The following is a 54,723-nucleotide window of genomic DNA, read 5'->3' on the forward strand; positions in this document are numbered from 1 at the left end:
GAAGCGCTCGCCCTTCAAGGCCACGAACAGCGTGTCCGCCGCCACCCGACGGGTGTCGGTGACGATGGCGGCTATCGGCGAGTTGGAAAGCCCCTGAAGGCCGCGGCCCTCTTCATCGACACCCAGCGCCCGGCACACCGACCCCAGCGACGCGAGCCCTGGCGCGCTCATTGGTCCCGCCCCTGTCGACGCTGGTCCAGGGCGGCTTCGGCCTCGGCCAGGTCGGAGAAGTCGTGGCGCACGCCCTGAATCTCCTGGTAGGCCTCGTGCCCCTTGCCGGCGATCAGAATCACGTCATCGGCGCTCGCCTCGGCGATGGTACGGGCGATGGCGTCACCGCGCCCGGCGATGTTCCATGCCTGCTGGCGGGCCTGGCCCTCCAGCCCCGCGAGCATCGCCTGGCGAATGGCGTCCGGGTCCTCGCTTCTGGGGTTGTCGTCGGTGATCACCAAGCGATCGGCCTGGCCTGCTGCCGCCTGGGCCATCAGCGGGCGCTTGCCGCTATCGCGATCACCGCCGCAGCCGACCAGGCACCACAGCGCCCCGCGTCCGGGCAGGTGGGCGCGAAGCGCCGCCAGGGCGTTGTCCAGCGCATCCGGCGTGTGGGCGTAGTCGATCACCACGGTGGGAGCCCCGGGCCGCGTCAACGCCTGCATCCGTCCCGGCACCGGCGTCAGGGTCGCGGCGGCAGTCACCAGCTCGTCGATGCCGACACCCAGACCGTAGAGGGTGGCCATGGCCAGCAGGACGTTGTCGAGATTGAAGCGACCAAGCAGCGGCAACACCACCACCTTCTCGCCTTCCGGCGTGGCGATCAGCGCACGCTGCCCACCGACGTCGGGCTCGACATCCAGCACCCTGAGCGAGACGGCATCGTCTTCACCACAGGCCAGCACCCGGGTGCCCTCGCCGATGCCCGCCAGCATCAGGCGGGCCAGGGGATCGTCGCCATTGACCACGGCCAGACTGATCTCCGGGCGCTTGAACAGCTTCGCCTTGGAGGCGGCGTAGGCGATCATGCTGCCGTGATAGTCGAGGTGGTCGCGGCTCAGGTTGGTAAATACCGCGGCAGTGAAGCGACAGCCCGCCACCCGCTCCTGCTCCAGGGCGTGACTGGAAACTTCCATGGCTACCCGAGTGATGCCCTGGTCGGCGAGCTCACCCAGCTGGCGCTGCAGCGCCAGTGGCTCGGGGGTGGTCAGCATGCCCTGGGTCAAGGCACCCGGGCGACCGTGACCCAGGGTACCGATCAGGCCACAGTCGCTGCCCGTCGCGCGGGACAGCTCGGCAATATAGTGGGTCACCGAACTCTTGCCGTTGGTGCCGGTGACACCGATCAGCTCGAGCCCATCGGGCACCTGATACAGGTTGCGCGCGAGCTCGCCGAGTCGGGCGCGCAGCCCGGGCAGCCACAGCACGCGACCATCGACCCGCGGCGGGGCATCTTGCGGACCTTCCGCCAGCACCAGGCAGGCGCCGGCATCCAGTGCCTTGTCGATGTAGTCGCGGCCATCGGCGGCGACGCCGGGGATCGCGACAAAGGTCGCGCCGGGCGACACCTCGCGGCTGTCGGTAGTGAGCCAGGTCGCCACCTCGCCGGCGACCGCGGCGTTCGGCGCAAGCTCACTCCAGAACTGGGTCAGCACGTCGTCAAGACGCGCCAGGGATAAGGTCATGGCGGATTCCGTCGCCTTCTGCGTCATGGGCTGTCGCCCTCCTGTTCGGGGCGATCCGGCGGTACGTCGAGGATGCGCAGGGCACTGCCCGCCACCCGCGAGAACACCGGGGCAGCGATGGCGCCGCCGTAGTAGGCGTCGCCCCGGGGATGGTCGATCATTACTACGGTGATGATGCGCGGGTCGGAGACCGGGGTAATCCCGACAAACAACGACCGGTAGGCGTTCTGCTCGTAGCCCCCGCTGCCGCTCTTGCGCACGGTGCCGGTCTTGCCGGCCACACTGTAGCCGGGCACCAGCGCGCGTCGGGCGCCGGTGCCTGGAGCCACCACCTCATCCATCATGGCCAGGACGCGGTCGGCGACCTCGGGCTCGATGACCGGCTCGCCCTGGGCGGCGCGGTTGAGGCGCAGCAGCGACGGCGGCAGGCGTTCGCCATGATTGGCGATGGAGGTATAGGCACTGGCCAGCTGCAAGGCGGTGACCGACAGACCGTAACCGTAGGACAGCGCGGCCCACTGACTGCTCGACCACACCGCCGGCGCCGGCATGTTGCCGGTGGCCTCTCCGGGGAAGCCGGTGCCCGGGGCCTGGCCGAAGCCCAGCGCGCGGTAGCGATCTGGCACCACCGGGTCGTCGAGCTGCAGGGTCAGCTTGGCCATGCCGATATTCGAGGACTTGCGCAGGATCCCGGCCAGGGTCAACTCGCCATTGTTGGAGACGTCGCGGATGGTGTAGCGGTCGATTCGCATCCAGCCAGGCGACGTATCCACCACGGTGTCACGTGGAAAGCGACCGGTCTCGAGCAGCGCCGACATGGCCAGCGGCTTCATCACCGAGCCCGGTTCGAACACGTCGACCATGGCCCGGTTGCGCAGCCCCTGGGGGTCCAGGCCGGCGCGATTATTGGGGTTGTAAGAGGGCTGGTTGGCCATCGCCAGGACCTCGCCGCTGCGCGCGTCCATCATCACCAGTACGCCGCCGTCGGCGTCGTTTTCATCCACGGCAGCCTTGAGCTCACGGTAGGCCATGTACTGCAGGCGCTGGTCGATGGAAAGCGTCAGGTTGCCGCCTGGCTCTGCCTCCTGCAGCACCTCCAGGTCGCGCACCAGACGTCCACGGCGATCCTTGAGCACGCGGCGCTTGCCGGGCTCACCGGACAGGTAGGATTGATAGGCCAGCTCGAGTCCTTCCTGGCCCTGGTCATCGACGTTGGTGACCCCCAGCAACTGGGCGGTCACCTCGCCGGCAGGATAGTAGCGCTTGTACTCTTCCCGGGCGTGGACGCCAGGCACCCGCAACTTGAGCACTTCCTCGGCCTGGGCCGGGGTCATGCGCCGACGCAGGTACATGAATTCACGTTCGCTGTAACGCGCGATGCGCTCGTTGAGGGCATCGAGGTCCTGGCCCAACGCCTGGGCCAGACGCAACCGCTGGATGTCGTCAGCGGGCAGGTCCTGGGGGTTGGCCCACAGCGTCACCACCGGGGTCGAGATCGCCAGAGGTTCGCCGTGACGATCGGTGATCATGCCCCGGTGGGCGGGGATCGGATCGGTTCTGAGGGTACGGGCGTCCCCCTGCACCTGAAGAAAGTTTCGATCGATGACGTGAAGATCGACGATCCGTCCGGCCAGCAGACCCAGGCCCAGCAGGATCAGCGTCATCATCACCACGTAGCGCGCCCGCCCCATCGGTTCCATCGGTGGCGGGCGGCGAGGTGTCACGCCCCGGGGAAGTTCCGCGGTCATGGCGTGATCACCTCGATGTCATGGATATCGGGCAACCGCATCTCCAGACGCTCCACCGCCAGGCGTTCGACACGCGACGGCGTCGACCAGGCGCTCTCCTCCAGCAGCAACTGCCCCCACTCCGTCTGCAACTGCTGCTGTTCACGCTCCAGCTCCTGGAGCCGAGCATACTGCTGGCGAGTCTGGTGACTGACGCTGATCACCGCCAGCGCCGACACCAGGCATGCCAGCAGCAGGGCCACCACCAGCAAAAGGCGTGGCGACATGGTGCGCGGCAGCGGCCAGCCAAAGGCGTTGATATCCAGTCGTCCTTGAGCCATGGAAGGTCCTCAGTAGCGCTTGCGCGCCATGCGCATGACGGCGCTGCGGGAGCGTGGATTGGCCTCGACCTCTTCGGCGCTGGCCTTCATCGCCTTGCCCAGTGACTCCAGCCGTCGCGCGATCTGATCGTCGCGTAGCGGTATACCCCGGGGCACCTGGGTATCGCCCTTGACGTGATCGCGGATAAATCGCTTCACCCGTCGATCCTCCAGCGAGTGGAAGCTGATCACCACCAGATGCCCGCCGGGCGCCAGTGCCTCCAGCGCGGCCTCCAGCGCCTGATCGAGCTGATCGAGCTCACCGTTGACCTCGATACGCATGGCCTGAAACACACGAGTGGCGGGATGCTTGCCCTTCTCCCAGGCGGGATGGGCGGCCTTGACCACCTCGGCAAGATCGGCCGTGCGGGTGAAAGGCCGTTCCTGGCGCCGAGCGATGATGGCCCGCGCCAGCCGACGAGCGTAGCGCTCTTCGCCGTAACGCTTGAACACCGAAGCCATCTCGGCCTCGCCCACACGCGCAATCCACTGGGCCGCGCTCTCGCCCTGGGTCGGGTCCATGCGCATGTCCAGCGGGCCATCGCGTAGAAAGCTGAAACCGCGATCGGGATCGTCAAGCTGAGGGGAGGACACGCCAATGTCGAGCAGGATACCGGACAGCTTGCCATCCAGGCCGTGATCGCGGGCAACCTCTCTCAGCCGCGCAAACTCGGCACGTTCGATGGTAAAGCGCGGGTCGTCGATGCTGGCCGCCTCGGCGATCGCCTGGGGGTCGCGATCAAGGGCCAGCAGGCCACCGTCTTGTGCAAGGCGGGAAAGGATGGCGCGGGAATGACCGCCTCGTCCGAAGGTGCCATCCAGATATACGCCGGCGGGATCATGCACCAGGGCGTCGACGGCACCGTCGAGCAGGACGCTTTCATGAGCGAAGCCGCGCACGGAGGATTCAGGGGAAGGTGACGGCATGCGGGTCTCGTTCGACGGCGGTGTTCCTACGCGCGGCCAGCCGTCAGCGCCGTCAGCGGTGGAAAACCCTCACGCCACTGGACTCCTGGCCGCACAAACTCGTGATCGCGCCGCTCGAGCCAGGCCCGAGCGCGCAAGAAAAATGGGGAGTCGGCCGATAAGCCGGGTTCTGTCGAGGACAGTCATTCCTCTAGGAGCAGTGTCACCACTGCCCTCAAGCAACCTACCCGAACCCAGCGCGGGCCACGCCAACGGGTTCCTATTTGGTCTTGCTCCGAGTGGGGTTTACCGTGCCACGCACTGTTGCCAGGCGCGCGGTGCGCTCTTACCGCACCCTTTCACCCTTGCCGGCCTCCCGAGGGAGACGTAGGCGGTCTACTCTCTGCTGCACTTTCCGTCGGCTCACGCCGCCCAGGGGTTACCTGGCACTCCGCCCTATGGAGCCCGGACTTTCCTCCCCCGCATCAAGCGGCGGCGACTGTCTGGCCAACTCCCGCGGCAAGCATACCAGTGCCCTGCCACCCCCTCAATCCCCGCCTCGCCGTGACGGGCCCGGGACAACCCCCAGCCTCTTCAGGCGATCGCTCCTGATGCCCTCTCGATGCCCTCTCGACGCCCCCAATCCCCGCCTTGCAGCGACGATCACAGGGCGTCCTCCAGTGCACCAGCGGCTGGATTCAATCGGCGTCCTTCAACGCCTGCGCCTGGGCGTACCACTGCTTCTTCGGCCCGCCGAGCACGCGCGCGGCCACGGCCGCGGCCTGCTTGACCCCCACCCCTTCGGCCAGCAGCGCGCGCAGCAGCGCTTCATCATCCACCGCTCGCTGGTCCGGTGCCGGCCCCGAGGCCCCGGCCACCATCACCACGAATTCGCCACGCGCCTGATCAGGATCAGACTCCATCAGTGTCAGCAGCTCGGCGGCGCTGCCGTCGAGGAAGGTCTCGAAGGTCTTGGTCAACTCTCGCCCGAGCACCACTCTGCGCTCGCCCAGTACGGCGGCCAGATCGGCCAGGGTGTCGCGGATACGATGGGGAGACTCGTAACAGACCTGGGTGACGGGTGAATTCCTCCAGGCCTCGATGCGCGCTCGCCGCCCCGCACCCTTGGCCGGCAGGAAGCCATGAAAACTGAAATGATCGGTAGGCAGCCCGGCGGCACACAGCGCAGTGACCAGGGCGCAGGGACCGGGGATCGGCACCACCCGAAAACCCGCCGCCCTGAGCTCACGCACCACGACGTAGCCGGGATCGCTGATCAAGGGAGTCCCGGCATCACTGATAAGCGCCACATCGTCGCCCTGGACGAGCCGCTGCCTGAGCGTCTCGACCCGGGACGCCTCGTTATGGTCGTGCACGGAAATCATCGCCGGCGACAGACCGAGATGACGCATCAGGCGGCCACTGTGGCGGGTATCCTCCGCCGCGACCAACGCCACCTGGCCCAGCACCTGGGCGGCGCGGGGACTGAGATCTTCCAGATTCCCAATTGGCGTGGCGACCACGTACAATGAACCAGCTTTCGCTTCTGACATCTTGGCTCCCTGGGCTGCCATCCGGAACACGGACAAGGAAGGATTCATGAGGACTTTGACTCGCGGCCCCGTGGCCGCCGCTGTACTGGCCATCACGCTGGCCGGCTGCAGCTTCACGCCGAGCATCGTACAGCGGGCCATGGACGACGACCCGGACCAACTACTGGCGCAAGCCGCCCAGCAACAAGGCGCCGAAGCCGCGCAGACCCGGCTGAGGGCGGCCGACATCCTAGCACGCTCCGGACGCCGCCCCCAGGCACTGGAAGTCCTCAACAGCCTGGACGACAGCCAGCTCTCCGGCGACAGCCGGCGTCAGTGGGCACTGCTGCTGTCCGAACTGGGGGACAGTGAGGGCGATCCCCAGGCGGTCGTCAGAGCCGCCAGCGTGCTCGACGAGATGCAGCTGCCCAACGACGAAGCCAATCTGCTGCGCCTGCGCCAGGGGCTGGCGCTGGGCCAGCTGGGCGAACCACTCGAGTCGGCTCGCCTGCTGATGCAGGTGCAGAGCGCCACCGGCCGCGAGGACATCAACGACGCCATCTGGGACCAGTTGAGCGCACTCAACGGCCGCCAGCTCGAGGCACTTGAAGAGCCCGGCAATGCCATCGTCACCGGCTGGCTCGAGCTGACCCGCCTGGTCAACCAGAGCGGCGGTGACATCCAGAGACTATTCGCTCGTCTCGATGACTGGCGCGTGGCTAATCCGGACCACCCCGCCAACCGTCGCCTGCCTACCCAGATCACCCAGTTGCGTGAACTGCGTGGCAAGAGCGTGCAGAGCATCGCGGTGCTGCTGCCCGAGTCGGGCCCGCTTTCCGGCGTCGCCGACGCCATCGAAAAGGGAATTCGCAGCCACCAGGCCAATGTGGTCAACGGCGGCGGAAACGGGGCCCAGCTCAGCTTCTTCGACGCCTCCAACGGCAATCTCGACGAACTCTATCAGCAGGCCCAGAGCAGCGGCGCCCAGGTGGTCATCGGCCCGCTGGACAAGAGCGACGTGACCCGACTCGAAAGCCGCGCCGAGGTGCCCCTGCCGACCCTGGCGCTGAACTACGGCCAGTCCGCCTCCAACCAGACCAAGAACCTCTACGAGTACGGCCTGTCGGCAGAAGACGAAGCCCGCCAGGCGGCCCGCCGCGGCTGGCAGGACGGCCACCGCAGCGCCTCCATGCTGGTACCCGACAACGACTGGGGTCAGCGGGTCGGCGAGGCCTTCTGGAACACCTGGAGCGAACTGGGCGGCGATATCGCCACGGCGGTGCGCTACAACCCCGGCGCCTCGGCCACCGACAGCACCCGCCGCGCCATCAGCAACCCGCGTCCGGACATGCTGTTCCTGCTGGCCCTGCCGGACTTCGCCCGCCAGGTGCCACCGACACTGGAATACTATTCGGCCTCCGATCTGCCGGTGTACGCCACCTCACACCTCTACGAAGGCACCCCTCAGTCGCGCCTGGACCGTGACCTCGACGGCGTGCAGTTCCCCGATATCCCCTGGAACATTCCGGACGCCGCCGTGGGCGGTGCCGAGGCTCTCCCGTTCTACGACACCTATCGAGAGCTCAAGGCCGAGGACAAGCCAGCCATCTTCCGGCTGATGGCGATGGGCGTCGACGCCTACGAACTGGCACGCCGCATGCCACAGATCCAGGCACTGCCGGGTTCACGCATGCAGGGCGCTACCGGCACCCTGAGCGCCGCCGGCGATGGCCGCATCTACCGCGAACTGCCATGGGCGCAGTTCAGCAGCGGCGTGCCGGCTCCCGTGTTCAGTGACGGCCTCGGTGATGCGGCGCCCTGACGCCATAGACGCCGTCGCCCGCGGCCAGGCCATCGAGCGTCACGCCGAGGCCTGGCTGTGCCAGCGTGGACTGATAGCGATCTCGCGCAACCAGCGCGCCAAGGGAGGCGAGATCGATCTGGTGATGCGCGACGGCGAGACCCTGGTGTTCGTCGAGGTGCGCCACCGCCGCAGCATCCGCCACGGCCATCCTGCAGAAACAATCACCATCACCAAACAACGCCGCCTGATCCGGGCGGCGCGTTTTTATCTCCACCGCAACGGGCTATCATGTCCTTGCCGCTTCGATGTCCTGGCCGTTACCGGCTCGTCACCGAGCCTCGACATCCAGTGGATCGCCGGTGCATTCGAAGCAAACTGACACAGCGGGCTCCCGGCGAGCCCCCATGGACCAGGAAGGCAGCATGGATTTCCAGAGCCGAATTCTCGGACAGTTCAACGACAGTATCGACACCAAGACCTACGCCAGCGAAGTGCTTCCACCGTTCATCGAGGTCGCGAGCCAGATGATGGTCCAGAGCCTGGTCACCGACGGCAAGATTCTCGCCTGTGGCAACGGCGGCAGCGCCGGCGACAGCCAGCACTTCTCCTCCGAACTGCTCAATCGCTTCGAGCGCGAGCGCCCCAGTCTGCCGGCCCTGGCCCTGACCACCGACACCTCGACGTTGACCTCCATCGCCAACGATTACAGCTACAACGAGGTGTTCTCCAAGCAGGTGCGTGCTCTGGGCCAGCCTGGCGACGTGCTGCTGGCGATTTCCACCAGCGGCAACTCGGCCAATGTCATCCAGGCCATCCAGGCCGCTCATGACCGTGACATGACGGTGGTGGCCCTGACTGGGCGGGACGGCGGCAACATGGCCTCCCTGCTGGGACAGGACGATTGCGAGATCCGGGTGCCGGCTACCTCCACGGCCCGTATTCAGGAGGTTCACCTGCTGGTGATCCACTGCCTTTGTGACCTTATCGACGAACAACTCTTTGGTGCGAGTGAATAACATGACGCAACGCGATTCCCGTTCGACACGCCCCCTGATGACCGCCCTGCTGCTGTCCGCCCTGCTGGCCGGCTGCACCACCGTAACCTCGGTGACCAACCCCGGCACCATCGACGAGGATTACGGCGAGCGCACCCTGGGCGCGACCGTCGAGGACGAGAGCATCGAGACCAAGGCCGCCCACAACCTGGGACGCGTCGATGCACGCCTGAAGGACGCAAGGATCAACGTCGACAGCTACAACGGCGTGGTACTGCTGACCGGCCAGGTCCCCAGCGAAGAGCTCAAGCAGCGCGCCGAAGAGATCGTCAGCCAGGTGCGCAACGTTCGCCGGGTCCACAATGAACTCAGCGTGGCGGCCAACCTGCCCACCAGTCAGCGCCTCAACGACGCCTGGCTGGACACCAAGGCACGTACCGCCCTCGCCACCAGCGATCAGGTCGACTCTGGCCGCATCACCGTGGTCACCGAGAACGCTACCGTCTACCTGATGGGCCTGGTGACCCACGCCGAGGCCGACCGTGCGGTCAATGTGGTATCCAACGCCGGCGGCATGGAGCGTATCGTCAAGGTATTCGACTACATCGACTGATGGCGACAGGCGTGCCCTCGCAAGAAGGCACGCCCCTCAAGCGCAAAAGATGCACAAAAAAGCGGCGAGCCTGAGGGCTCGCCGCTTTTTTGAGATACTGCTTGTGAAGAGATCACGCTTGTGAAGAGGTCACGCTTTTCCAGCAGATCAAGCCGACGACAGCTCGCCGCCGGCCACCTTTCGAGCGCGATGCGCCCGATGGCCTTACTTGATCACCCTGAGTGACGGACGCCCCTTGCGAGGCGGCTTGGACCTCTCGACACCTTCATCCACGCCATCGCCGCCATCGGACTCACCGCCTGCATCCTCATCGGAAGCGGCAGGAGACTCCTCCTCTGACGAATCCTTGACGCTCTCCAGGGCCGGCGCATCGACGTCGTTGGCCTCTTCGACGGGAAGCTCAGGCTCGTGACCAAAGACCATGCCGACGCCGTTCTCGCGGGCGTACAGGGCAATCAGTGCAGGCAGCGGTACAAACAGCAACTCCGACTTGCCACTGAAGCGCGCCGAGAAACGAATCACGTCGTTGCCCATGTCCAGATCACGCACGGCGGTAGGGCCAAGGTTCAGCACGATCTGGCCGTTCTGCACGAACTGCCTGGGAACCTCGACGTTCTCGTACTCCGCATCGACGACGATATACGGCGTCAATTCATTATCCAGCAGCCACTCGTACAGCGCCCTGGCCAGGTAGGGACGGCTCGACTTCATGATATGGCCCTCTTGGTTGGCGAATGGGAACTCGGGCGACTCCGGTGGCGACCGGACACACACGGCTCAGGCATTCCGTTCAAGCAAAACATCAGGGACGAATTTCGCGCTCGGCCTCGGACAGCGCAGCACGGAAGCCATCACGGGCGAACACGCGCTCCATGTAGCCCATCAGCGGCCGCACCTGCTTCTCGGGCAGCTCGATATTGAGCGCAGGAAGACGCCACAGGATCGGCGCAAGGCAGCAGTCCACCAGGGTGAACTCCTCGCTCATGAAGAAGGGCATGTCCTCGAAGATCGGCGAGATACCGATCAGGCTTTCACGCAGCTCCTTGCGCGCCTTGTCGGCTTCCTTCTTGCTGCCGGACAGAATGCGATCGACCATCGGGCACCACTCGCGCTCGATACGATGCATCCACAGTCGGCTCTGGGCACGCGCGACAGGATAGACCGGCAGCAACGGCGGGTGCGGGAAACGCTCGTCCAGATACTCCATCATGACCTTGGACTCGTAGAGCACCAGGTCACGATCCAACAGCGTGGGGACGCTGTTGTAAGGGTTCAGGTCCGCCAACTCCTCGGGATGCTTGTCGTCGGTCACCTCGACAATATCCACGGCCACGCCCTTCTCAGCCAGCACGATCCGCACACGATGGCTGAAATGGTCCTCGCCACCGGAGTAGAAGATCATCGACGACCGCTTGGCCACTACACCCATGAAACAATCCTCGCATCAGTTCAAGCCGGGATGATAACACGACAACCCCCTTCTCGGGGGGGCATCAGGGGCACATCTTTGCTCCCGCAGCGGGTCCGCCCGGGCGCAACGATGATACCAGAAAAGGCAACGGGCGCGTGGTCATCGACCCCGCGCCCGCCATGGTGGACCAATCGGTCAGTGAATGTCTCGCCAGTACTCGCGCTTGAGGAAGTAGGCGATGATGCCAAACAGCAGGATGAAGATCAGCACCTTCGGTCCCAGCGCCTGGGCATGCAGCTTGGACGGCTCGCCCACGTAGGCCAGGAAGTTGGTCAGATCATACACCGCCTGCTCGAACTCCTTGGGCTCCATGCTGCCCGGCGACGTCACCTGCAGGGTCTCGCAGGACTGGTACTTGCCGGTCAGCGGATCGAGTTCGGCGTCACCGACCGCATGGTCGGAGGCTGCACAGACCTTCTCCTGCACCCCCTGCAGCGGCTCGAGCACGTTGGGCATGCCCACCGCCGGGAACACCACATTGTTGACCCCGGTGGCACGCTCGCTGTCACGATAGAAGCTCAGCAGATAGCTGTAGATCCAGTCGGTGCCGCGCAGTCTGGCCTCCAGGGTCAGATCCGGCGGCGCCTTGCCGAACCATACCTCGGCATCCTCGGCACTCATCGCCTTGTGCATCTGGTCGTTGTACCCCAGTTCCGGCGAGAAGATCAGATTGTCCTCGACCAGATCCTGGGGCATCCCCAGATCCTCGGCCGCGCGGGAGAAACGCTGGTACTCCAGGGAATGACAGCCCATGCAGTAGTTGACGTAGAGCTTCATCCCGTTCTGCAACGAGGCCTGATTCTCCAGATCCGGCGACATGCTGCGCAGGTGCACCCCCTCGCCGCCCGCGGCGAAGGAGCAAAGCGGGACCAGCGCGAAGAGCAGTGCGAACAGTTGCTTTTTCATTAGCCAGTCACCCTTTCAGGAACGGGTTTGGTCTTCTCCAGCCGCGTATAGATGGGCATCAACACGAAGAAGGCGAAGTAGATCACGGTGCAGATCTGGGCCAGCAGTGTCCTGGCGCCGGTCGGCGGCAGCACCCCGAGCACCCCAAGGATGACAAAGCTGATCGCGAACAGCACCAGCATCACCTTGGAGATCCAGCCCTTGTAGCGCATGGAGCGCACCGGAGAGCGGTCGAGCCAGGGCAGCACGAACAGCACCGCAATGGCTGCCCCCATGAAGATAACCCCGAGGAACTTGGCGTCCAGCCCAAACAGCGAGAAGGTGATGGCGCGCAGGATCGCGTAGAAGGGCGTGAAGTACCACACCGGGGCGATATGATCCGGCGTCTTCAGCGGGTTGGCCGGTTCGAAGTTGGGCTTCTCGAGGAAGTAGCCGCCGCCTTCCGGGAAGTAGAAGATCACCGCACAGAACACGAACAGGAACACCGCCACTCCGACGATATCCTTCACCGTGTAGTAGGGATGGAAGGGAATGCCGTCCAGCGGCTTGCCGGTCTCGTCCTTCTTGGCCTTGATATCGATGCCATCGGGATTGTTGGACCCCACCTCGTGCAAGGCAATGATGTGCAACACCACCAGCGCCAGGATCACGATAGGCAGCGCCACCACGTGCAGGGCAAAGAAGCGGTTCAGCGTGATCCCGGAGATCAGATAGTCACCGCGCACCCACTGGGCCAGGTCGGGACCGATACTCGGGATAGCGGAGAACAGCGAGATGATGACCTGGGCACCCCAGTAGGACATCTGTCCCCAGGGCAGCAGATAGCCCATGAAGGCTTCGGCCATCAGCGCCAGGTAGATCGCCATGCCGAAGATCCACACCAGCTCACGCGGCGCCTTGTAGGAGCCATAGAGCAGGCCGCGGAACATGTGCAGGTAGACCACCAGGAAGAACGCCGAGGCGCCGGTGGAGTGCATGTAGCGGATCAGCCAGCCGTACTCGACATCACGCATGATGTACTCGACGGAGGCGAAGGCACCCTCCGCGCTGGGGTTGAAGCTCATGGTCAGCCAGACACCGGTGAGGATCTGATTGACCAGCACCAGCAGCGCCAGGGAGCCGAAGAAGTACCAGAAGTTGAAGTTCTTGGGCGCGTAGTACTCGGACAGATGCTCCTGCCACATCTGGGTGGCGGGGAAGCGATCATCGACCCAGCGCATGAAACCGCGTTCGGCCTTGGCCTTGTTGGGATTCGCCATTATGCGCCCTCCCCGTCTTCGCCGACCACGATGACCGACTCGTTGACAAAGTAGTAGGGTGGAACTTCCAGGTTCACCGGAGCGGGCACATTGCGAAACACCCTGCCCGCCAGGTCGAAGCGCGAACCATGGCACGGGCAGAAGAAGCCACCGGGCCAGTCATCGACACCGACGCCTTCGGCGTTGGGCTCCGGCTTGAACAGCGGTGAACAGCCCAGATGCGTACAAATGCCGACCAGCACACCGATCTCGGGCCGAATGGAGCGCAGCGAACCGCCGGCATAGTCCGGCTGCATCGGCTTGGCGGAATCCGGGTCTGCCAGCACCTCGTCGGTCAACGCCTCGGTACGTTCGATCATCTCCGGCGTGCGATTGATGACCCATACAGGACGGCCCCGCCACTCGACGGTCATTCGCTGCCCGGGTTCGAGCTTCGAAATATCCGCCTGAACGGGCGCACCCGCCGCCCGAGCCCTGGCACTAGGCTGCCAGGAAGCCACAAAGGGTACCGCTACCCCGACGGCGCCGACTGCTCCAACTACGGAGGTCGCCCCTACGAGGAAACGGCGTCGCCCTTTGTTCACGCCGTTGTCTGCCATGATCTGGTTTCTCCCATCAGACTTTATCCGTTGTTGTTTTCACGGCCCCTTGAATGTCCGTGACCACGGATACAAGTGGATTGTATGTTAGGAAATCCCCCCCACCGGCACAAGAAGCCGGCTGACCCAGACCCCCTGCGCAAGCCCCAGACAATTGACGTGGAACAACTTTATACCACTGTGCCTGTTCGCCTTGAGGGACAGGGCGGCTCAAAAGGCATAGACGATGACAGATTAACGAGGGAAACAAGCGCCGCCAGGCGACCCGATGATCCCCACCACCAGAGCACTACAGCACACAATTTTTCGAACCCCGGACACGACAACGCCCGGGCCAATGGCCCGGGCGTTGTTGATCGGCAAGCGTGGGTGATTAACGCTTGGAGAACTGCGGGCGACGACGCGCCTTGCGCAGACCGACCTTCTTACGCTCGACTTCACGTGCGTCACGAGTGACGTAGCCGGCAGCACGCAGCGGCTGACGGAAGTCCTCGTTGTACTGCATCAGGGCACGGGTGATGCCGTGACGAATGGCGCCGGCCTGGGCGCTGCCGCCGCCACCCTTGACGGTGACATAGACGTCGAACTGGCCGAGGGTCTCGGTCAGTTCCAGCGGCTGGCGAACCACCATGCGGCCAGTCACGCGACCGAAGTATTCGTTCAGGTCACGGCTGTTGACGGTGATCTTGCCGGTGCCCGGCTTGAGGAAGACGCGCGCGGTTGAGGTCTTGCGGCGCCCGGTACCGTAATACTGCTGTGTCATGGCGAAGATCCCCTCAGATGTTCAGTTCTTGCGGCTGCTGGGCAGCGTGCGGATGTTCGGAACCGGCGTAGACCTTGAGCTTGGCGTGCATGGCACGGCCCAGCGGACCCTTCGGCAGCATGCCCTTGACGGCACCTTCGATGACACGCTCGGGAGCGTGGTCGATCAGCTGGCTGAAGGTCATGGAACGCAGGCCACCCGGGTAACCGGTGTGACGATGGTACATCTTGTCGCTGGCCTTGTTGCCGGTGACCTTAACCTTCTCGGCATTGATCACGACGATGTAGTCGCCGGTATCAACGTGAGGAGTGTATTCCGGCTTGTGCTTGCCACGCAGGCGGCGAGCAATTTCGGTAGCCAGACGACCGAGCGTCTTGTCCGCGGCATCGACGACATACCAGTCGCGCTGGACGGACTGCGGCTTAGCACTGAACGTCTTCATGGATGAAATCACCAATTCGATGTGTTGGATCCCTTTCGTCGTGTTGTGGACACCCGACAGGTGTTCAGCGAGACCACGCCGCGAAGAGATCATCCCTATTTTTCTTGGTTGCGCGGCACCCGGAAATCCAGACGATGCCGCCACAACGGTCGAGCGAGCGCGCATTCTACATGAGCGAAAGCGTGCCGTCACCCCCTCGGACACACGCAATCACCGTCGGTTCAAGGCTTGTGGGGCAGCGCCAGGTACTCCCGGGACTGCATCTCCTGAAGCCTGGACAGAGTGCGCTCGAACTCGAACTCCAGCTTGCCCCCCTGGTAAAGCGCCTCTGCCGGCGCTTCGGCGGACATCAACAGCTTGACGCCACGGTCGTAGAACTCGTCGACCATATTGATGAAGCGCCTGGCCTGATCGTCGGTGGCGGCGTCCATGCGCCGCACACAGGAGACCAGGACCGTGTGGAACTCGCGAGCCAGCTCGATGTAGTCGTTCTGACTGCGCGGCCCGTCGCACAGCTCGAGAAAGTCGAACCAGACCACGTCCTCGTGCAGTCGACGCGCCTTGAGGATGCGATGGTTGATCTCCACCGGCACCTGCTCTTCCCCCGCCTGACCGGCGATCTCGCGAAAGCTGCGCTCGAGCTCCTGATCCGCCGCCTCGTCCAGCGGCGAATGGAAGATCTCGGCGCGCTCCAGCGCCCGCAGTCGATAGTCGACGCCGGAATCGACGTTGACCACCTCACAGTGGCGCTTAAGCAGATCGATGGCCGGCAGAAAGCGAGAGCGCTGCAGGCCATCCTTGTACAGATCGTCCGGCACGATGTTGGAGGTGGCGACCAGCACCACACCGCGCTCGAACAACGCCTCGAGCAGATTGGCCAGAATCATGGCATCGGTGATGTCCTTGACGAAGAATTCGTCAAAGCAGATCACCCTCGCCTCCTCGGCAAACTTGCCGGCGATCAGCCGGAGCGGGTTCTTCTCGCCCTTGCAGTGATCCAGCTCGTTGTGGACACGCTGCATGAAGCGATGGAAATGGGTGCGCATCTTCTGGGGAAACGGCAGCGCTTCGTAGAAGGTGTCGACCAGGTAGGTCTTGCCACGACCGACGCCGCCCCAGAAATAGAGCCCGGAGATGGCTGGCAGCGCCGGCTCCTGCTCTTCCTCCTTGCGCCCGAACAGGCCCTTCACCTTCGACGCCCAGCCGTCGCGCGCCGCCGCCGGCGCCTTGGCCTTGGGCGCTGCCACCAGCTCGTCATACAGTCGCTGCAGATGCGCCACGGCATTGGCCTGGGCGGCATCCTCCGTGAAATCATCACGTTGGAGGTCGCGCCGGTAGCGTTCCAGCGGAGTTTCTGGCCGACCACTGCTCGACGGGGAAGAGCTCATGTAGCGTCCTGACTGTCAACAAGTTCGGAGCCGCATTATACGCAGACCACACAGGAATGGCAGGTCCCAGGCCGCGACCGGCAACAGCGCATCACGCCAGCACGACAAGGGAGGCCCCAGGCCATTGACCCTTTATGAGCCAACGCCTCTATAATGGGCCGTCGGCCAGGCCGGCGGCGGCCGCGGGTCGTCCGAAAGAGCTCAGGGAGAACTACGTGGAACCAAGCAACTTCAACATGATCCTGGCGGCGGCTTGCCTGGTGGCCGGAATTGGACTCGGCGCACTGGGCTACCACCTGCTCAACGGCGGCGCACGCAGTGCCCAAAGGCTGCGCCTCAAGCTGACCGAACGGGAACGCCAGCTGACCGAGTGGAAAGACGGTGTCGACGACCACCTGCAACAGATGGACGACCTGGCCCGGCAGGTCTGCGATGACGCCCTCACCCTGCAGCGCCAACTTCACGAGTCGGCGCGCCAGCTTGGCAGCAAGGCCATCGGCGGCGAGGTGACACCGCCCAGCGAACCCGGCGAGACCAGCGATGATATCGCCATTCCGCGGGACTACGCCGACGGCAACCGCGGCACCCTGTCAGAGGACTTCGGTCTGCGCCAGGCCAATGACGACCAGAACGCAGAACCTCGCCCGCCACGTTACTGACCACCCCGCCATGACAGAGCCCGCACACTGGTGCGGGCTCTGGCGTTGGCAGCGACACAAGCGGTCGATAGCGCTTGCTGCTCAGGCAGGGTTGTCGATGTCGACGAAGCGGTGCTCGACACCAAAGCGCTGCGCCAGCCATTCCCCCAACGCCTGGACGCCGTAGCGCTCGGTGGCGTGATGACCCGCCGCCAGATAATGGATCCCCATCTCCCGCGCCAGGTGGGTGGTGCGCTCGGATATCTCGCCCGAAACGAACACCTCGGCACCGGCCTCGGCGGCCGGGATGATCATGTCCTGAGCGCCGCCGGTACACCAGGCGATTCGACTCACCGCGTCGGTACCAGGCGCCTCGATCACGAACGGCTCGCGTGCCAGCGACGCTCCTACCTGGGCAGCCAGCTCGGCAACGCCCATTGGCCTTTCCAGCCGACCGTGCCACAGAAGCCCTTCGCCCATGGGCGCGTCCAGCGTTCCCTCCACCGTCCACCCAAGGCGCTGCGCCAGGGTCGCATTGTTGCCAAGCTCGGGATGGGCGTCCAATGGCAGGTGGTAGGCCAGCAGGTTGATGTCGTTGGCCAGCAGAGTCGACAGCCGCCGGCGCTTCATGCCGGTAACCGCCACCGGCTCGTTCTTCCAGAAGTAGCCGTGGTGCACCAGCACCAGATCGGCCTGCCAGCGCACCGCCTCGTCAAGCAGCGCCTGACAGGCGGTAACGCCGGAGAGCACACGGGTGACTGTGCGTGCGCCCTCCACCTGCAGCCCGTTCTCGGTGTAGTCCTTGAAGCGCCGGGCCTCCAGCAGCTGCTCGCAGGCCGATACCAGTTCGTCGCGGTCTATCATGAGATCTCCTGAAATAGCTCCAAACAAGCATCAGGTTGGCGATGCTACAATGGCGCACATTGTACGCACCGCCCCGCCGGCCCGCGACCGCCTCACTGCCAAGCGCCAAGGATCATCGCCGCATGCGACGCACCCTCTCGACCTATATCTGGCCGGTCCTCATCGGCATTCTGCTCGCCATCGTGCTGATCAATGCCTTCCCCGAACGGCTCGGCAGACTACCGTCACCGAGCGGTGACAGCCTGACGGTAGTTCCCGCCACGCCACCAGCGACAACCACCGAGCAGCAGGCACCGCAACGTCCTGCCCCCGAGGTCAAGGAGGCTGCGCCGCTGGACCGCCGTGGCGGCCCCGTGAGCTACGCCGAGGCAGTGGAGAAGGCCGCGCCCGCGGTGGTCAACGTCTACTCCTCGCGGGTCGTGGAACGGGAAACCCACCCGCTGATGTCAGACCCCTTCTTCCGCCAGTTCTTCGGCAACAATGACGTGCCGTCGCGCCAACGCATGCTTTCGAGCCTTGGCTCCGGCGTCATCGTCAGCGAGGACGGCTATGTACTGACCAACCACCACGTCATCAGCGGCGCCGACCAGGTCCAGGTGGCGCTGCGCGACGGCCGCGAGACCCTGGCCCGGGTCATCGGCACCGATCCCGAAAGCGACCTGGCGGTACTCAAGATCGATCTCGGCGACCTGCCGGTGATCGAGCTGACCGACTCGCGCAAGGTCGCGGTGGGCGACGTTTCGCTGGCCATCGGCAACCCCTTCGGGGTCGGCCAGACGGTGACCATGGGCATCATCAGCGCCACCGGTCGCAGCCATCTGGGACTCAACGCCTATGAGGACTTCATCCAGACCGATGCGGCGATCAACCCGGGCAACTCCGGTGGCGCCCTGATCAACCCCGACGGCGCCCTGGTCGGCATCAACACCGCCATCTTCTCCCGCTCGGGGGGCTCCCAGGGTATCGGTTTCGCGATCCCGGCCAACCTGGCCCGCAGCATCCTCGACGAGCTGGTCACCCACGGCCGGGTCATCCGCGGCTGGCTCGGCATCGAGGCCCAGGAGCTGAACCAGGAACTGGCCGCTTCCTTCGGCCTGCAGGCACCGGCCGGGGTAATCATCGCCGGAGTGGTGTCCCAGGGACCTGCCGACCGGGCGGGACTGAAACCCGGAGACGTGCTGCTGGAAGTCGACGGTCGCGCAGTGATCGATCCGCGTCGCACCATGAGCGACATCGCTGCGGTGGCTCCCGGCACCACCCTGACCGTAAGCGTCGCCCGCGACGGCAAGCCGATCGAGGTGGAACTGGAAGTCGGCGAGCGCCCCACGCCCCAATCCCAGTCGCAGCAGACCGGCAGCAGCCAGTCAGCCCCCTGAGACGCACCCCGAGGTGGGTAACGCAGGAGCAGTGTCCAGGCGTGCCCCTCCGCCCAGACATGAAAAGGCCCGGAATTGCTCCGGGCCTTTTCATGTCTGGCTGCCTGTCTGGGGCCGGGGGCGCTCGGTCACAACGACCACCGCACCTGCCTCGCTTCAATCCTTGATGCGGTACTCCGCCGAACGCGCGTGGGCGGTCAGCGATTCGCCACGAGCCAGCACCGAGGCGGTCTTGCCCAGGGTAGACGCCCCCTGTGGCGAGCAGTGAATGATCGAAGAGCGCTTCTGGAAGTCGTAGACGCCAAGCGGTGACGAGAAGCGCGCCGTACCCGAGGTCGGCAGCACGTGGTTGGGACCAGCGCAGTAGTCGCCCAGCGCCTCTGCGGTATGCCGTCCCATGAAGATGGCTCCGGCATGGCGCACCTGCTCCGCCAGTCGCTCCGGGTGCTCCACCGACAACTCCAGGTGCTCCGGCGCGATGCGATTGATCAACTCCAGCGCCTCGCCCTCGTCACGACAGGCGATCAGCGCACCGCGCGTACGCAGCGAGGCCCCGGCGATGGCTTCGCGCTCGAGCGTCGGCAGCAGTCGTTCCATGGACGCTTCCACCGCCGCCAGATGCTCCACGTTCCAGCTGACCAGGATCGCCTGAGCGTCTTCGTCGTGCTCTGCCTGGGAGAACAGGTCCATGGCCAGCCAGTCAGGATCGGTCTGGCCGTCGGACACCACCAGGATCTCGGAGGGCCCGGCGATCATGTCGATCCCCACCTGGCCAAAGACCGCGCGCTTGGCGGTGGCCACATAAATGTTGCCCGGCCCGACGATCTTGTCGACCCTGGGCACGCTTTCGGTGCCATAGGCCAGCGCCGCCACGGCCTGTGCTCCGCCCAGGGTAAACACCTTGTCGACCCCGGCCAGATGCGCCGCCGCCAGCACCAGATCGTTGACCACGCCGTCGGGCGTGGGCACCACCATGATGATCTCCCGCACTCCCGCCACGTGGGCCGGCACAGCGTTCATCAGCACCGATGAGGGATAGGCGGCCTTGCCGCCGGGCACGTAGATACCGGCGCGATCCAGCGGCGTCACCTTCTGCCCCAGCACGGTGCCGTCGTCTTCGGTGTACTGCCAGGAAGTGGGCTTCTGGCGTTCGTGGTAGACGCGGATACGCTCGGCGGCGGTGGCCAGCGCCTGACGCTGGTCGTCGGGCAGAGCGGCGTAGGCGGCCTCGAGACGATCGGCCCCCAGGGTCAGATCCGCCATGCTCGAGGCCTCGAGGCGATCGAGGCGGCAGGTCAGTGCCACCAGGGCGGCATCCCCCTCCCGACGCACCTGGCTGATGATCTCGGAGACCGCCTGCTGGACACCATGGTCCGACACGCCTTCCCACGCCAGCAGGTCGGTGAGACGGGACTCGAAATCCTCGTCCCGGGTCGAGAGTCGGGCCACCAGGGGCGTGTCTTGGCTCATGTCGGAAATCTCCGCTTCTGTCTTGGCCATACGTTGAGAACCCTCGGGTTCCGTTGGCTGGTGCGCTCAGCTTGCCGACTGCCGCCGCGCCTCGACGGCGTCGCTCAAGCGGCGCAGCAGCGGCTTGATCTGATCATGCTTGATGGTCATCGAGGCCTGATTGACCACCAACCGGGTGCTGATATGGGCCATCAGTTCCCGTGGCTCCATACCGTTGGCACGCAGCGTATTGCCGGTATCGACGATATCGACGATCTCGTCGGCCAGGTTCATCAGCGGCGCCAGCTCCATCGCCCCGTACAGCTTGATGACCTCGGCCTGGATGCCCTGCTCGGCGTAATAGCGCCGCGCCACATTGACGAACTTGGTCGCCACCCGACGCCGGGCACGGGCGGGCTCGGCGCCCTGAATACCAGCCGTCATCAGCTTGCAACGCGCGATATTGAGGTCCAGCGGCTCATAGAGTCCCTCGGCACCGTGCTCCAGCAGCACATCCTTGCCGGCGACCCCCAGGTCCGCCGCCCCCAGCTGCACATAGGTCGGCACATCGGTGGCACGAATCACCACCAGCTTGACGTCTGGCAGATTGGTGTCGAACAACAGCTTGCGACTCTTGCTCAGGTCCTCGGCGGGCCGGATGCCGGCATCCGCCAGCAGTGGCAGCGTCTCGTCGAGAATGCGCCCCTTGGAGAGCGCCACTATCAATTGCTTGCTCATGGTCTCGCCCGGTTGTCGGGTTGGAAGTCAATGTGGCGTGTTTCCCCGCACCGGCCCGGGCAGTCCGAGCCGGCTGGGCGGAGAAAGCTCAGCCCGGGACGCGCTTGATCCGAGCACCCAGCAGGTGGAGTTTTTCCTCGATGCATTCGTAGCCGCGATCGATGTGGTAGATACGATCGACCAGGGTCTCGCCCTTGGCCATCATCGCCGCGATCACCAGCGAGGCCGAAGCGCGCAGATCGGTGGCCATCACAGGTGCACCGGACAGGTGCTCGACGCCTTCGATGACGGCAGTATTGCCTTCCAGGGCGATGTTGGCGCCCATGCGGTTCAACTCCTGCACGTGCATGAAACGATTCTCGAAGATCGTCTCGACCACTCGCGAGGAGCCCTCGGCCACCGCATTCATGGCCACGAACTGGGCCTGCATGTCGGTGGGAAAGGCCGGATAGGGAGCGGTCCTGATATTGACCGCCCTGGGCCTGCGCCCTTCCATGTCCAGCTCGATCCAGTCCTCACCGGTGGTGATCCTGGCCCCCGCCTCCTCGAGCTTGGCCAGCACCGCCTCGAGAATGTCGGCACGGGTACGACGCACCCGAACGCGGCCACGGCTGAGCGCCGCTGCGACCAGGAAGGTGCCGGTCTCGATACGGTCCGGCATGACGTCGTGGCGAGCTCCGTGGAGCCGCTCCACCCCTTTGATGGTGATGGTGTCGGTACCGTGACCACGGATATCGGCACCCATCTTGATCAGGCACTCGGCCAGATCCACGATTTCGGGTTCCTTGGCGGCGTTCTCGAGCACCGTGGTGCCGTCAGCCAGGGTCGCGGCCATCAGCAGGTTCTCGGTACCGGTCACGGTCACGGTATCGAAGAAGATGGTGGCACCCTTGAGGCGGCCCGGCGTGGTAGCACGGATGTAGCCACCCTCGACCCGGATATCGGCACCCATGGCCTCGAGGCCACGAATATGCAGGTCCACCGGACGCGAGCCGATGGCGCACCCGCCCGGCAGCGACACGTCGGCCTTGCCGAAGTGGGCGAGCAGCGGTCCCAGCACCAGGATCGAGGCGCGCATCTTCTTGACCAGCTCATAGGGCGCGTGGCAATCGCTGACCTGGGCTCCGTTGAGCTGAATGCACATCTTTTCGCCCATCACCGCCTGCACGCCCATGTGGCCGAGCAGTTCCAGGGTGGTGGTGATGTCCTGCAGGTGGGGAAGATTGCCGATGGTGACCGGCTCTTCGGACAGCAGGGTGGCGCACAGGATGGGCAGCGCTGCATTCTTGGCGCCACTGGCCCAGACGTCGCCCTCGGCGGGTCCGTTGCCGGTAATGATCAATTTGTCCATGAAGGCGGTACCATCAGGCTCCGGTGTTTTCGGCGGCAGCCTGCCACTGTGCGGGGGTATAGGTCTTGATGCTGACCGCATGAAGGGCGCCGGAGGCGATTTCCTCGGACAGCGCACCATAGATGACCTGCTGACGCTTGACCGGTGACAGCTCGGCGAAGCGCTCGCCCACCGCAATCACCTGAAAGTTGCAGCCTTCACCCTGGATATGAAATTCACAGCCGTCGACACGGCTCTCGAGCAGCGCTTTGACGTCGCTGGGTTGCATGCACCTGCTCCTTGACCAGACCAATGACGGGAGACGCCCACGGCCTCGCCGTGACGTCCCGAAAAAACTCAAAGGGCATATGGTAAAGAAAAGCGGCGCGCTTGGCGATGACGCAGCGAGGTTTCCGCCTCTACGTCCGTCACAAAAAGGACACCCCCGGCCACCTTGCGGTGGCCGGGGGTGCCGGAAGGGCTAGCAGCGAGGGCGAGCAGCCCGGATCAAGGCGCTGGATTCAGACGTCGAACCAGGCGCATCACGGACACCAGCAGCCAGACAACCGCCGCTAGGCGGTAACGGTGCTGGAAGGCAACAGATCATCCAGACCGGCCAGCTCGGTCAACTGCCTGAGCTGCGCCGACAGCTTGATGCTGTTGAGCGACAGCCCGATCTGGCGAATGGTACGCGCCCACTCGAGCATCATGGTCAGCGCGGCGCTGGAGACGTGCTCCACCTCGCTCAGGTCGAGGCACACCGAGGTGCCCGACGCCCGACTTTGGAGCCACTCACGACCTGCCTCGGCCATGTCCGCGGCCCCATCGAAGTCGACCTTGCCACACACCCGGAGTGTACTTCCGTCCTCGAGCAGTCGGGCCGACGCCACTTCCATCAACACGCTCACGCACCGCGCTCCAGTTCGTCGACGCCGACATCCGGCGACCAGTTGTTGATCACGGCGTCGTAGTCACGGTTGTGGTCACGCATGGCCTGATCGAACTGGTTGCGGAAGGTCAGACCGAGATTGATGCCATTGACGATGACATTGACTACCCGCCACTGGCCGTTGGACTTGCGCAGGGTGTAGTTGACCGGGTAGATGGTGCCATCGGTGGCCACCACTTCCATCTCGACGCTGTCCTGATCGTCATAGCGTGAGGCGGACTGGTTATCGAGCACGCGAACTTCCTTGTACTCGAAGGTCACCAGGCCCTTGGCATAGGTGTCGAGCAGGGTCTGCTTGAACACCTCGACGAAGCGCGAACGCTGTTCCGGCGTGGCATTGTTGAAGTAGCGGCCCATCACACTGGCGCCGATGTAGCGAAAGTCGGCGACGCCACGCAGACTCTCGTCGACCATCTGCTTGAGCTCGTCGGGACGGTCCATGAAGTAGGCCTCTCGGCCGCCGATCATCCCCATCAGATCATTGACGCTGTCGCGAATCAGCTGCTCGGGGGATTGCTGGGCCATGGCCGGCAGACTGGCCAGCACCATCATCAGCGCCATCAACCAGCGGCGCAGGTGAACCATTGCGGGCAAAGAACGGGTCATGGGTTGCCTCCTTGTATCTCCGGAAACTGCCGGATCAGTCTTTCGTCAGATTGGACACGAACTGCTGGATCAGTTCCTCGAGCACCAGCGCGGACTGGGTATCACGAATCGCCTCACCCTCGGCGATCATCTCCGGTGATCCCCCGACCGACAGCCCGATGTACTGCTCACCAAGCAGGCCCGAGGTCAGGATCGCCGCGGTGCTGTCATCCGGCAGCTTGCCGGCCAGGGAGCTGTCCAGCGACATCACCACCACGGCATCGTAGAACTCGGTATCCAGCTCGATGCTCTCTACCCGTCCCACGGTCACCCCGGCCATCGTCACTCGTGCCCGCGGCTTGAGCCCACCGATATTCGCGAAGTTGGCCCGGAGCTCGTAGGTGTCGTCGGCACGTTGCAGGTCCAGGCCGCTGACCTTGAGCCCCAGGAATACCAGCCCCAGGATACCGGCCAGCATGAACAGGCCCACACCAAACTCCATCGTCTTGCTGCGCTTCATGGACAGTCTCCGCAGAATCAGGAAAGCCCGCCGAACATCACGGCGGTAAGAACGAAATCCAAGCCCAGCACGGCCAGGGAGGAATACACCACGGTACGGGTGGTGGCCCGCGAAATACCTTCCGAGGTCGGCACCAGATCATACCCCTGGAACACGGCAATCCAGGTGACCACTATGGCGAACACGATGCTCTTGACCACGCCGTTGCCGATATCGGTAAAGAAGCCGACGCTGGCCTGCATGTTGCCCCAGTACGAGCCTTCGAATACCCCGAGCCACTCGACCCCGACCAGGTAGCCGCCGTACACGCCGACCACGCTGAAGCCGATGGTCAACAGCGGCAGCGAGACGAACCCCGCCCACAGGCGTGGCGCCACGATACGACGCAGCGGATCGACGCCGATCATCTCCATGCTGGTCAGCTGCTCGGTGGCCTTCATCAGGCCAATCTCGGCGGTCAGCGCCGAGCCCGCGCGCCCGGCGAACAACAGCGCCGCCACCACCGGCGCCAGTTCACGCAACAGGGCCAACGACACCATCTGGCCGAGCGCGTCCTCGGCACCGAACCCGACCAGGATGGTGTAACCCTGAAGCGCCAGCACCATGCCGATGAACAGCCCCGACACCAGCACGATGGCCAACGACAGCACACCGACCGCATAGACCTGGGCCACCCACAGGCTGAACCCTTCTGCCGAGGGGCGCCCCAGCATGGACTGGCCGAGAAAGATGCTGGCCCGGCCGACGGCCTCCAGCAGGTCGCAGCCGCGCCGTCCCATATGGGTGATTCGTTCGATCATGGACGGCTCCCCTGGCCCAGAATGTCATCGTGAAAATCGTTGGCCGGGTAGTGAAACGGCACGGGGCCGTCCGGCTCACCATGCACGAACTGACTGACTCGGGCGTCCTGTTCCACGTCCAGCGACGCCGGTGTGCCGTGGGCCATGACCCGCCCGTCGGCGACCACGTAGACGTAGTCGGCGATGGACAGGGTCTCCTTGATATCGTGGGAGACCACCACCGCCGTCAAGCCCAGCGCCTGATTCAGCCGTCGAATCAACTGGACCAGCACACCCATGGAGATCGGATCCTGGCCGACGAAGGGCTCGTCGTAGAGAATCAATTCAGGATCCAGCGCCACCGCACGCGCCAGCGCCACACGCCGCGTCATGCCGCCGGACAGCTCTGCTGGCATCAAGTCCCTGGCCCCACGCAGCCCCACCGCCTCGAGCTTCATCAGCACCACGTCACGCACCATGCTTTCCGGCAGATCGGTGTGGACCCGCAGCGGAAAGGCCACGTTCTCGTAGACACTGAGATCGGAAAACAGCGCGCCACTCTGGAACAGCATGCCCATGCGCCGACGCATCTGGAACAGATCCTTGCGCGACAGGCGATGGACGTCCTGACCATCGATCAGGACGCGTCCGCCACTGGGGTTGAGCTGCCCCCCGATCAGTTTCAGCAGGGTAGTCTTCCCGGTGCCACTTGGCCCCATGATGGCCGTGATCTTGCCGCGGGGTATGGAGAGATCCACGCCGCGAAAGATATCCCTGTCGCCGCGCGTGAAATGCAGATTCTCCACCTCCACCAAGGAGGAAGCCGTCATCGCAGTCCCTATAGAGTCAGTATCACCGTGAACCGGCGGTTCAGACCGGACGCCCGCCCCGAATCCTCGGATTCGACGCCTGGCCAGACCTGAGCCCGAACCTTGAGAATAGAGCGCCTTGAGCCGCGCTCGGTTTTCGAACATCGTATCTTAACTCAAATGCAGCATGCCAGTGCCCCGGTTGCGCGCTTGCGCGCAGGTTTATCTAAGGGTTCAATGGGCGCCCTTTCTGCAACCAAGTCGTTCTCCATGCTGTTACCGTCTGTCGTCGTCGCCCTGGGCCTGGTGGGCCTGCTCTGGAGCGCGGATCGCTTTGTCGGCGCCGCCGCCGCCACCGCCTACCGCGCCGGCATGAGTATCATGCTGGTCGGCATGACCATCGTCTCCATCGGCACCTCTGCCCCGGAAATCGTGGTCTCGGTGATGGCCTCGCTGGATGGCGCCCCCGACCTGGCCACCGGCAATGCGCTGGGCTCCAATATCGCCAACATCGCGCTGGTACTGGGCGTGACTGCGCTGGTGGTGCCGATCCCGGTACGCTTCACCATCGTGCGCCGCGAGCTGCCACTGCTGTTGGGCGCCACCGGCCTCGCCGGCTACGCCCTGGCCGATGGCAGCCTCGATCGCCTCGACGCGGCCCTGCTGATCGCGCTGCTGGTATTCAGCCTGTGGTGGCTGTTTCGCGCCGACGAGGCCGAACAGGAGATGGCCGACGACATTCCCGGCATGGCACTGGGCAAGGCCATCGGCTGGCTGGTGCTGACCCTGGCGGTGATGATCGTAAGCTCCCGCGCCCTGGTCTGGGGCGCCACTGAGCTGGCACGCACCTTTGGCGTAAGCGAGCTGGTGATCGGTCTGACCGTCGTCGCCATCGGCACCAGCCTGCCGGAACTCGCCGCCTGCGTGGCCAGCGCGCTGAAGCGCCACCACGATCTGGCCATCGGCAACGTCATCGGCTCCAACCTGTTCAATATGCTGGCGGTACTGCCGGTACCGGCGCTGCTGGCGCCGGGAGCCACCGATCCCGCAGCCGCCGGCCGCGACTTTCCGGTAATGCTTGGCCTGACGCTGCTGCTGGCGGCGCTGCTGCTGTGGCAACGCCGAGGGCGCCTGGGGCGCTGGATCGGCGCGCTGCTGGCCTGCACCTATGCGCTTTATCTGACCTGGCTCGGCCTTTCGGTCGCGGCAGGCCCCTTGTGACAACGGCAGTAAACGGCAACAATCATGGCCATGAGCAAACACCCCTCCTCGGCGCAGACGCCGACCCTGAGCGTCCGCGATATCGCACGACGCACCCTGGAGCTGGAACGTGACGCCATCGACGCCCTGATCGGGCGTCTCGACGGCGACTTCGACCGTGCCTGCCAACTGCTGCTGGCCTGCCGCGGCCGGGTGGTCGTCACCGGCATGGGCAAGTCGGGACATGTCGGCGGCAAGATCGCCGCCACCCTGGCCAGCACCGGCACGCCGGCCTTCTTTGTCCATCCCGGCGAAGCCAGTCATGGTGACCTGGGCATGATCACGCCCGGCGACGTCGTCCTGGCACTGTCCAACTCCGGCGAAACCGCCGAGGTCACTGCCCTGCTGCCGCTGCTCAAGCGCATGGGCATTCCACTGATCAGCATGACCGGCCGAGCACAGTCGACCCTGGCCCGCCACGCCGAAGCCCATCTATACGCCGGGGTCGAGCGCGAGGCCTGCCCACTGGACCTGGCCCCGACCTCTTCGACCACCGCAGCGCTGGCGCTGGGCGACGCCCTGGCGGTGGCGCTGCTCGAGACCCGCGGCTTCACCGCCGAGGATTTCGCCCTGTCCCACCCGGGCGGCAGCCTGGGCAAGCGACTGCTGTTGACCGTGGCCGACCTGATGCATACCGGCGACCGGCTGCCCTCGGTACCGTCGGGCTCGCCGCTGCGCGACGCCCTGCTCGAGATCACCCGTCAGGGACTCGGCTTTACCTGCGTGGTGTCCCCCGACGGCACCCTGGCCGGGGTCTATACCGACGGCGACCTGCGCCGTACCCTGGATCGCCATCAGGACTTCAGCTCGCTTACCGTGGATGACGTGATGACTACCCCCGGGCGACGCATCGGCCCCGCCACCCTGGCGGCGGAAGCGGTCAAGCTGATGGAGGAAGGCCGGATCACCGCCCTGGCGGTGGTCGATGACGAGCAGCGCCCAGTCGGTGCACTGCATATGCACGACCTGCTGGCCGCCGGTGTCATCTGAGCCTCATTTATCCCTTTACAAGGAACGCCGTCATGTCTCACGAGCTTCTCGCCTCCCTCGCGCCGGAACTGGTGGAGCGCCTGCGCCACATCAAGCTGCTGGCGCTGGACGTGGACGGCGTACTGACCGATGGTCGACTGTACTTCCACGCCGACGGCTCCGAGTTGAAGGCGTTCAACACCCTGGATGGCCACGGCCTCAAGCTGGCCAAGCGCGCCGGCATCCAGGTGGCCCTGATCACCGGGCGCAGCTCCCCCATGGTCACCCAGAGAGCCAGAGCACTCGGCATCGAGCACGTACAGCAAGGGGTCGAGCGCAAGCTGCCCGCCCTTGAATCGCTGTGCGATTCGCTGGGCCTGACCCTCGACCAGGTCGCCTACTGCGGCGATGACCTGCCGGATCTGCCCTGCATCCATCGCAGTGCGGTCGGCATCACCGTGCCAGGCGCCCCCTGCTACCTTCGTCAGCACGCCGACTGGGTCACCCAGGTTGCCGGCGGACATGGCGCGGTGCGCGAGATCACCGACACCCTGCTGATGGCCCAGGGCCGCCTCGACGATATCATCGACAGCTACCTGAGCAACGGACCGCTGACATGAAACTGAGCGCACTGCGTCCAGGCTTTCGCTTCTGGCTGGTCATCCTGCTGCTGGTACTCGGTGGCGGCCTGACGTTGCTCGACCCCCGCGAGAGCAACGTCCCCGACCTGGTACCCAATGACAAGGCCGGCGAGCCCGACTACTACCTGGTGGATGCCCGCCTGACCCGCTTCGATGCCCAGGGCACCCCCCATCAGCGCATCGATACGCCACGCCTTGTGCACACACCGCTCGACGACGTCACCCGGGTGGACCAGCCGGACCTTGCGCTGATCGACGACAGCGGCCGAGAGTGGATCGCCGACGCCGACAACGGTGAACTGGGTCCGGACGGCAACCCCCTGACCCTGTCGGGCGACGCCCATCTCGAGGCCCCCGCGGAGCGTTGGCAGCTTGATACCGAGGTATTGGTCTACGACAGCGACAGTGGCCATGTCTGGAGCGAAACGCCAGCCGTCCTACGCCAACCCCCTCAACAGATGCAAGGGGAGCGCTTCGACGCCTGGATCCATGACAATACCGCTCGCCTGACCGACAATGTCACCGGTCATCATCCGCCAGAGCCTCAATAAGGAGCCCCTTCCATGATGCGTCCAAGTCCCGCCCTCCTGCTTGCCCTGGCCCTTGGCCTGGCCGCCGGCGCCACCGGCAGCAGTGTCCTGGCGCTGGAAAGTGATCGCAGCGCACCGATTCAGGTGGAGGCCGACCAGCTGGATCTCGATGATCGCGCCGGTACCGCGGTCTATACCGGCGACGTGCGCATTGTGCAAGGCAGCATGATCCTCACCGGCGAACGCGTCGAGATCCAGCGCAACGACCAGGGACAACTGTCACTGGCGACCGCGACCGGCTCCCGCGCCTACCTCGAGCAGAAGCCATCCCCGGAAGAACCGGTGGTCAAGGGCTGGGGCCGCAAGGTGATCTACCACGTGGCCGAACGCCGCATGGAGCTGATCGACCAGGCTGAGCTGCACAAGGCCAATGACACCTTCGACGGTGCCTATCTGGAGTACTTCCTCGATCGCCGCGTGGTCCAGGCCCGCTCCAGCGCCCAGGGCGTCCAGGGCGAGCAGCGCATTCGCATGACCCTCGAGCCGGAAAGCCAAGGAAACTGATGAAGACTCTCCACGCTCGCCATCTGGCCAAGAGCTACAAGAAGCGTCGCGTCGTCCAGGACATCAGCCTGTCGATCGAGCAGGGCAGCATCGTCGGTCTGCTGGGCCCCAACGGGGCCGGCAAGACCACCTCCTTCTACATGATCGTCGGCCTGGTCAGAGCCGACGCCGGCAGCATCAGCATCGATGATCGGGACCTGAGCCGCGCGGCCATGCACCAGCGCGCGCTGGCCGGTATCGGCTACCTGCCTCAGGAGGCTTCGATCTTTCGCAAGCTGTCGGTGGCCGACAACATCATGGCGATCCTCGAGACCCGCAAGGACCTCGACCGCGAGGGCCGAGAAGCACGTCTCGAGCAACTCCTCGAGGATTTCCACGTCAGCCATATTCGTGACAACCCCGGCATGAGCCTGTCCGGCGGGGAGCGGCGCCGGGTCGAGATCGCTCGCGCCCTGGCCACCGAGCCGGCCTTTATCCTGCTCGATGAACCCTTCGCCGGGGTCGACCCGATCTCGGTGGGCGAGATCAAGTCCATCATTCGTCAACTCAAGGCCCGCGATATCGGCGTCCTGATCACCGATCACAACGTGCGCGAGACCCTCGATATCTGCGATCGTGCCTACATCGTCGGCGACGGACAGATCATCGCCGAGGGCAGCGCCGAGTCCATCCTCGCCAACCAGCGCGTCAAGGAGGTCTACCTGGGCGAGAACTTCCGCCTCTAGACCGCAGGGCCGCCCGACAGCCGCAGTCGCAGTCGCAGTCGCATCAAGCGGCCGCAACACTTGCCAGCATCAGCATCCAACCGCCGGCCCTGAAAGGGTCGGCCTCACCTTGCACACAGGGCCTCCCTCGAAAGAAGCACCTCCCCCCTACCAAGTTGTTCCACATCGACCTTTACACTCCCTCCCACAGGTCAAAAAACACCAACTTGGCAAGATGCTTGCATGTCTGATGACTCGTCGTTAGGGTAAAGCCTTTCGACAACACTGGTGGATCCCGACCCATGGCCCTCAAGGCGTCACTGCAGCTGCGCATTGGTACCCAGCTGACCATGACCCCGCAACTGCAACAGGCGATCGGCCTGCTGCAGCTTTCGACCCTGGACCTGCGCCAGGAGGTCCAGCAGGCGCTGGAGGCCAACCCCATGCTCGAACTCGAGGACGAGTTCGGCGAACAGCAGACCAGGGAAGCCGTGGAAGATGACTGGGCGGATCAGATTCCCTCGGAACTCAGTGTGGACAGCGACTGGTCCGACACCTACCAGGACCTGGGCACCACCCCCGCCGGCAGTGGCGAGGCGCCGGATTTCGAGCGCCAGGCAAGCTCCCAGTCACTGCACAGCCACCTGAGCTGGCAACTGGCGATGCTCGACGTCAGCGACCAGGAGCGCCTGATCGCCGAGAGCCTGCTCGACGCGGTCAACGCCGACGGCTATCTCGAGCAGACACTGGATGACATTGCCCAGGGGCTCGAGCAAGACGGTCGTCGCCCCCCTCCCCTCGCGGAGGTGGAGGCGGTGCTGGTTCGGCTGCAACAGTTCGAACCGACCGGAGTGTTCGCCCGCGACCTGCGCGAGTGTCTGATGCTGCAACTGGATAGCCTGCCTCGCGATACCGTCCTGCTGCCCCAGGCCGGACGACTGGTAAGACAGTTTCTCGAGGCGCTGGCCAGCGGCGACCGACGTCTGCTGAAGCGCCGACTAGGACTCGATGACGACCAACTCGACAGCGTCATCGAGCTGATCCGGAGCCTCGACCCACGTCCCGGCAGCCAGTTCGGTGACAGCGATAACGACTACGTCATACCCGACCTGGTGGTACGCCACACCGAAGAGGGCTGGCGCGTTGAACTCAACCCGGATGCAATGCCCCGACTGCGCATCCAGCCCGACTACGCTGCGCTGATTCGGCGCGCGGACAAGAGCCAGGACAACCAGTTCCTCAAGGACCACCTGCAGGAGGCGCGCTGGCTGATCAAAAGTCTGTCCAGCCGCAACGACACCTTGCTGAAGGTCGGCCGGGAAATCATGGTGCGTCAGATCGACTTCCTCGAGCAGGGAGAAGCGGCCATGAAACCGTTGGTGCTGGCCGATATCGCAGACAAGGTGGAGATGCACGAGTCCACCATCTCCCGCGTGACCACCCAGAAGTTCGTGCACACGCCTCGCGGCGTGTTCGAGTTGAAGTATTTTTTCTCGAGCCAGGTCGGCCAGGATGGCGACGCCCATTCCAGTACCGCCATCCGCGCCATGATCAAATCGTTGATTCAAAAGGAACCTGCCCGCAAACCTCTGTCGGACAGCAAACTGGTGGAATTGCTGGCGGAAGACGGCGTCAATGTCGCCAGACGCACCGTGGCAAAGTACCGGGAAGCCATGAATATTCCGTCTTCCAGCGAGCGCAAGCGACTGCGCTGAGGCCTTGCGCTGCGGCGTCGCTAGCCTAGTTATCGGGAAAGCGCAAGCACTTGAAATTTCGCATGACATCTGCGTCTTTCTGCGTAGCGTCGAGGGGGTTTGCAGGATCGGAAAAAGGGTTACAATCAAGCCACCACCCGAAAGAGCAAGGAGCCTGTCATGCAAGTCAACATCACCGGCCACCACGTCGAATTGACCGATCCCCTGCGTGACTACGTACAAGAGAAGCTCACCCGTGTGGAGCGCCACTACGACAACATCACCAACGTCCAGGTGACCCTCTCGGTGGAAAAGGAACGCCAGCTGGCCGCCTGCACCCTTCACGCCGCCGGTGCCGACCTGCATGCCGAAGCGCAGGACGGCGACATGTATGCTGCTATCGACGCCCTTGCCGACAAGCTGGACCGCCAGCTGGTCAAGCACAAGGAAAAATCCCAAGCCCGCGCCCAAGGCGCCGGAATTCGCTGACTCTCATGACATTGGAAGCCATTCTCCCTCCCGAGCGCACATTGTTCGATGTCCCGGGAGGCAGCAAGAAGAGGGTGCTGGAGTTTTTCAGCACCTTCATTGCGCAGAACACCCCGAGCCTGGACAGCCAGGAGGTCTTCAGTCGGCTGATCGGACGTGAGCGCCTGGGCAGTACCGGCATAGGCAATGGCGTCGCCATTCCCCATGCCCGCAACCCCCACTGCAAGGCGCCCATCTCCGGCTTCCTCAAACTCGCGGAACCTGTCGACTTCGATGCCATCGATGGTGAGCCCGTCGATCTGGTGTTCGTGCTGCTGGTGCCGGAAGAGGCCGACGACGCCCATCTTGCCCTGCTCGGCCAGGTCGCTGGCGTCATGAACGACGCCGACACACGTCACCGTCTGCGCCACGCCAGCTCCCAGCGCGAGCTTCACGAGCGCCTGCAGGAAGCCATCCGCCAACAGGCGCCAGGGGACGACACTCCCTCCTGATCGCGGCCTTGCCTAGGCCATCAGCAATGGACGCCTGCCCAAGGAGACAGGACATGCAGCTCGTGATCATCAGTGGTCGCTCCGGCTCGGGAAAGTCCGTGGCCCTTCAGGCCCTGGAGGACCTGGGGTTCTACGCCATCGACAACCTTCCCGCGACCTTGCTGGGCGCCTTGGTGGACGAGCTGGAAAACGGTCATTCCCGCCGTATCGCCGTCAGCGTCGACGCCCGCAACCTGCCTGAGGCGCTGGAACGCTTCCCCGCCCAGCTGGCGTCCCTCAAGCAGAGTCCGATCGACTGCCAGGTGGTCTACCTGACCAGTGATGCGCGAATTCTGCTCGAGCGTTATTCCCACACGCGGCGCCGTCACCCCCTGACCCGTGATAGCGACATGACCCTGGCGGAAGCCATCGAGTCCGAACAGAAGGCCCTTTCGGGCATTCGAGACCTGGCCGATCTGGTCATCGACAGCTCTCGCCTGTCGGTACACGAACTGCGTTCGCGCATCGCCGAACAGGTCGCCGACCACCGCAGCGGCCAGTTGAGCCTGACCGTGGAGTCCTTCGGCTTCAAGCGTGGCGTGCCGCCGGATGCAGACATCGTGTTCGATGCCCGCTGTCTGCCCAACCCCTACTGGGAACCATCGCTGCGTGATGCCAATGGCTGCGATCCCAGCGTCATCGACTTCCTCGAACGCTATCAGGACGTCGCCGACATGAAACGCGACATTCTCGCCTGGGTGCGCACCTGGCTACCGCGCTATCAGCAAAGCCAGCGCAGCTACCTCACCGTGGCGGTGGGCTGCACCGGAGGACAGCATCGTTCGGTCTACCTGGCCGAGGGAATCGCCTCGGCCCTGGCCGACCAGCATCCCCGCGTCCGTCTACGCCACCGCGAACTCGGCCAGCAACGCCGACTGGACAGCGGAGGACTCTAGGCGTGGCCCGACGCACCCTGACCCTGACCAATCGTCGTGGCCTGCATGCACGCGCCGCGACACGCCTGGTCACCTGCTGCCAACCCTTTGACGCCACCGTCACCGTCCACCATGGCAGCCGCTCGGGTGACGCCGCCAACATCATGTCGCTGCTGATGCTGGCCGCCCCCTGCGGTACGGAGCTGACCCTGGAGGCCGAAGGCAAGGACGCGGACGCGGTGCTGGACGCTCTGGAGGCACTGTTCGACGCACGCTTCGACGAAGACGCCTGACGTCTTCCCTCTCCTTGTTTTGACCGCCACCCCCTGCCTGCCAAGGACGCCATGCAACTGATCCAGACCGGCAAGTACACCGAGGTCCACTACGATCCGGACCAGGACGCCTTCATCAAGACCTTCACGCCCAAGACCAGCGATCGCTGGCGCTACCGCCTGGGCATCCGGCGCTACCCCGGCCACAACTTTCGCTATGTCGCCGGCCGACTGGAGCGACTGGGTATCGCCACACCGAAAATCCTGTCGGCAGAGCGCTATCGCCTGGTCACCGCCAACGTGCACGGCATCGCGCTTAAAAAGCTGGTCCTCGACTCTCCGGAACTGCAGAACCGCTACCTGGACATTCTCGAAGCCTTGTACCGTGACCGTATCCACTGTCGTGGCCTGCACACAGAGAACTTCCTGGTCGTCGACGGAGAGGTGATCGCCATCGATCTGGATGCCTACAAGGCGCCGCGGGTCTTCACCTATCCGCGCCGAGAGTTCATCGACTGTCTGAGTCGCTCGCTGAAAAACGACGAGGCGTTCCTGTTCGAGCGCTTTCTCGAACGTGTCGACGCCCAGCATCCCTGAGCCCAGCATCCCTTAGAAAGCACCGCTCCTCCTTGTGCCCTCGCCTGCCCCGTTCTACCCCGGTTTTCCGGGTACGAGCGCTGGTGTTGGCGACGGCAGCAGCAGCGGTGGTAAACTTTTAACTCGTCACTCAGTTTACCACCAAGCGTCCTTTAGGAGCCGACATGACCTCTCCGGTGTGGCATCCCTACGCCCATCTCAAGACCCAGGCCCCTGCCCCCCGGGTAGTCGGCGGCCAGGGCACCCGTTTTACCCTGGACAGCGGCGAATCATTGCTCGACGCGACCTGCTCCTGGTGGTGCATGATCCACGGCTACGGACATCCACGGCTGGTCAAGGCGATTCAGGAGCAAGCTGCCACGCTGTGTCACGTGATGCTTGGAGGACTGACCCACGATCCCGCCGACCAGCTCGCGCGGGAACTGGTTCGCGTCACGCCAGAGGGCCTCAACCACGTGTTCTTCTCCGACAGCGGCTCGGTGGGCATGGAGGTGGCGATGAAGATGGCGGTGCAGTACCACCATCTGCGCGGCCGCCCCAACAAGCACCGCATGCTGTCATTGATGAAGGCCTACCACGGTGATACCGCCGGCTGCATGGCGGTGTGTGACCCCGAAGAGGGCATGCATTCGCTGTTTTCCGGCTTTCTTCCGAAGCACCATTTCGCCCCGGCGCCGACGGCACCCTATACGGCCACGCCAGAGCAGGTCGCCGCCGACCTCGACGCCCTGCGAGCGGTGCTGGAAGCCCACCACCACGAGATCGCCGCGCTGTTGATGGAACCCCTGCTGCAGGCCGCCGGAGGTCTCAACATGACCTCTCCGGACTATCTGAAGGGTGCTCGCGCCTTGTGCGACGAGTTCGACGTGCTGTTGGTGTTCGACGAAGTGGCCACCGGCTTTGGACGCACCGGGCGCATGTTCGCCGCCGACCATGCCGGTGTCAGTCCGGACATCATGGTGCTGTCCAAGGGGCTGACCGGCGGCTACCTTGGCCACGCAGCGACCCTGGCCAGCGACCGTGTCCATGACACCTTTATCGGCGACAGCGAGCTTCACGCCTTTATGCACGGCCCGACCTTCATGGGCAATCCGCTGGCCTGTCGCGTGGCACTGGAAAGCCTCAGGGTCTTCGAGGAGGACGACTATCTGGGCCGTATCGCTCGGCTCAACGCCATCCTTGTGCAGGAACTCGCCGGCGACAGTGACCTGCGCGCCCACCCTGCGGTGGCCGACATCCGTGTGCTCGGCGCCACCGGCGTGATCGAGGTGCACGACAGTAAAGCGCTGAAAGGCGCCGCCGCCATCGCCCGTGAACAGGGCGTGTGGCTGAGATCCTTCGGCAGATGGCTTTACACCATGCCGGCCTATATCACCTCGGATGACGAAATGCGCCAGATCATCAAGGCCATGAAGGCTCCTTTCACAGCAAACGAATAATTAGTGGGCAGGGTCGGCGCTGACTAGCTCTCTACCAGCCCGCCGGCCTATATCACCTCGGATGAGGAAATGCGCCAGATCATCACCGCAATGAAAGCGCCGTTTCTTTCTGCATAGTCAGGGTCGGCGCTGGCTGGCTCTCTACCAGCCCGCCGGCCTATATCACCTCGGATGAGGAGATGCGCCAGATCATTGCGGCCCCGCTTTACCAGGGACGGGCACCTTTCTCCGCAAACGCATAATTAGTGCGGTGGCTGGCTCTCTACCAGGCGCTACCACGCTCTACCAGCCCCAGAACAGCAGCCACCAGGCACCGATCACCGGCGCCTGGGCGGCGAGCATAGGTAGCATGGCAGCTAGTCGACGCGGGCCACCGGCGTAGCGTCCGAGGATGCCCCAGCCAAGCCCCGCGCTTGCCAGTACGCCAAGCCCCAGCAACAGCGCCCTGGCGTCATTGGCCCAGTGGATCAGCAGGCCATCGCCTCGCAGCAGGGTCAGGGTGGTCATCGACAGGCCCAGGAAGACGCCAACCGCGGCCAGGGGTATCAGGGCGTAGGACAGGTGCCACAGGCGCTGCCAGCGCCAGCGGCCAAGCAGACGGTTGGTCAGCGACAGCGACAGCGAGACAAGCCCCCCCAGCACTAGGGTCGTGGCACCGATATAGCCCAGCAGCAGGGCTCCATCGAGCAGGGTGAAGACGTCGTTGTGTTCGGGATAGTGGGTCAGCAGCCACCAGGGTGCGCTGGTTTCCAGCGGCCATCCCCAACCGTGCTGATAGAGCCAGACGGCCGCCTGCTGCTTGGCGGCTACGAACCAGGGGCTCGCCGACCAGTGGAATGCCCCCACCGCGATGCCCAGCAGGCCGAATACCACCAGCACGAACTCCCACAGGGTCGCGGGTCGCTGAGGCGGTGGCGACACCACCTCGATGCCGGGCGCCCTGAGCTCGAGATGGATAGCATCCTTGTAGCCTGAACAACGCGAGCACAGATGGCAGTCACTGGCGCTGTCCAGCTGCTTCAGCGGGATCAGCACCGGGCAGTCCGGAGCACGGCTTCTTGACACCTCACGCCGGCGCTGGCGCCGTCCGTGTTCGGTCCACACCTCGGGGTCGGCGCGATAGTGCAACGGCGCCAGCTTGGCCAACAGCGCAAAGACGCCGCTGACCGGACACAGATGGCGACACCAGACGCGCTTGCCCTTGCCGTAGACCAGACCGATCACGGCCGCCGCCAGGGTCGAGCCCCCCAGCACCAGCAGTGCAGCCTTGGGATACTGGTAGACGCTGACCAGCTGCCCATAGATCGTGGTCATGGCGAAGCCCACGAACGGCCAGCCACCCCAACGCATCCAGCGCGGTATCGCCCGGCCCATGCCGACACGACTGGCGGCTTCCGTGATGGCACCCTCCGGACACATCATCCCGCACCATAGCCGCCCCGCCACCACCATGCTGACCATGACAAAGGGCCACCAGATACCCCAGAACACGAACTCGGCGAACACTGTGAGGTGATCGAGGATGCGTGCCTCATGGTTCGGCAGGGGCAACAAGGGCGGCACCAGCAGCAGCACAGCGTAGAACGCCACCACGGCCCACTGCAGTGTCAGAATCCAGCGCCGATGATGCTTCAGCCAGGCTCCCAGACGTGCCCAGCGTCGGGTCTTGCGGGCGCCTGGATGCCGATTCTCAGCCACGGTTGGCCGAATCTCCTTGCCAGGCCCGCAGCGACGATCGCTGGCTTCTGGCATCACTGCTGGCGTCATTGTTGCCGTCCCTGTTGCCGTCACCGCCGCCGCCTCGTTCACGACACCGCTCCCTCGACGACGTTGTGGGACGGGCGCTGCCCGCCCACCCACCAGTAGACGAGGCCCCAATAGCACAGGTAGCCGAGCACCAGCGTCGAGGAAGGCCAGGCACGGTAACCGGCGATACTGGCCAATAGTCCGCCGACTCCCTGGCCATCATCCAGCCAGGCACTGGTGTCCCACAGCGGATCGATCCCGACCGGCAACCAGCCCAGATTCATCAGCCGCTCGAGCGCCGCTACCCACAGGCCCGCCGCCACCAGCAGCAGCAGGATCTCGCTGGCCCGGAAGAACCCGCGCCAGGCCAGTCGTCGCGAGGACCACTGCAGCATCACGAAGCAGGCAGCCGCCGTGACAAAGCCGAGACCTGCGGCCAGGGCGAAGGAGGTCAGTTGTCCGCCTCGCCACTGGGCCAGCCCCAGACCGTACAGAAACACCAGGGTCTCGGCGCCTTCCCGAGCCACCGCCAGGGCAACCAGGGTAGCGATGCCCCACAGCCGTGAGCGCGACAGACACAGCATGGCGTCACACTCCATGGAGCGTTTGAAGGAGGCACCGCGACGGCGCATCCACGCCACCATCTGCACGATCAACGCGGCGGCCAGCGTCGACATGGCGGTCTGAAACAGGGTCTGGGCGTCACCGGTCAACCAGCGCCCTACTCCCATCAGCACAGCACCCAGCACCACCGCCAGGGCGATACCCGCCGCGACACCGCCCCACAGCCAATTCAAGGCATCACGACGCCCCTCTCGGGCGAGCCAGGCGTAGACGAGGCCGACCACCAGGATGGCCTCCAGGCTCTCGCGCAGGACCACGATAAAGGCCGCTTCGTTCATGGGTGTGCCTCCTCGGAGGCTTCCCGAGCGATGATCACGCCCTGGGCATCGGGCAGGTGAAACTCGTCGAAGTAGTCGTAGCGCCCCGGCTTCAGCGGGTGGACCACGACGAAGGAGTGAACGCCGGGACCCATCACCTTTTCCTGGCGAAGCCGGCGACTCTCGAATTCCACCGGCGTACTTCCGGCATTATGCAGTTCGATCTTGAACCGCTGCCCGGCGACGACCTCGAGTTCGACGGGATCAAGCCTGCCGTCAACAAGGGTCAACCGGTAGGTAGGCAGCGCTCCGGCTTCTGCCTGACCAGAGGTGGCGCACAGTGTCATCAGCGACAGCGCGACCAACGGCGCCGTGATCAGCGCGCCCGAGAGACGGGAACGACGTAGCAGCAACATGACCGCCTCCTCTCAGTAGCCGCCCTTCTTGCCCACGCCGGCGTAGACAAAGTCGTACTCGACGTCGAAGGGCGCATACCAGGGTGCCACGCCGGTTTCCTTGTCGATGTGACGCATCAGGTGCGGCGCTTCGATGTGGAAGCTCAGGTGATAGCGCCCCATGCCTTCGAGCGCCACATTGACACCATAGTGGGTGCCGTCGCTGGCGATCATCGGCATCAGGCTACCTTCGATCACACTGTCGCTGCCTTCCTTCTGCAACCGATAGTCAATGTGCAGAAAAGGAATCCAGGCGCCAGGAGGAAAACCGTTGTCGTTGTCCTCGAGGGCGTGAATATCCGCCTCGAGATGAATATCGGCCTCGGCAGCGGCCAGCTCACCGGCAGGCTCCATGACCACCGGCTGCAGGTAGACCGCGGCGACTTCCATGCCGTTGACCAGTTCGGGCTCGCCGATCGGATACTCCAGCGCCGAGGCACTGCTGGAAAAGACACCAAGACAGACGGTGGTGGCCAGGGCGGCCAGGGCGGAGCGGTCAAAGATCGGCGATGCAGACATGCGAGAACCTCGGGATAGAAAATGGCGAGAACCGTTCGCGCTTCAAGAATCATTTCCATGACGAAGTTCATGAAGCACCGCCCGGTGTCGCCACACTCTAGCCTGTGCCGGCAGGCACGCCTGTGACGTGCATCAAAGTCTCTAACCTCTGTTGCACTGGCCGCGCTTTTACGTGACGCTGCACCATCGGTACCACAGGCCCCCGACGAGATAGCGAAAGCCCATGACCAGCCTCAGCAAGACCCGCACCAGCTTCTATCGACGCCTCTACCTGGCCCATCTGGTGGCCACCGGCATCGATAGCGTGCCGGCCATCACCGCCGCCACCGGCATGCCGAGACGTACCGCTCAGGACACCCTCGCCGCCCTCGAGGAATTGGATATCCGCTGCCGCTTCGAGCATCAGCCAGGCAAGCCTCACAATATCGGCCATTATCGCATCGATGACTGGGGGCCGATCGATCCCGACTGGCTGTCGCTTCACGCCGAGCGCCTGGGGCAGTTGCTGGGCTACCCCTCCCTCGCCAACGCGCACCCTTGATCCCTTCACCACGCAGGCAGCGAGTGCGCGGATATCACGACGACTCAGTCAACGGGGCGTGCATGCCCGAAGCTCTCTCGAAGCGCATCACTGGCACTGAGCGTCGATACCTCCAGCCCCAGCCTCTCCACCCATTCAAGCGTCGTCTCGACCCAGCCGTCCCGTGAGACCATGAGCCGGTCACCACAGCGGCGGCAACTCTCCACCAGCAAGCGATGCTCTCCGCGGCACTCATCCGTGAGCTCGAGCCAGTCCGCCCCTTGCGTCAACTGCAGCGCTGTCTCCGGCCACCAGGCCAGCCTCAGGCGAGGATCGACGGCCTCGGGTTCACCGGCGACCAGCAGCGCAACGGCGCCGCAGCCACACTCTGCCCTGGCGTAGAGATTGTTGCTCATGGTGTTCTCCCGGTTGATCCCTGCCCTGTGATAGCCGACGCGAACGCCCCGGCTGGTGCCAAACGACGCCAGCCCCTATAGTCGAGCTTTCCTCGACACTGCATCGGATCATGGATTCACGACTCGAACAACGGGCCCTGTCGCTTTCGATCATCACCACCCTGGGCGTCGCCCTGCTCGGGGTCAGTTTCGGCCTGCTGGCCGGCTCCCAGTCGATCCTCTTCGACGGCGTCTTTTCCACCATCGACGCCGCCATGTCGGGGCTTGCGCTGGCGGTGTCACGGCTGGTCGTGCGCGAGGCGACCTCGCGCTTCCAGCATGGCTTCTGGCACTTCGAGCCGATGGTGGCGGCGCTCAACGGTGGCATTCTGCTGCTCTTGTGCTTCTATGCCTTTCTCAACGCGCTGCGGGAATTGCTGGGCGGCGGCCACGCCCTCGCCTTCGGCGCGGCCACCCTCTACGCCGCCGTGGTGCTGGTGATCTGCAGCGCCATGGCGGTGTACCTCAAGAAGATCAATCGCAGGGCCAACTCCGAGTTTCTGCGAATCGATCAGAAGAACTGGCTAATGGCGGCGCTGATCACCGGCGCGCTGCTGGTGGCCTTCGTGATCGCCCTTATGCTGGAAGGTACCGCGCTCGACCACTGGACGCCCTACGTCGATTCGGCGCTGCTGGTGGTGCTGACCCTGGTATTCATGCCGGTGCCCATCAACATCATTCGGCGAGCCGCCAAGGACATCCTGCTGATGGCACCCAGCGCCATCGATCGTGAGGTGCACGCGGCGATGAAGGAGATCATGCAAAGGGAGGGTCTCAGCCACTACTACAGTCATGTGGCCAAGAGTGGCCGGGGCCACTTTATCGAGATCCATATCGTGACCGCGCCGAACTTCGCTGCCGGGCGCGGCATGGTAGAGATGGACGAGATCCGCGAGGAGATATCCTCACGACTGAGCATTCCCCCCGAGCGCCGCTGGTTTACCGTCGCTTTTACCGCCGAGGAACGCTGGGCCTGAAGGCGAGGCCGTCAGCCCGGCGCGGGGTCACCGGCAAGACGCGAATAGACCACATGGGACAGCGCCCGTCCGCCGACCCATTCGCACTCGCGCAGCACGCCTTCCTGGCGAAAGCCGAGTCGCTCGGGGATAGCGCGACTACGGCTATTGCCTTCGGCACAACGAATCTCGAGTCGATGAAGCTCGAGTTCGTCGAAACCCCATTCCACCAGGGTTGCCACGGACTGCGACATCCGGCCCCCACCCTGGCGGTCGCTGCGCAGCCAATAGCCCAGCGACGCCCAGCGGTGACGTTCGACGATGCGGTTGAAGCCGACGACGCCGATCAGCTCGTCGTCCTCGAGCAAGGCAAAGTGTCGAGCGGTGCCCAGACGCCGCTCGGCCATGGCAGCGGTGACGAAGACCTCGCAATCTCCCTGCTCGCGGGTCGCATCGACCCACGGCAGCCAGGGCCTCAACGACTCCCGGCTGGCGTCGATGGCGTGCCACAGAGCGTCACAGTGTTCCTTGCCGATCGACGCAAGCCACAGCCGCTCGGACACCCTCAGCATGCTGCCGGTACCTCCTGCCTGCCAGGTCCGGACCCGCGCAACCTCCAACGCCGACACACCATCTGATGCTGAGTCAGAACGCCCGTCACTCGGCGGCCTCCCAGCGATCTCGCCCATTGCGCTTGGCCTGATACAACGCCTGGTCGGCGCGATTCATGGTCTGCTCGTAGGTCTCGTCATGACGGTGCTCCGCCGCGCCGATGCTGACGGTCAGCGTCAGGGAGTCGTCGCTCACCACCTGGGTGGTACGCAGCTTGGCCTGGAGCCGCTCGAACAGGGGTTCAGCCGCCCACAGCGAAGCGCCGGGCAAGGCGATCAGAAACTCTTCGCCCCCCCAGCGACCGACGATATCGCCACCACGCAGGGTGTCGTCGAGGACCTTGGCCACTACCAGCAGCGCCTGATCGCCGACATCATGCCCATGCTCGTCGTTGAAGCGCTTGAAGTGGTCGATGTCCACCATCGCCAGGGTAAAAGGGCGTTGCTGTCGGCTGGAGGCGGCCATCAGTCGACGCAGCTCGGTGTGCAGGCCACGACGATTGGGGATCTTGGTCAATGGATCGAGCATGACCTCGCTTTCCAGCGTCTGCTTGCGCTCGAACAGCAGCTCCTGATAACCATCGGCGATGCGTGACAGCTTGTGCTGGCGACGCTGCTGTCGCTCCAGCCGGCGTTCGGCGGTGGACAGGTCGCTCTTGACGTTGCGCTGAAAGCCATCGGAAATGGCAGCCATGCGCTCTAGCCGCTCAAGCTGCTCGGTATGCCGCCGGTAGAGCGCTTCGAGCGGTGCCTTCAGTGGATTGTCCTGATGCTCGGACGAGGCCAGCAGCGCCTCGATGTCCCGCAGCAGCTGACGATCCCTTTCGGTCATGAACTGGGATCCTCGACGGGGGTGATCGCAAACGGAAAACTGCAGTCTTCCTTGAACTCCTCGGCCAGCTCGGCGATGCGTTCGTTTCTGACATCGTAGCGCCAATCCACGCTGCAGGCCTTGCCTTCCAGGTGAGCCTCCTCCATCAGGTCGAAGATGTCCATCATCGCCTTGACCGAGCTGGTGTTGAGGTAGACCAGTTCCAGGCACACTTCGAGGGGGCTCTCGCCGTCTCGCAGGTAGTGATCTACCCAGTTCAGCACGCCACTGTAGAGCTCGAAGGTGTTTTCGGGATAGGAATCGCCACGCATGGTCAGCGTTCCGGCGTCCCAGTCAGAACGAATGTCAGGGGTCGACTGGGTCCCGTCAATCGCAATGTCGTTGATCATTTTCTCGACTTTCCGTCAGATAGTGGCGGTGATGCAGAAAAAGCTCTGTTGATCGGAGAGCGGCGTCAGGTTCGACTGAAGCGGCTGGCAGGACTTGCGCGCCATGTCGATCAACCCCAGCCCTGCTCCCCGGGAGCCGTCTTCACGCGGCTTTCTGAGTTGCTGCTTGTAGCATCGCTTGAGCTCGACCGCGTCCATCTCACCGAGTTCCTCGACGGTCGCCATCAGACGCTGGCCATCGGCATGCTCGACCACGTTGCCCGCCGACACCAGATAGTGCCCCTGCTCGCCCCGCGCCACCGCAACGGTGGCGGTGGCGCGCTGTTCGTCATAGCCCATGGCGGTGGCGTAATGGCTGATGTTCTGGGTCATTTCGATGTAGGTCGAGAACACGTCCATCGCCGCCGATGGTGCCGCAGATTCGTTGTTGAGGTAGTTGCGAATGGCCTTGCCGATCTCTTCGATCAGGCTATGGGAAATCGGGCCATTGAAGCTTAGCAGCACGCGCTGTTTGTCGAATTGGTCGCGCAGCGTCAAGAGGTCCATGGAATTCCCTCATCGTGACCGTGGTGAATGTTGGACGTCGCGGACGCGGTGCCGTCCTGCTCGTCCTCGACCGCCGGCTGGAAGCACAGCAGGGTGATATCGTCACGCTGGTGCGCCTCGCCCTGGAATCGCGCCAGCGCATCCAGGAAGGCCGCGACCTGTGCCCTGGGATCGAGCCCGGCGTGCTCCAGCAGCATGGCCTCGAAACGCCGCCTGCCGAAGCCGAACCCGTGCTCGCCGCCTGCCTGATCCAGGAAGCCGTCACTGCACAGCGTACAGGACCAGCCAGGTACCAGTGCCAACGTTTGATTGGTGAACTCCCCACGACGCTTGAACGCCAGGGCGCGTCGGCCACCGGCCAGTACCTCCAGGCGCTGGCCATCGGTGGCATAGAGATCCAGCTTGGCGCCGGAGAAGGTCAATTGCTGCTGGTCGGCGCCGACCCACACCAGCCCCGCATCCATGTGCGGCGTCACGCCGTGGGCATCGCTGTCGGCCTCGAGCGTGCGGCGAATGCGCCGGTCCATCTCCTCGAGGATACCCGCCGGATTCTCGGGCCCCACCTGGTTGACCGAGTTGTCGAAGGCCGCACGGGCGAGCATGGTCATCAGGGCGCCGGGCACGCCGTGTCCCGCGCAGTCGATGACCCCCAGCAGATAGCCGCGGTCATGACCGAAGTCCCGGAACACGAAGATGTCGCCGCCGACCGTATCCTTGGGACTCCACAGCACGCCGTGCCTTAGCCCGGCGCAGCGTTGCATGTCGCGGCTGGGCAGGATCGCCTGCTGCAATACCCGAGCGCAGTCGAGGGAATCATCGATCTGACGCTTGGCCTCGCTCATCTGCCGATTGGCCAGGGTGAGATCCATGGTGCGCTGACGGATGCGTTCCTCGAGCTCCTCGGTATGGGCCTGAACCTGATCGGCCATGCGCTGGAAATCGCGTGACAGATCGCCGATCTCGTCACCGCGGTCACTGTCGAGCCTGGTGTCATAACGGCCCTGGGCCAGCGCCTGGGCGGATTGACTGAGGCGACGCATCGGGTTGACGATCAGCCGCCGCAGGGCGATCACCACCACCAGCAGCACCACCCCGAGGCTGGCCACCAGGGCGAACATCAGCGGCCACAACCAACGCTTTTCCAGCAAGGTGGCGGCGTAGGGATCGACCGCCGACACCAACCACCAGTCGAGCTCCGGCATGTAGCTGACCGCCACCACTCGCTCCTCACCGGACCACTCGAGGGTGCGGGTCTCTACCTCTCCGCCGCTCTCTCGGGCCGATGCCAGCATCTCGGCGAGGGCCTCGGGATCCTCGACCGCCGCATCAAGCACGCCGCCGCCTTCATCGACCTGGCTCAAGTCGGTCGCCTGGAGCTCTCCGTCCTCTGCCATCGCCAGCACCCGACCTTCGCGGCCGAGCAGGAAGGAAGCCACACCCAACGGCTGATCGTCGAAGCTGCTGGCCAGAAGGCGGTTGAAATTGAGGCCGCCACCGACCATGCCAAGGGGCCCGTTCTCGCCGTCGACGCGAACATTGATCCACACCCGGGTGATGTCCAGCGCCGGACTATAGGCGACCTGAACCCGGGTAGGCGCCCCACTGTCCATCATGCGGAAGTACCAGCTGTCTTCACTGTCACTGCGTGACAGCTGGTTGCGGGGGGCACGGCTCGGACTCATCTTGCCGTCGTTGAAGTAGAACTGGCGGCTGTCGTGATGCACCACAAAGTAGTCGTCACCGTCGAACTGCTGGCGAAATCCCTCGGACTCGGCGAAGAAACGGGCCTTGAGTTCCTCGTTGTCGATATCCGAGAGCCAGTCGCGGGTGACCGTCAGATCGCCGAAGCGCCTGGCCAGGGCCAGCTCGGTGGACAGCGGCGTCAGCATGCGCTGGGTATGCAGTTGGCTGTACTGCTCGGCGAAGCGTTGTCCGAAGTGGCGCTCGACGTCCTGAAGCGCGTGGCTGCCGATCCACAGCACCGGCACCAGTGCGACCAGAAAGGACAACAACGGGATAAGTAACGACTTGACCCCCAATCCCAGGTGGCGGCTCATGATGCCTCCTTGGCGAGAATCGACAGATGGAGAGAGTCTTGCATCACCTTCACTATAAGAATATGCGTATCGGCGCATCATGCCATGAAACCCGTATGGCGGCTAATGAAGTGTCTCAGTCTTCTGCTCCGACAGACGCATCCCCCGGGCTCGCTTCGCCTCGATAAAAAAAGGGCGGCGAGCCAGGCTCGCCGCCCATCAACGATCAGTCACCCGATCGAGAGAGCTCAGCAAAACATCGTGTCGACAGACAGTCCCGTCTACACCTCGAAACCAAGGCCGAAACTTTCCGCGTCCATCGCCATCAGGCCCTCAGCCCCTGCCTGCATCTGGGCGGCGTGGGTACGGGTGCGCGGCAACAGCCGTTCGAAGTAGAAGCGCGCGGTGTGGATCTTGGCCTGGTAGAAGCTGGCGTCGCTGGGCGAGTCCGCCAGCGCTTCCCGGGCGCACTTGACCGACCGGGCGAACAGATAGGCCAGGGTCACGTAGCCCGAGTACATCAGGAAGTCCACCGAGGCTGCCCCCACTTCTTCACGATCGCTCATGGCCTTCATGCCGATGCCCATGGTCAGCTCGCCCCATTGACTGTTGAGCTTGGCCAGCGGGCCAACAAAGGGCGCCATTGCCTCGTCGTCGGCATTGGCCTGACAGAACTTGTGGATCTCCTTTGTGAAGACCTTCAGGCTCTCGCCCTGGTTCATCAGCACCTTGCGTCCCAGCAGGTCCAGCGCCTGGATCCCGGTGGTGCCTTCGTACAGCCGGGTGATGCGTGCATCACGCACCATCTGCTCCATGCCCCATTCCTGGATAAAGCCGTGGCCGCCGAACACCTGTACCCCTTCGTTGGTGGCCTCGAAACCAAGCTCGGTCAGGAACGCCTTGACGACAGGGGTCAACAGGCCCAGCAGGGTCTCGGCCCGCTCGCGCTCCTCGCCGGCCGAACACTGCTCGACCACGTCCACCAACTGGGCGGTATACAGCACCAGCATCCGGCCGCCTTCGGCGATGGCCTTCTGGGTCAGCAGCATGCGCCGCACGTCCGGATGGACGATGATCGGATCCGCGGCTTTTTCGGGTGCCTTGGGGCCCGACAGCGCGCGCATCTGCAGTCGATCCCGGGCGTAGGCCAGGGCGTTCTGGAAGCTCGCCTCGGCGAGCCCCAGGCCCTGGATACCGACCCCGATACGCGCGGCGTTCATCATGGTGAACATGCACGCCAGACCCTTGTTCGGCGCACCGATCAGGTAGCCGGTGGCGCCGTCGAAGTTCATCACGCAGGTAGCGTTACCGTGGATGCCCATCTTGTGTTCGAGAGAGCCGCACACCACGCCGTTGCGCTCCCCCGCTTCGCCCTGGCCATCTGGCAGAAATTTCGGCACCAGAAACAGCGAGATGCCCTTGGATCCCTCGGGTGCATCCGGCAGCTTGGCGAGCACCAGGTGAAGGATGTTGTCGGCCAGATCATGCTCACCGGCGGAGATGAAGATCTTGGTCCCGCTGATGCGGTAGCTGCCGTCATCCTGGGGCAGCGCGCGGGTCTTGATCAGCCCGAGGTCGGTACCGCAGTGGGGCTCCGTCAGGCACATGGTGCCGGTCCAGCTCCCCTCCACCAGCTTGGTCAGGTAGACGCGCTGCTGCTCTTCGGTGCCGTGGTGACGCAGCGCGTCTGCCGCCCCGTGGGACAGACCCGGATACATTCCCCAGGCCAGGTTCGAGCCGCAGATCATCTCCGACAGCAGCATCGACAGTGACGGCGGCAGGCCCTGGCCGCCGTGCTCGGGCTCTGCGGCAAGGCTCGGCCAGCCACCCTCCACGTACTGGCGGTAGGCCTCGCGAAAACCGCTCGGCGCCTTGACCTCACCACCTTCGAGACGACAGCCCTCGCGATCACCGCTCTGGTTGAGGGGCAGCAGCACCTCGCGGGCGAAGCGCGCGCCCTCCTCGAGGATCGCCGCCACCACGTCGGGCGAGACATCATCCCCGGCAGGAAGACGAGCATAATGGCTCGGGTAGTCGAACAATTCGTCCATCACGAAGCGCATGTCGCGCAGCGGGGCCTGATAGTCGGGCATGGGGCACTCCTGGATTCGGTGGCTGCGCCTGCGATGGACCTCGCCAGGACGCACTTTCAAACATGTGTTTGAAAGTAGCGACGACCGCCTACTAAGTCAAGCGTTCGTTTCAGGGCAGGATTCACTGCATGCGAATACCGCCATCCAGGCGAATGACTTCGCCATTGAGCATGCTGTTGGTGATGATCTGCTCCGCCAGACGGGCAAATTCATCTGGCTTGCCCAGCCGCTTGGGGAAAGGCACCGCCTGGGACAGGGCGGCGACGGCATCCTCGGGGATGTCCGCCATCATCGGCGTCTCGAACACGCCCGGCGCGATCGCCATCACCCGGATGCCGTGACGCGACAGTTCCCTGGCGGCCGGCAGGCTCATGCCTACCACCCCCGCCTTGGAGGCGCTGTAGGCGCACTGCCCCACCTGGCCATCGAAGGCAGCGACCGAGGCGGTATTGATGATGACCCCACGCTCACCGTCGTCTCCCGGCGGGTTCTGGCTCATGGCCGCCGCCGCCAGGCGCATGACGTTGAAGGTCCCGACCAGGTTGATCTGCACGGTGCGTGCATAGGCGTCGAGGTCGGCCGGGTTGCCGTGGCGATCCACCAGCTTGGCCACACTGACCACACCGGCGCAGTGGATCACTCCGGCAAGGCCGTCACCGTGGGCCTGGGCCGCGTCGATCACCGCCTGGATGTCATCCGCCGAGGTGACATCGCCTTGCACGGCGATGGCAGCGTCGCCCAGACGTCTGGCCTGGTCCTGCACGCCCTCGCTCAAGTCGCACAGCACGACTCGACCACCGGCGGCCACCAGGCGTTCGGCACAGGCGGAGCCAAGGCCGGAGCCGGCACCGGTGATGACAAAGGTCGCGTTCTCGATACGCATGCGAATTCTCCTGATCAATCATGCAACAAGCCCCGAGCACTCGCTCGGGGCGTAAGGTAAAAACGTCTATCTGGATGCCTGGCCCGACACCATACCGACGGCTCGCTCAAGCCTTTTCGGCGGCATCGGCTCGCAGCTTGAAGCGCTGAATCTTGCCGCTCGGGGTCTTCGGCAACTCATCGACAAACTCGATCACCCGAGGGAAGGCGTGGGTCGACAGGCGCTCTCGCACCTGCTGACGAATTTCATCGGCCAGGGCATCGCTGGCCTCGAAGCCGTCACGCAGCACCACATAGGACTTGATGATCTCGCCGCGGATCTCGTCCGGCTGCCCCACAGCCGCGGATTCCGCCACCGCGGGGTGGGTCAGTACCGAGTTTTCGACGTCGGTGGGGCCGACCCGATAGCCGGCGGTGGTGATGATGTCGTCGTCGCGCCCGGCGAACTGGAAGCTGCCGTCCTCGTTGCGCACCACCACGTCTCCGGTCAGGTAGTAACCCTCGGCGAAGGGATGCTTCTCCTGCCAGGTATAGCCCGGGAAGAAGTGCGCCGGCGAGCGTTCGATATCCACCGCCAGCACGCCGGGCTCACCGGGGGGCAACTCCTGGTACTCGGCATCGAGGATCACCAGGCGGTAACCGGGCATGGGTACGCCCATGCCGCCGATGTGCTTCGGGTGCTCGAGCCGGTGGTGGTTGTTGCAGGTCATGCCGGTCTCGGTCTGGCCGTAGTGATCCATCACCGGACAGCCCAGCGCCGACTCCACCCAGCTCACCACTTCTGTATTGAGCGGCTCGCCCGCTGAACTCGCCGCGCGCAACGACAGCGTCTCATGGGCATTGTCGAACAGACCCGAGGCCTTCATCAGGCGGTAGGCGGTGGGCGCCGCGGCAAAGTTGGTGATGTCATGACGCTGCATGAAGGCAAGCGCTCCCTCGGCGCTGAACCCCGCCTCGCAGAAGTGGGTGGTGACGCCCAGCAGCAGCGGCCCGGCGATGGCGTAGTAGAGGCCATAGGCCCAGCCTGGATCGGCCATGTTCCAGAAGCGATCTTCGGGGCGCAGGTCCACGGCCAGCTCCATGTACAGCGCAAAGGCCGGCATGGCCGACAGCGGCACCGCCACCCCCTTGGGCTTGCCGACGGTGCCGGAGGTAAACATCTGCAGAAAGGGGGCGTCTGGCGACAGCCGCGGCGGCGAGTCCTGAAGCGCTTCGCTGGCCAGCGCCTCATCCCAGGACAGGTCCTGCGGGTGCGCCTCGCTGGCCCCACCCAGCGCCAGCACCGGGGGACAGCTTTCCAGGCCGTCGAACTTGTGACGATTGGCCGCGTCGGTGATGACCAGGCGGGTGTCGGCGCGTCCCAGGCGGTAGTCCACCGCATCCGGCCCGAAGGCGGTAAACAGCGGCTGGTACACCGCACCCAGACGCCAGGTCGCCACCACTGCGACCAGCAGTTGCGGCGAACGCGGCAGCATGCAGGCGATACGGTCACCGACACCCAGCCCCCGAGCCGCCATCCAGCCCGCCAGACGCGCGCTTTGCTGGTCGAGCTCACGATAGGTCAACCGGCTCACCTGACCGGCGGTGTCCTCATGCACCAGCGCCAGGACGTCGCCTCTGCCCTGCCCTAGATGTCGACCACAGCAGGCATGATAGGCGTTGAGATATCCATCCTGGTGGTCGTCCAGACGATCGATCACCTGCTGGATGTCGAAGGTCTCGCGATAGCTCTCGGCATCGACGGGCGTGACGTGGCTCATGACGGGCCTCTTGCGTTGTGATTGTTGATGAAGCTCTCCAGGGTGACCCCGGCAGCAATATTCCGTTGACGTAAGCGTCAACCTAGCAAGCGCTAGGGTTGAAGCTAGAGGCTTCAACGTCATGACACAAGCAAGAGTGCGCTAGACCATCGTCTAGGAATACCTCGAAGTACCGCACCGACCGAGCACGACGGACGTGCCCGCGCCCTCGGCGAAAGGATGAACCTCATCGAGGCAACGACAACGCGGGAATGGGAAGAGGAGAACAGCAGAAAAAGAGAAAAGAGAAAAGAGAAAAGACGAGCAGAACCGAATACCAGGCACACGGCGCGCCCCAGCTTTCCATCACAGCGGGCCGTCGGTACCTTGTCCTCGGCAGATCAAGGACGGCGGGTGATCATCACGACCAGTTCGTGGGCCAGCTGTTCGGGGTCACGCGGTCCGTCCGGGTCGTACCAGCGCACCGTCCAGTTCAGGGCGCCCAGCACAAAGCGCGAAACCAGGGCACGATCGCCGGTGACCAGATCCGCTGCGATGGCGTCATCCAGCACCTCGTTCCACAGCGCCTCGTAGGCGTCACGCAGGTGGGTCAGGTGGTCCCGAGCGCCGTCGTCGAGGCGCCGCCACTCATACAGCGCTACCACGTGGGCGTTGCGGTCGGTCAACAGCGTATCCAGATGGGCCCGCGCCATGGCATGCAGCCTGGACAAGGGGTCGGGCGCACTGTCCTTGAGCGCGGCTCGAGCCAACGTCAAGGCGTTCTGGGTGCCCTCTTCGATGACCGCAGCAAGAATCTCCTGCTTGTCACGAAAGTGGTGAAAGAGGCTTCCTGACTTGATCCCCATTTCCTGTGCCAGCATGCGCACGGTGGTGCGATCGAAGCCTTCCTGGACAAACAGCTGAGCGGCGAGCCGGGTCAGCTCCTTGCGACGGGGCGAGTCATTCATTACATTCATCGACAGTTACACTAGCGCTTGCTTGGTTTCGTTGAGAAAAGCATAGCCCATCCTCGGGGTCAACGTCGTTTGCTGACCTTGTCGTACGCGATTCGCGTCGCGAGCGAAACCCCGGGGACTGAACCACACTGACATCACAGCGCCGTGTCCACGGCCCACACAAACACAACACCTTGCCGCTCGATCGCAGAATCGACATGCAAGAGTTTCAGGAGTCACGCCATGAGTCAGTCCGATATCGTCTTTCTTGCCGCTGCCCGCACCCCCATGGGCGGCATGCTGGGCTCCCTGTCCAGTCAGACCGCCCCCGAGCTGGCCGCCTGCGCCATTCGTGCCGCCATCGAGCGCGCCAGGATTCCGGCAGACGCCATCGAAGAAGGGATCTTCGGCTGCGTGCTGCCGGCCGGGGTCAAGCAGGGGCCGGCCCGTCAGGCCATGCGCCAGGCCGGCATTCCCGACCACCGCGGCGCCACCACCATCAACAAGCTCTGTGGTTCGGGCATGAAGGCCACCATGCTGGCCCACGACCTGATCAAGGCCGGCACCGCCGAGGTCATGCTGGCCGGCGGCATGGAGTCCATGTCCAACGCCCCCCATGTGTTGACCAAGGCCCGTGGCGGCTACCGCCTGGGCCATGGCGAGCTCAAGGACCATATGTTCCTCGATGGCCTGGAGGACGCCGAGACCGGCAAGCTGATGGGTGGCTTCGCCCAGGAGGTCGCCAGTGAGCGCGGCTACGAACGCGAGCGCATGGACGACTTCGCCATCGCTTCACTGGAGCGGGCGATGCAGGCCACCGAGGCCGGCCACCTGGCCGCCGAGATGGCCCCCGTCACGGTCTCCAGCCGTCAGGGCGACACCCTGGTCGAGCATGACGAGCAACCCTTCCAGGCTCGCCTGGACAAGATTCGCACCCTGAGGCCGGCCTTTGCCAAGGACGGGACCATCACGGCGGCCAATGCCAGCTCCATCTCCGACGGCGCCTCTGCCCTGATCCTGTCCACCCGGGCAGCGGCGGATCGCCTCGGCGCCACCCCGCTGGCCCGCATGCTTGGCCACAGCACCCACTCGCGTCATCCCAGCGAGTTCACCATTGCCCCGGTGGGCGCCATCGAGTCACTGATGAAGAAACTCGACTGGTCGGTGGACGATGTGGATCTGTTCGAGATCAACGAGGCCTTCGCCGTGGTCACCCTGATGGCCATGGACGATCTTGGGCTACCCCACGACAAGGTCAACGTCTTCGGCGGCGCCTGCGCCCAGGGTCACCCGGTCGGCTCCACTGGCTCGCGGATCATCGCCACCCTGATCCACGCCCTGCGCACCAAGGGCGGAAAACGAGGGATCGCCAGCCTGTGCATCGGCGGCGGTGAAGCCACCGCCGTGGCGGTGGAACTGATCGACTGACGTCGAGACCTGGTTAGCCAACGTCGTAGTCTGAAAGGCAGGCGCGATGCTTGCCTTCCACGCCGATAAGCGGTCAGCATGGCCGGGGGCGCCCACAGGCGCTCCCGGCCATTTTTTTGACCTCAGGTCTGGATCCACAACAGGACTCACGCATGGAGCGCTCTCGCCTGGCCCTGCCGCTGATCGTGCTGGCACAGTGGTGCGGTACATCGCTGTGGTTCAGCATCAACGGCGTTGCCGCCTCGCTGGGAAGCGACCTCGGCATTCGCGAGGCCGCAATCGGTCACCTGACGCTGGCAGTGCAACTCGGCTTTATCGTCGGCACCCTGACGATCGCCGCCAGCGGTCTCGCAGATCGCTACCGTGCCAGTCGCATCTTTCTGAGCGCAAGCCTGGCAGGCGCTCTGGTCAACCTCGCCTTTATCACCGTTGCCGAACACCACGCCCTCGCCTTGCTGCTGCGCTTCGCCACCGGGCTCTGCCTGGCCGGCATTTACCCGTTGGGCATGAAGCTGGTGATCGGCTGGACCCCGCGTCACACCGGGGCCGCCCTGGCCTGGCTGGTGGGCATGCTGACACTCGGCACGGCCATGCCCCATCTGCTGCGCGGCGCCACC

General features: G+C 64.5%; 61 protein-coding genes and 1 other RNA gene (2 of these 62 running past the window's edge). 23 read left to right on the forward strand and 39 right to left on the reverse strand.

What is annotated here, in order from left to right; all coding sequences use genetic code 11:
- The 7 genes from murF to rsmI all read right to left on the reverse strand — a co-directional run.
- On the reverse strand, positions 1-171 hold the beginning of the coding sequence (gene murF, locus NH448_RS00250; protein ID WP_045993376.1) for a UDP-N-acetylmuramoyl-tripeptide--D-alanyl-D-alanine ligase. The gene continues 1,215 nt to the left of window position 1, outside the view; 171 of the gene's 1,386 nt are visible here — the first part of the coding sequence; its start codon is at positions 169-171; its stop codon lies off the left edge, out of view.
- Positions 168-1,676 carry a UDP-N-acetylmuramoyl-L-alanyl-D-glutamate--2,6-diaminopimelate ligase gene (locus NH448_RS00255; protein WP_045993424.1) on the reverse strand — a complete coding sequence of 503 codons (1,509 nt, stop codon included), beginning with the start codon at positions 1,674-1,676 and terminating at the stop codon, positions 168-170. Before NH448_RS00255 ends, murF begins: the two co-directional genes overlap by 4 nt.
- A gap of 23 nt (positions 1,677-1,699) precedes the next feature.
- On the reverse strand, positions 1,700-3,424 hold the full coding sequence (locus NH448_RS00260; RefSeq protein ID WP_045993375.1) for a penicillin-binding transpeptidase domain-containing protein: 1,725 nt from the start codon (positions 3,422-3,424) through the stop codon (positions 1,700-1,702).
- Positions 3,421-3,744, reverse strand: a complete 324-nt coding sequence (gene ftsL, locus NH448_RS00265) for a cell division protein FtsL (RefSeq protein ID WP_052704393.1) — start codon at positions 3,742-3,744, stop codon at positions 3,421-3,423. Before ftsL ends, NH448_RS00260 begins: the two co-directional genes overlap by 4 nt.
- Positions 3,745-3,753: 9 nt before the next feature.
- Positions 3,754-4,710, reverse strand: a complete 957-nt coding sequence (gene rsmH, locus NH448_RS00270; RefSeq protein ID WP_213228693.1) for a 16S rRNA (cytosine(1402)-N(4))-methyltransferase RsmH — start codon at positions 4,708-4,710, stop codon at positions 3,754-3,756.
- A gap of 142 nt (positions 4,711-4,852) precedes the next feature.
- Positions 4,853-5,204, reverse strand: an RNA gene (gene rnpB / locus NH448_RS00275) — RNase P RNA component class A.
- Positions 5,205-5,387: 183 nt separating this feature from the next.
- A complete protein-coding gene (gene rsmI / locus NH448_RS00280; RefSeq protein WP_108132659.1) occupies positions 5,388-6,242 on the reverse strand; it encodes a 16S rRNA (cytidine(1402)-2'-O)-methyltransferase in 855 nt (284 codons plus the stop codon).
- Positions 6,243-6,288: 46 nt separating this feature from the next.
- On the opposite strand from rsmI, the gene NH448_RS00285 reads away from it, so the two are divergent.
- The 4 genes from NH448_RS00285 to NH448_RS00300 are packed head-to-tail and all read left to right on the forward strand — an operon-like array spanning position 6,289 to position 9,633.
- Positions 6,289-8,043 carry a penicillin-binding protein activator gene (locus NH448_RS00285; protein ID WP_213228695.1) on the forward strand — a complete coding sequence of 585 codons (1,755 nt, stop codon included), beginning with the start codon at positions 6,289-6,291 and terminating at the stop codon, positions 8,041-8,043.
- On the forward strand, positions 8,030-8,404 hold the full coding sequence (locus NH448_RS00290; RefSeq protein WP_045993371.1) for a YraN family protein: 375 nt from the start codon (positions 8,030-8,032) through the stop codon (positions 8,402-8,404). The genes NH448_RS00285 and NH448_RS00290 overlap by 14 nt, the downstream gene beginning before the upstream one ends.
- Before the next feature lie 43 nt (positions 8,405-8,447).
- Complete coding sequence (locus tag NH448_RS00295) at positions 8,448-9,041, forward strand: phosphoheptose isomerase (RefSeq protein ID WP_045993370.1); 594 nt, start codon at positions 8,448-8,450, stop codon at positions 9,039-9,041.
- A 1-nt stretch (position 9,042) separates the two neighbouring features.
- Positions 9,043-9,633: a BON domain-containing protein gene (locus NH448_RS00300; RefSeq protein ID WP_108132656.1), complete on the forward strand. Its 591-nt coding sequence runs from the start codon at positions 9,043-9,045 to the stop codon at positions 9,631-9,633.
- A 204-nt stretch (positions 9,634-9,837) separates the two neighbouring features.
- On the opposite strand, the gene NH448_RS00305 is transcribed toward NH448_RS00300, so the two are convergent.
- The 8 genes from NH448_RS00305 to zapE form a co-directional block, all read right to left on the reverse strand.
- On the reverse strand, positions 9,838-10,344 hold the full coding sequence (locus tag NH448_RS00305) for a ClpXP protease specificity-enhancing factor (protein ID WP_045993368.1): 507 nt from the start codon (positions 10,342-10,344) through the stop codon (positions 9,838-9,840).
- 91 nt (positions 10,345-10,435) lie between these two features.
- Positions 10,436-11,062 carry a stringent starvation protein SspA gene (gene sspA / locus NH448_RS00310; protein ID WP_045993367.1) on the reverse strand — a complete coding sequence of 209 codons (627 nt, stop codon included), beginning with the start codon at positions 11,060-11,062 and terminating at the stop codon, positions 10,436-10,438.
- Between the two features lie 177 nt (positions 11,063-11,239).
- A complete protein-coding gene (locus tag NH448_RS00315; RefSeq protein WP_045993366.1) occupies positions 11,240-12,010 on the reverse strand; it encodes a cytochrome c1 in 771 nt (256 codons plus the stop codon).
- Complete coding sequence (locus NH448_RS00320; RefSeq protein ID WP_045993365.1) at positions 12,010-13,269, reverse strand: cytochrome bc complex cytochrome b subunit; 1,260 nt, start codon at positions 13,267-13,269, stop codon at positions 12,010-12,012. The genes NH448_RS00315 and NH448_RS00320 overlap by 1 nt, the downstream gene beginning before the upstream one ends.
- Positions 13,269-13,868 (reverse strand): ubiquinol-cytochrome c reductase iron-sulfur subunit, encoded by a 600-nt coding sequence (gene petA / locus NH448_RS00325; protein ID WP_045993364.1) that lies wholly within the window; start codon positions 13,866-13,868, stop codon positions 13,269-13,271. The genes NH448_RS00320 and petA overlap by 1 nt, the downstream gene beginning before the upstream one ends.
- Positions 13,869-14,241: 373 nt before the next feature.
- Entirely contained in the window at positions 14,242-14,631 is a 390-nt protein-coding gene (rpsI, locus tag NH448_RS00330; RefSeq protein WP_045993363.1) for a 30S ribosomal protein S9, read from the reverse strand.
- 13 nt (positions 14,632-14,644) lie between these two features.
- Entirely contained in the window at positions 14,645-15,073 is a 429-nt protein-coding gene (gene rplM / locus NH448_RS00335) for a 50S ribosomal protein L13 (protein WP_045993422.1), read from the reverse strand.
- 221 nt (positions 15,074-15,294) lie between these two features.
- Positions 15,295-16,461, reverse strand: coding sequence for a cell division protein ZapE (zapE, locus tag NH448_RS00340; RefSeq protein ID WP_253028315.1), 1,167 nt, complete (start codon positions 16,459-16,461; stop codon positions 15,295-15,297).
- A gap of 215 nt (positions 16,462-16,676) precedes the next feature.
- Here zapE and NH448_RS00345 point away from each other — a divergent pair, with 215 nt between their 5' ends.
- On the forward strand, positions 16,677-17,120 hold the full coding sequence (locus NH448_RS00345; RefSeq protein ID WP_052704392.1) for a DUF1043 family protein: 444 nt from the start codon (positions 16,677-16,679) through the stop codon (positions 17,118-17,120).
- An 81-nt stretch (positions 17,121-17,201) separates the two neighbouring features.
- On the opposite strand, the gene NH448_RS00350 is transcribed toward NH448_RS00345, so the two are convergent.
- Positions 17,202-17,963, reverse strand: coding sequence for a Nif3-like dinuclear metal center hexameric protein (locus NH448_RS00350; protein WP_253028316.1), 762 nt, complete (start codon positions 17,961-17,963; stop codon positions 17,202-17,204).
- Between the two features lie 122 nt (positions 17,964-18,085).
- On the opposite strand from NH448_RS00350, the gene NH448_RS00355 reads away from it, so the two are divergent.
- The gene (locus tag NH448_RS00355) at positions 18,086-19,339 is read left to right on the forward strand and encodes a Do family serine endopeptidase (RefSeq protein ID WP_045993360.1); all 1,254 of its coding nucleotides are present in this window, start codon (positions 18,086-18,088) and stop codon (positions 19,337-19,339) included.
- Between the two features lie 156 nt (positions 19,340-19,495).
- Here NH448_RS00355 and hisD read toward each other — a convergent pair whose 3' ends face one another.
- The 9 genes from hisD to NH448_RS00400 all read right to left on the reverse strand — a co-directional run bounded on the left by hisD (position 19,496) and on the right by NH448_RS00400 (position 26,519).
- Complete coding sequence (gene hisD, locus NH448_RS00360; protein ID WP_253028317.1) at positions 19,496-20,809, reverse strand: histidinol dehydrogenase; 1,314 nt, start codon at positions 20,807-20,809, stop codon at positions 19,496-19,498.
- Positions 20,810-20,875: 66 nt separating this feature from the next.
- Complete coding sequence (hisG, locus tag NH448_RS00365; protein WP_253028318.1) at positions 20,876-21,526, reverse strand: ATP phosphoribosyltransferase; 651 nt, start codon at positions 21,524-21,526, stop codon at positions 20,876-20,878.
- An 88-nt stretch (positions 21,527-21,614) separates the two neighbouring features.
- Positions 21,615-22,877: a UDP-N-acetylglucosamine 1-carboxyvinyltransferase gene (murA, locus tag NH448_RS00370; protein WP_253028319.1), complete on the reverse strand. Its 1,263-nt coding sequence runs from the start codon at positions 22,875-22,877 to the stop codon at positions 21,615-21,617.
- 13 nt (positions 22,878-22,890) lie between these two features.
- Entirely contained in the window at positions 22,891-23,145 is a 255-nt protein-coding gene (locus NH448_RS00375; protein WP_045993263.1) for a BolA family protein, read from the reverse strand.
- Between the two features lie 283 nt (positions 23,146-23,428).
- Complete coding sequence (locus NH448_RS00380; protein ID WP_253028320.1) at positions 23,429-23,764, reverse strand: STAS domain-containing protein; 336 nt, start codon at positions 23,762-23,764, stop codon at positions 23,429-23,431.
- The gene (locus NH448_RS00385) at positions 23,761-24,411 is read right to left on the reverse strand and encodes an ABC transporter substrate-binding protein (protein WP_045993261.1); all 651 of its coding nucleotides are present in this window, start codon (positions 24,409-24,411) and stop codon (positions 23,761-23,763) included. Before NH448_RS00385 ends, NH448_RS00380 begins: the two co-directional genes overlap by 4 nt.
- 34 nt (positions 24,412-24,445) lie before the next feature.
- A complete protein-coding gene (mlaD, locus tag NH448_RS00390; RefSeq protein WP_045993260.1) occupies positions 24,446-24,910 on the reverse strand; it encodes an outer membrane lipid asymmetry maintenance protein MlaD in 465 nt (154 codons plus the stop codon).
- 17 nt (positions 24,911-24,927) lie between these two features.
- Entirely contained in the window at positions 24,928-25,710 is a 783-nt protein-coding gene (gene mlaE, locus NH448_RS00395) for a lipid asymmetry maintenance ABC transporter permease subunit MlaE (protein WP_045993259.1), read from the reverse strand.
- Positions 25,707-26,519: an ATP-binding cassette domain-containing protein gene (locus tag NH448_RS00400; protein ID WP_045993258.1), complete on the reverse strand. Its 813-nt coding sequence runs from the start codon at positions 26,517-26,519 to the stop codon at positions 25,707-25,709. Before NH448_RS00400 ends, mlaE begins: the two co-directional genes overlap by 4 nt.
- Before the next feature lie 249 nt (positions 26,520-26,768).
- Here NH448_RS00400 and NH448_RS00405 point away from each other — a divergent pair, with 249 nt between their 5' ends.
- The 13 genes from NH448_RS00405 to bioA all read left to right on the forward strand — a co-directional run bounded on the left by NH448_RS00405 (position 26,769) and on the right by bioA (position 37,062).
- The gene (locus NH448_RS00405; protein WP_253028321.1) at positions 26,769-27,719 is read left to right on the forward strand and encodes a calcium/sodium antiporter; all 951 of its coding nucleotides are present in this window, start codon (positions 26,769-26,771) and stop codon (positions 27,717-27,719) included.
- A gap of 30 nt (positions 27,720-27,749) precedes the next feature.
- Entirely contained in the window at positions 27,750-28,748 is a 999-nt protein-coding gene (locus NH448_RS00410) for a KpsF/GutQ family sugar-phosphate isomerase (protein ID WP_108447960.1), read from the forward strand.
- Between the two features lie 32 nt (positions 28,749-28,780).
- Positions 28,781-29,347: an HAD hydrolase family protein gene (locus NH448_RS00415; protein ID WP_108132652.1), complete on the forward strand. Its 567-nt coding sequence runs from the start codon at positions 28,781-28,783 to the stop codon at positions 29,345-29,347.
- On the forward strand, positions 29,344-29,919 hold the full coding sequence (gene lptC, locus NH448_RS00420; protein ID WP_108132651.1) for an LPS export ABC transporter periplasmic protein LptC: 576 nt from the start codon (positions 29,344-29,346) through the stop codon (positions 29,917-29,919). Before NH448_RS00415 ends, lptC begins: the two co-directional genes overlap by 4 nt.
- Positions 29,920-29,931: 12 nt before the next feature.
- Entirely contained in the window at positions 29,932-30,462 is a 531-nt protein-coding gene (gene lptA / locus NH448_RS00425) for a lipopolysaccharide transport periplasmic protein LptA (RefSeq protein ID WP_083970449.1), read from the forward strand.
- The gene (gene lptB / locus NH448_RS00430) at positions 30,462-31,187 is read left to right on the forward strand and encodes an LPS export ABC transporter ATP-binding protein (RefSeq protein ID WP_045993254.1); all 726 of its coding nucleotides are present in this window, start codon (positions 30,462-30,464) and stop codon (positions 31,185-31,187) included. The genes lptA and lptB overlap by 1 nt, the downstream gene beginning before the upstream one ends.
- 281 nt (positions 31,188-31,468) lie before the next feature.
- Positions 31,469-32,881: an RNA polymerase factor sigma-54 gene (locus tag NH448_RS00435; RefSeq protein WP_213228699.1), complete on the forward strand. Its 1,413-nt coding sequence runs from the start codon at positions 31,469-31,471 to the stop codon at positions 32,879-32,881.
- Positions 32,882-33,040: 159 nt separating this feature from the next.
- The gene (gene raiA / locus NH448_RS00440) at positions 33,041-33,349 is read left to right on the forward strand and encodes a ribosome-associated translation inhibitor RaiA (RefSeq protein WP_108447660.1); all 309 of its coding nucleotides are present in this window, start codon (positions 33,041-33,043) and stop codon (positions 33,347-33,349) included.
- 5 nt (positions 33,350-33,354) lie between these two features.
- Positions 33,355-33,840 carry a PTS IIA-like nitrogen regulatory protein PtsN gene (gene ptsN / locus NH448_RS00445; protein ID WP_045993251.1) on the forward strand — a complete coding sequence of 162 codons (486 nt, stop codon included), beginning with the start codon at positions 33,355-33,357 and terminating at the stop codon, positions 33,838-33,840.
- A gap of 53 nt (positions 33,841-33,893) precedes the next feature.
- Positions 33,894-34,775: an RNase adapter RapZ gene (rapZ, locus tag NH448_RS00450; RefSeq protein WP_045993250.1), complete on the forward strand. Its 882-nt coding sequence runs from the start codon at positions 33,894-33,896 to the stop codon at positions 34,773-34,775.
- 2 nt (positions 34,776-34,777) lie between these two features.
- Positions 34,778-35,047: an HPr family phosphocarrier protein gene (locus tag NH448_RS00455; RefSeq protein ID WP_045993249.1), complete on the forward strand. Its 270-nt coding sequence runs from the start codon at positions 34,778-34,780 to the stop codon at positions 35,045-35,047.
- Positions 35,048-35,098: 51 nt separating this feature from the next.
- Positions 35,099-35,623 carry a hypothetical protein gene (locus NH448_RS00460; RefSeq protein ID WP_124804346.1) on the forward strand — a complete coding sequence of 175 codons (525 nt, stop codon included), beginning with the start codon at positions 35,099-35,101 and terminating at the stop codon, positions 35,621-35,623.
- Positions 35,624-35,787: 164 nt separating this feature from the next.
- Entirely contained in the window at positions 35,788-37,062 is a 1,275-nt protein-coding gene (gene bioA / locus NH448_RS00465; RefSeq protein WP_253028322.1) for an adenosylmethionine--8-amino-7-oxononanoate transaminase, read from the forward strand.
- Positions 37,063-37,344: 282 nt separating this feature from the next.
- Here the strand turns inward: bioA and NH448_RS00470 are convergent, their stop codons facing one another.
- From NH448_RS00470 to NH448_RS00485, 4 genes are all read right to left on the reverse strand, one after another.
- Positions 37,345-38,760 (reverse strand): 4Fe-4S binding protein, encoded by a 1,416-nt coding sequence (locus tag NH448_RS00470; protein WP_253028323.1) that lies wholly within the window; start codon positions 38,758-38,760, stop codon positions 37,345-37,347.
- Positions 38,761-38,867: 107 nt separating this feature from the next.
- On the reverse strand, positions 38,868-39,710 hold the full coding sequence (locus NH448_RS00475) for an FTR1 family protein (protein WP_253028324.1): 843 nt from the start codon (positions 39,708-39,710) through the stop codon (positions 38,868-38,870).
- The gene (locus tag NH448_RS00480) at positions 39,707-40,105 is read right to left on the reverse strand and encodes a cupredoxin domain-containing protein (RefSeq protein ID WP_231498632.1); all 399 of its coding nucleotides are present in this window, start codon (positions 40,103-40,105) and stop codon (positions 39,707-39,709) included. Before NH448_RS00480 ends, NH448_RS00475 begins: the two co-directional genes overlap by 4 nt.
- A gap of 12 nt (positions 40,106-40,117) precedes the next feature.
- Complete coding sequence (locus NH448_RS00485) at positions 40,118-40,663, reverse strand: iron transporter (RefSeq protein WP_108132645.1); 546 nt, start codon at positions 40,661-40,663, stop codon at positions 40,118-40,120.
- A 223-nt stretch (positions 40,664-40,886) separates the two neighbouring features.
- Between NH448_RS00485 and NH448_RS00490 the strand changes: the two genes are divergently transcribed.
- On the forward strand, positions 40,887-41,204 hold the full coding sequence (locus NH448_RS00490; protein WP_045993245.1) for a winged helix-turn-helix domain-containing protein: 318 nt from the start codon (positions 40,887-40,889) through the stop codon (positions 41,202-41,204).
- A gap of 44 nt (positions 41,205-41,248) precedes the next feature.
- On the opposite strand, the gene NH448_RS00495 is transcribed toward NH448_RS00490, so the two are convergent.
- Positions 41,249-41,599 (reverse strand): hypothetical protein, encoded by a 351-nt coding sequence (locus NH448_RS00495; protein WP_253028325.1) that lies wholly within the window; start codon positions 41,597-41,599, stop codon positions 41,249-41,251.
- Between the two features lie 110 nt (positions 41,600-41,709).
- On the opposite strand from NH448_RS00495, the gene NH448_RS00500 reads away from it, so the two are divergent.
- Positions 41,710-42,615, forward strand: a complete 906-nt coding sequence (locus NH448_RS00500; protein WP_108132642.1) for a cation diffusion facilitator family transporter — start codon at positions 41,710-41,712, stop codon at positions 42,613-42,615.
- 11 nt (positions 42,616-42,626) lie between these two features.
- On the opposite strand, the gene NH448_RS00505 is transcribed toward NH448_RS00500, so the two are convergent.
- From NH448_RS00505 to NH448_RS00545, 9 genes are all read right to left on the reverse strand, one after another.
- Positions 42,627-43,166 (reverse strand): GNAT family N-acetyltransferase, encoded by a 540-nt coding sequence (locus NH448_RS00505; protein WP_213228705.1) that lies wholly within the window; start codon positions 43,164-43,166, stop codon positions 42,627-42,629.
- An 85-nt stretch (positions 43,167-43,251) separates the two neighbouring features.
- On the reverse strand, positions 43,252-44,037 hold the full coding sequence (locus tag NH448_RS00510; RefSeq protein WP_045993241.1) for a diguanylate cyclase: 786 nt from the start codon (positions 44,035-44,037) through the stop codon (positions 43,252-43,254).
- Positions 44,034-44,426: a biofilm regulation phosphoprotein SiaC gene (siaC, locus tag NH448_RS00515; RefSeq protein ID WP_275041601.1), complete on the reverse strand. Its 393-nt coding sequence runs from the start codon at positions 44,424-44,426 to the stop codon at positions 44,034-44,036. Before siaC ends, NH448_RS00510 begins: the two co-directional genes overlap by 4 nt.
- Before the next feature lie 15 nt (positions 44,427-44,441).
- A complete protein-coding gene (gene siaB, locus NH448_RS00520) occupies positions 44,442-44,972 on the reverse strand; it encodes a biofilm regulation protein kinase SiaB (RefSeq protein ID WP_045993240.1) in 531 nt (176 codons plus the stop codon).
- Positions 44,960-47,029, reverse strand: coding sequence for a biofilm regulation protein phosphatase SiaA (gene siaA, locus NH448_RS00525; RefSeq protein ID WP_253028326.1), 2,070 nt, complete (start codon positions 47,027-47,029; stop codon positions 44,960-44,962). The genes siaB and siaA overlap by 13 nt, the downstream gene beginning before the upstream one ends.
- Before the next feature lie 260 nt (positions 47,030-47,289).
- Positions 47,290-49,101, reverse strand: coding sequence for an acyl-CoA dehydrogenase C-terminal domain-containing protein (locus NH448_RS00530; protein WP_253028327.1), 1,812 nt, complete (start codon positions 49,099-49,101; stop codon positions 47,290-47,292).
- Positions 49,102-49,222: 121 nt separating this feature from the next.
- On the reverse strand, positions 49,223-49,984 hold the full coding sequence (locus tag NH448_RS00535) for an SDR family NAD(P)-dependent oxidoreductase (RefSeq protein ID WP_045993237.1): 762 nt from the start codon (positions 49,982-49,984) through the stop codon (positions 49,223-49,225).
- Between the two features lie 106 nt (positions 49,985-50,090).
- A complete protein-coding gene (locus tag NH448_RS00540) occupies positions 50,091-51,743 on the reverse strand; it encodes an AMP-binding protein (protein WP_213228712.1) in 1,653 nt (550 codons plus the stop codon).
- A gap of 380 nt (positions 51,744-52,123) precedes the next feature.
- The gene (locus tag NH448_RS00545; protein WP_045993235.1) at positions 52,124-52,690 is read right to left on the reverse strand and encodes a TetR/AcrR family transcriptional regulator; all 567 of its coding nucleotides are present in this window, start codon (positions 52,688-52,690) and stop codon (positions 52,124-52,126) included.
- A gap of 231 nt (positions 52,691-52,921) precedes the next feature.
- Between NH448_RS00545 and NH448_RS00550 the strand changes: the two genes are divergently transcribed.
- Together NH448_RS00550 and NH448_RS00555 are read left to right on the forward strand one after the other, a co-directional pair.
- Entirely contained in the window at positions 52,922-54,106 is a 1,185-nt protein-coding gene (locus NH448_RS00550; RefSeq protein WP_108447653.1) for an acetyl-CoA C-acyltransferase, read from the forward strand.
- 152 nt (positions 54,107-54,258) lie between these two features.
- On the forward strand, positions 54,259-54,723 hold the start of the coding sequence (locus tag NH448_RS00555; protein WP_253028328.1) for an MFS transporter. Its footprint extends 726 nt past the window's final position; 465 of the gene's 1,191 nt are visible here — the first part of the coding sequence; it begins with the start codon at positions 54,259-54,261; its stop codon lies off the right edge, out of view.

Origin of the sequence: Halomonas sp. OfavH-34-E (assembly GCF_024124525.1) — a bacterium.
GTDB lineage: Bacteria > Pseudomonadota > Gammaproteobacteria > Pseudomonadales > Halomonadaceae > Halomonas > Halomonas litopenaei.

What these genes read in the sequence shown, in the direction of transcription:
- NH448_RS00255 (WP_045993424.1), bottom strand. Translation starts at nt 1,676, where the DNA reads ATGACCTTATCCCTGGCGCGTCTTGACGACGTGCTGACCCAGTTCTGG.
- NH448_RS00260 (WP_045993375.1), bottom strand. Translation starts at nt 3,424, where the DNA reads ATGACCGCGGAACTTCCCCGGGGCGTGACACCTCGCCGCCCGCCACCG.
- ftsL (WP_052704393.1), bottom strand. Translation starts at nt 3,744, where the DNA reads ATGGCTCAAGGACGACTGGATATCAACGCCTTTGGCTGGCCGCTGCCG.
- rsmH (WP_213228693.1), bottom strand. Translation starts at nt 4,710, where the DNA reads ATGCCGTCACCTTCCCCTGAATCCTCCGTGCGCGGCTTCGCTCATGAA.
- rsmI (WP_108132659.1), bottom strand. Translation starts at nt 6,242, where the DNA reads ATGTCAGAAGCGAAAGCTGGTTCATTGTACGTGGTCGCCACGCCAATT.
- NH448_RS00285 (WP_213228695.1), top strand. Translation starts at nt 6,289, where the DNA reads ATGAGGACTTTGACTCGCGGCCCCGTGGCCGCCGCTGTACTGGCCATC.
- NH448_RS00290 (WP_045993371.1), top strand. Translation starts at nt 8,030, where the DNA reads ATGCGGCGCCCTGACGCCATAGACGCCGTCGCCCGCGGCCAGGCCATC.
- NH448_RS00295 (WP_045993370.1), top strand. Translation starts at nt 8,448, where the DNA reads ATGGATTTCCAGAGCCGAATTCTCGGACAGTTCAACGACAGTATCGAC.
- NH448_RS00300 (WP_108132656.1), top strand. Translation starts at nt 9,043, where the DNA reads ATGACGCAACGCGATTCCCGTTCGACACGCCCCCTGATGACCGCCCTG.
- NH448_RS00305 (WP_045993368.1), bottom strand. Translation starts at nt 10,344, where the DNA reads ATGAAGTCGAGCCGTCCCTACCTGGCCAGGGCGCTGTACGAGTGGCTG.
- sspA (WP_045993367.1), bottom strand. Translation starts at nt 11,062, where the DNA reads ATGGGTGTAGTGGCCAAGCGGTCGTCGATGATCTTCTACTCCGGTGGC.
- NH448_RS00315 (WP_045993366.1), bottom strand. Translation starts at nt 12,010, where the DNA reads ATGAAAAAGCAACTGTTCGCACTGCTCTTCGCGCTGGTCCCGCTTTGC.
- NH448_RS00320 (WP_045993365.1), bottom strand. Translation starts at nt 13,269, where the DNA reads ATGGCGAATCCCAACAAGGCCAAGGCCGAACGCGGTTTCATGCGCTGG.
- petA (WP_045993364.1), bottom strand. Translation starts at nt 13,868, where the DNA reads ATGGCAGACAACGGCGTGAACAAAGGGCGACGCCGTTTCCTCGTAGGG.
- rpsI (WP_045993363.1), bottom strand. Translation starts at nt 14,631, where the DNA reads ATGACACAGCAGTATTACGGTACCGGGCGCCGCAAGACCTCAACCGCG.
- rplM (WP_045993422.1), bottom strand. Translation starts at nt 15,073, where the DNA reads ATGAAGACGTTCAGTGCTAAGCCGCAGTCCGTCCAGCGCGACTGGTAT.
- zapE (WP_253028315.1), bottom strand. Translation starts at nt 16,461, where the DNA reads ATGAGCTCTTCCCCGTCGAGCAGTGGTCGGCCAGAAACTCCGCTGGAA.
- NH448_RS00350 (WP_253028316.1), bottom strand. Translation starts at nt 17,963, where the DNA reads ATGATAGACCGCGACGAACTGGTATCGGCCTGCGAGCAGCTGCTGGAG.
- NH448_RS00355 (WP_045993360.1), top strand. Translation starts at nt 18,086, where the DNA reads ATGCGACGCACCCTCTCGACCTATATCTGGCCGGTCCTCATCGGCATT.
- hisD (WP_253028317.1), bottom strand. Translation starts at nt 20,809, where the DNA reads ATGAGCCAAGACACGCCCCTGGTGGCCCGACTCTCGACCCGGGACGAG.
- hisG (WP_253028318.1), bottom strand. Translation starts at nt 21,526, where the DNA reads ATGAGCAAGCAATTGATAGTGGCGCTCTCCAAGGGGCGCATTCTCGAC.
- murA (WP_253028319.1), bottom strand. Translation starts at nt 22,877, where the DNA reads ATGGACAAATTGATCATTACCGGCAACGGACCCGCCGAGGGCGACGTC.
- NH448_RS00375 (WP_045993263.1), bottom strand. Translation starts at nt 23,145, where the DNA reads ATGCAACCCAGCGACGTCAAAGCGCTGCTCGAGAGCCGTGTCGACGGC.
- NH448_RS00385 (WP_045993261.1), bottom strand. Translation starts at nt 24,411, where the DNA reads ATGACCCGTTCTTTGCCCGCAATGGTTCACCTGCGCCGCTGGTTGATG.
- mlaD (WP_045993260.1), bottom strand. Translation starts at nt 24,910, where the DNA reads ATGAAGCGCAGCAAGACGATGGAGTTTGGTGTGGGCCTGTTCATGCTG.
- mlaE (WP_045993259.1), bottom strand. Translation starts at nt 25,710, where the DNA reads ATGATCGAACGAATCACCCATATGGGACGGCGCGGCTGCGACCTGCTG.
- NH448_RS00400 (WP_045993258.1), bottom strand. Translation starts at nt 26,519, where the DNA reads ATGACGGCTTCCTCCTTGGTGGAGGTGGAGAATCTGCATTTCACGCGC.
- NH448_RS00405 (WP_253028321.1), top strand. Translation starts at nt 26,769, where the DNA reads ATGCTGTTACCGTCTGTCGTCGTCGCCCTGGGCCTGGTGGGCCTGCTC.
- NH448_RS00410 (WP_108447960.1), top strand. Translation starts at nt 27,750, where the DNA reads ATGAGCAAACACCCCTCCTCGGCGCAGACGCCGACCCTGAGCGTCCGC.
- NH448_RS00415 (WP_108132652.1), top strand. Translation starts at nt 28,781, where the DNA reads ATGTCTCACGAGCTTCTCGCCTCCCTCGCGCCGGAACTGGTGGAGCGC.
- lptC (WP_108132651.1), top strand. Translation starts at nt 29,344, where the DNA reads ATGAAACTGAGCGCACTGCGTCCAGGCTTTCGCTTCTGGCTGGTCATC.
- lptA (WP_083970449.1), top strand. Translation starts at nt 29,932, where the DNA reads ATGATGCGTCCAAGTCCCGCCCTCCTGCTTGCCCTGGCCCTTGGCCTG.
- lptB (WP_045993254.1), top strand. Translation starts at nt 30,462, where the DNA reads ATGAAGACTCTCCACGCTCGCCATCTGGCCAAGAGCTACAAGAAGCGT.
- NH448_RS00435 (WP_213228699.1), top strand. Translation starts at nt 31,469, where the DNA reads ATGGCCCTCAAGGCGTCACTGCAGCTGCGCATTGGTACCCAGCTGACC.
- raiA (WP_108447660.1), top strand. Translation starts at nt 33,041, where the DNA reads ATGCAAGTCAACATCACCGGCCACCACGTCGAATTGACCGATCCCCTG.
- ptsN (WP_045993251.1), top strand. Translation starts at nt 33,355, where the DNA reads ATGACATTGGAAGCCATTCTCCCTCCCGAGCGCACATTGTTCGATGTC.
- rapZ (WP_045993250.1), top strand. Translation starts at nt 33,894, where the DNA reads ATGCAGCTCGTGATCATCAGTGGTCGCTCCGGCTCGGGAAAGTCCGTG.
- NH448_RS00460 (WP_124804346.1), top strand. Translation starts at nt 35,099, where the DNA reads ATGCAACTGATCCAGACCGGCAAGTACACCGAGGTCCACTACGATCCG.
- bioA (WP_253028322.1), top strand. Translation starts at nt 35,788, where the DNA reads ATGACCTCTCCGGTGTGGCATCCCTACGCCCATCTCAAGACCCAGGCC.
- NH448_RS00475 (WP_253028324.1), bottom strand. Translation starts at nt 39,710, where the DNA reads ATGAACGAAGCGGCCTTTATCGTGGTCCTGCGCGAGAGCCTGGAGGCC.
- NH448_RS00480 (WP_231498632.1), bottom strand. Translation starts at nt 40,105, where the DNA reads ATGTTGCTGCTACGTCGTTCCCGTCTCTCGGGCGCGCTGATCACGGCG.
- NH448_RS00485 (WP_108132645.1), bottom strand. Translation starts at nt 40,663, where the DNA reads ATGTCTGCATCGCCGATCTTTGACCGCTCCGCCCTGGCCGCCCTGGCC.
- NH448_RS00490 (WP_045993245.1), top strand. Translation starts at nt 40,887, where the DNA reads ATGACCAGCCTCAGCAAGACCCGCACCAGCTTCTATCGACGCCTCTAC.
- NH448_RS00495 (WP_253028325.1), bottom strand. Translation starts at nt 41,599, where the DNA reads ATGAGCAACAATCTCTACGCCAGGGCAGAGTGTGGCTGCGGCGCCGTT.
- NH448_RS00500 (WP_108132642.1), top strand. Translation starts at nt 41,710, where the DNA reads ATGGATTCACGACTCGAACAACGGGCCCTGTCGCTTTCGATCATCACC.
- NH448_RS00505 (WP_213228705.1), bottom strand. Translation starts at nt 43,166, where the DNA reads ATGCTGAGGGTGTCCGAGCGGCTGTGGCTTGCGTCGATCGGCAAGGAA.
- NH448_RS00510 (WP_045993241.1), bottom strand. Translation starts at nt 44,037, where the DNA reads ATGACCGAAAGGGATCGTCAGCTGCTGCGGGACATCGAGGCGCTGCTG.
- siaC (WP_275041601.1), bottom strand. Translation starts at nt 44,426, where the DNA reads ATGATCAACGACATTGCGATTGACGGGACCCAGTCGACCCCTGACATT.
- siaB (WP_045993240.1), bottom strand. Translation starts at nt 44,972, where the DNA reads ATGGACCTCTTGACGCTGCGCGACCAATTCGACAAACAGCGCGTGCTG.
- siaA (WP_253028326.1), bottom strand. Translation starts at nt 47,029, where the DNA reads ATGAGCCGCCACCTGGGATTGGGGGTCAAGTCGTTACTTATCCCGTTG.
- NH448_RS00530 (WP_253028327.1), bottom strand. Translation starts at nt 49,101, where the DNA reads ATGCCCGACTATCAGGCCCCGCTGCGCGACATGCGCTTCGTGATGGAC.
- NH448_RS00535 (WP_045993237.1), bottom strand. Translation starts at nt 49,984, where the DNA reads ATGCGTATCGAGAACGCGACCTTTGTCATCACCGGTGCCGGCTCCGGC.
- NH448_RS00540 (WP_213228712.1), bottom strand. Translation starts at nt 51,743, where the DNA reads ATGAGCCACGTCACGCCCGTCGATGCCGAGAGCTATCGCGAGACCTTC.
- NH448_RS00545 (WP_045993235.1), bottom strand. Translation starts at nt 52,690, where the DNA reads ATGAATGACTCGCCCCGTCGCAAGGAGCTGACCCGGCTCGCCGCTCAG.
- NH448_RS00550 (WP_108447653.1), top strand. Translation starts at nt 52,922, where the DNA reads ATGAGTCAGTCCGATATCGTCTTTCTTGCCGCTGCCCGCACCCCCATG.